Origin of the sequence: Streptomyces sp. Je 1-4 4N24 (assembly GCF_026239515.1) — a bacterium.
GTDB classification, from domain to species: Bacteria; Actinomycetota; Actinomycetes; order Streptomycetales; family Streptomycetaceae; genus Streptomyces; species Streptomyces nigrescens.
This window is the reverse complement of the sequence record NZ_CP110836.1, coordinates 6,620,760-6,678,430: the sequence shown is the minus strand read 5'-3', so window position 1 is coordinate 6,678,430 and position 57,671 is coordinate 6,620,760. Positions and strand designations below refer to the sequence as shown.

49 protein-coding genes and 1 riboswitch (1 of these 50 only partly in view) are annotated in these 57,671 nt (G+C 71.0%); of the genes, 21 read left to right on the top strand and 28 right to left on the bottom strand.

The window, feature by feature from the left end:
* Positions 1–37: 37 nt before the first annotated feature.
* Entirely contained in the window at positions 38–853 is an 816-nt protein-coding gene (locus SLV14N_RS29115; RefSeq protein WP_208684915.1) for a metallophosphoesterase, read from the bottom strand.
* A gap of 276 nt (positions 854–1,129) precedes the next feature.
* On the opposite strand from SLV14N_RS29115, the gene SLV14N_RS29110 reads away from it, so the two are divergent.
* Positions 1,130–2,926, top strand: coding sequence for a long-chain fatty acid--CoA ligase (locus SLV14N_RS29110; protein ID WP_208684913.1), 1,797 nt, complete (start codon positions 1,130–1,132; stop codon positions 2,924–2,926).
* A gap of 105 nt (positions 2,927–3,031) precedes the next feature.
* Here SLV14N_RS29110 and SLV14N_RS29105 read toward each other — a convergent pair whose 3' ends face one another.
* Positions 3,032–4,174, bottom strand: a complete 1,143-nt coding sequence (locus SLV14N_RS29105; RefSeq protein ID WP_208684911.1) for a glycosyltransferase family 4 protein — start codon at positions 4,172–4,174, stop codon at positions 3,032–3,034.
* A gap of 234 nt (positions 4,175–4,408) precedes the next feature.
* Between SLV14N_RS29105 and SLV14N_RS29100 the strand changes: the two genes are divergently transcribed.
* Positions 4,409–5,728 carry a glycosyltransferase 87 family protein gene (locus SLV14N_RS29100; protein ID WP_263271721.1) on the top strand — a complete coding sequence of 440 codons (1,320 nt, stop codon included), beginning with the start codon at positions 4,409–4,411 and terminating at the stop codon, positions 5,726–5,728.
* Between the two features lie 15 nt (positions 5,729–5,743).
* Here SLV14N_RS29100 and SLV14N_RS29095 read toward each other — a convergent pair whose 3' ends face one another.
* From SLV14N_RS29095 to SLV14N_RS29075, 5 genes are all read right to left on the bottom strand, one after another.
* Entirely contained in the window at positions 5,744–7,135 is a 1,392-nt protein-coding gene (locus SLV14N_RS29095) for a hypothetical protein (RefSeq protein ID WP_263271719.1), read from the bottom strand.
* 51 nt (positions 7,136–7,186) lie between these two features.
* On the bottom strand, positions 7,187–8,233 hold the full coding sequence (locus SLV14N_RS29090) for an NlpC/P60 family protein (protein WP_263271717.1): 1,047 nt from the start codon (positions 8,231–8,233) through the stop codon (positions 7,187–7,189).
* Positions 8,234–8,502: 269 nt separating this feature from the next.
* Entirely contained in the window at positions 8,503–9,528 is a 1,026-nt protein-coding gene (locus tag SLV14N_RS29085; RefSeq protein WP_208684903.1) for a C40 family peptidase, read from the bottom strand.
* A gap of 302 nt (positions 9,529–9,830) precedes the next feature.
* The gene (locus tag SLV14N_RS29080) at positions 9,831–11,204 is read right to left on the bottom strand and encodes an NYN domain-containing protein (RefSeq protein ID WP_018093494.1); all 1,374 of its coding nucleotides are present in this window, start codon (positions 11,202–11,204) and stop codon (positions 9,831–9,833) included.
* 18 nt (positions 11,205–11,222) lie between these two features.
* Positions 11,223–11,462: a hypothetical protein gene (locus tag SLV14N_RS29075; protein ID WP_208688153.1), complete on the bottom strand. Its 240-nt coding sequence runs from the start codon at positions 11,460–11,462 to the stop codon at positions 11,223–11,225.
* Positions 11,463–11,755: 293 nt separating this feature from the next.
* On the opposite strand from SLV14N_RS29075, the gene SLV14N_RS29070 reads away from it, so the two are divergent.
* Both SLV14N_RS29070 and SLV14N_RS29065 read left to right on the top strand, forming a co-directional pair.
* Positions 11,756–12,436, top strand: a complete 681-nt coding sequence (locus tag SLV14N_RS29070; RefSeq protein ID WP_263273310.1) for a rhomboid family intramembrane serine protease — start codon at positions 11,756–11,758, stop codon at positions 12,434–12,436.
* Complete coding sequence (locus SLV14N_RS29065) at positions 12,433–12,714, top strand: Lrp/AsnC family transcriptional regulator (protein ID WP_018093491.1); 282 nt, start codon at positions 12,433–12,435, stop codon at positions 12,712–12,714. The genes SLV14N_RS29070 and SLV14N_RS29065 overlap by 4 nt, the downstream gene beginning before the upstream one ends.
* A 540-nt stretch (positions 12,715–13,254) precedes the next feature.
* Here the strand turns inward: SLV14N_RS29065 and SLV14N_RS29060 are convergent.
* The 6 genes from SLV14N_RS29060 to SLV14N_RS29035 form a co-directional block, all read right to left on the bottom strand.
* A complete protein-coding gene (locus SLV14N_RS29060; RefSeq protein WP_263271713.1) occupies positions 13,255–14,622 on the bottom strand; it encodes an aminotransferase class V-fold PLP-dependent enzyme in 1,368 nt (455 codons plus the stop codon).
* A 170-nt stretch (positions 14,623–14,792) separates the two neighbouring features.
* Positions 14,793–14,910: riboswitch (SAM riboswitch) on the bottom strand.
* A 91-nt stretch (positions 14,911–15,001) separates the two neighbouring features.
* Positions 15,002–16,066, bottom strand: coding sequence for an anthranilate phosphoribosyltransferase (gene trpD, locus SLV14N_RS29055; RefSeq protein ID WP_263271711.1), 1,065 nt, complete (start codon positions 16,064–16,066; stop codon positions 15,002–15,004).
* A gap of 140 nt (positions 16,067–16,206) precedes the next feature.
* Positions 16,207–17,844: a cytochrome bc complex cytochrome b subunit gene (locus SLV14N_RS29050; RefSeq protein ID WP_208684899.1), complete on the bottom strand. Its 1,638-nt coding sequence runs from the start codon at positions 17,842–17,844 to the stop codon at positions 16,207–16,209.
* Positions 17,841–18,905, bottom strand: coding sequence for a ubiquinol-cytochrome c reductase iron-sulfur subunit (locus tag SLV14N_RS29045; RefSeq protein ID WP_263271710.1), 1,065 nt, complete (start codon positions 18,903–18,905; stop codon positions 17,841–17,843). The genes SLV14N_RS29050 and SLV14N_RS29045 overlap by 4 nt, the downstream gene beginning before the upstream one ends.
* Positions 18,902–19,711: a c-type cytochrome gene (locus SLV14N_RS29040; protein WP_208684898.1), complete on the bottom strand. Its 810-nt coding sequence runs from the start codon at positions 19,709–19,711 to the stop codon at positions 18,902–18,904. The genes SLV14N_RS29045 and SLV14N_RS29040 overlap by 4 nt, the downstream gene beginning before the upstream one ends.
* 77 nt (positions 19,712–19,788) lie before the next feature.
* Positions 19,789–20,409, bottom strand: coding sequence for a heme-copper oxidase subunit III (locus SLV14N_RS29035; RefSeq protein ID WP_208684897.1), 621 nt, complete (start codon positions 20,407–20,409; stop codon positions 19,789–19,791).
* A gap of 263 nt (positions 20,410–20,672) precedes the next feature.
* On the opposite strand from SLV14N_RS29035, the gene SLV14N_RS29030 reads away from it, so the two are divergent.
* A complete protein-coding gene (locus tag SLV14N_RS29030; protein WP_018093710.1) occupies positions 20,673–21,074 on the top strand; it encodes a hypothetical protein in 402 nt (133 codons plus the stop codon).
* A 19-nt stretch (positions 21,075–21,093) separates the two neighbouring features.
* Here SLV14N_RS29030 and SLV14N_RS29025 read toward each other — a convergent pair whose 3' ends face one another.
* The 4 genes from SLV14N_RS29025 to coxB all read right to left on the bottom strand — a co-directional run bounded on the left by SLV14N_RS29025 (position 21,094) and on the right by coxB (position 25,591).
* Positions 21,094–22,365 (bottom strand): Ig-like domain-containing protein, encoded by a 1,272-nt coding sequence (locus SLV14N_RS29025; RefSeq protein WP_208684896.1) that lies wholly within the window; start codon positions 22,363–22,365, stop codon positions 21,094–21,096.
* A gap of 135 nt (positions 22,366–22,500) precedes the next feature.
* Entirely contained in the window at positions 22,501–22,899 is a 399-nt protein-coding gene (locus SLV14N_RS29020) for a cytochrome c oxidase subunit 4 (protein WP_018093712.1), read from the bottom strand.
* Entirely contained in the window at positions 22,896–24,632 is a 1,737-nt protein-coding gene (gene ctaD / locus SLV14N_RS29015; protein ID WP_127150458.1) for a cytochrome c oxidase subunit I, read from the bottom strand. The genes SLV14N_RS29020 and ctaD overlap by 4 nt, the downstream gene beginning before the upstream one ends.
* Positions 24,629–25,591 carry a cytochrome c oxidase subunit II gene (gene coxB / locus SLV14N_RS29010; protein WP_208684894.1) on the bottom strand — a complete coding sequence of 321 codons (963 nt, stop codon included), beginning with the start codon at positions 25,589–25,591 and terminating at the stop codon, positions 24,629–24,631. Before coxB ends, ctaD begins: the two co-directional genes overlap by 4 nt.
* Before the next feature lie 377 nt (positions 25,592–25,968).
* Between coxB and SLV14N_RS29005 the strand changes: the two genes are divergently transcribed.
* Entirely contained in the window at positions 25,969–27,417 is a 1,449-nt protein-coding gene (locus tag SLV14N_RS29005) for a cysteine desulfurase/sulfurtransferase TusA family protein (RefSeq protein WP_263271707.1), read from the top strand.
* Positions 27,418–27,426: 9 nt separating this feature from the next.
* On the opposite strand, the gene SLV14N_RS29000 is transcribed toward SLV14N_RS29005, so the two are convergent.
* Positions 27,427–28,401, bottom strand: a complete 975-nt coding sequence (locus SLV14N_RS29000) for a carbohydrate kinase family protein (protein WP_263271706.1) — start codon at positions 28,399–28,401, stop codon at positions 27,427–27,429.
* A gap of 158 nt (positions 28,402–28,559) precedes the next feature.
* Between SLV14N_RS29000 and SLV14N_RS28995 the strand changes: the two genes are divergently transcribed.
* Both SLV14N_RS28995 and SLV14N_RS28990 read left to right on the top strand, forming a co-directional pair.
* Positions 28,560–28,787, top strand: coding sequence for a hypothetical protein (locus SLV14N_RS28995; RefSeq protein ID WP_208684887.1), 228 nt, complete (start codon positions 28,560–28,562; stop codon positions 28,785–28,787).
* Positions 28,788–28,910: 123 nt separating this feature from the next.
* Positions 28,911–30,455 (top strand): hypothetical protein, encoded by a 1,545-nt coding sequence (locus tag SLV14N_RS28990; RefSeq protein WP_263271703.1) that lies wholly within the window; start codon positions 28,911–28,913, stop codon positions 30,453–30,455.
* Positions 30,456–30,562: 107 nt separating this feature from the next.
* On the opposite strand, the gene erpA is transcribed toward SLV14N_RS28990, so the two are convergent.
* Positions 30,563–30,916, bottom strand: coding sequence for an iron-sulfur cluster insertion protein ErpA (gene erpA, locus SLV14N_RS28985; protein ID WP_006606077.1), 354 nt, complete (start codon positions 30,914–30,916; stop codon positions 30,563–30,565).
* A 302-nt stretch (positions 30,917–31,218) separates the two neighbouring features.
* On the opposite strand from erpA, the gene nadA reads away from it, so the two are divergent.
* Complete coding sequence (gene nadA, locus SLV14N_RS28980) at positions 31,219–32,406, top strand: quinolinate synthase NadA (protein ID WP_208684883.1); 1,188 nt, start codon at positions 31,219–31,221, stop codon at positions 32,404–32,406.
* A gap of 341 nt (positions 32,407–32,747) precedes the next feature.
* Here nadA and SLV14N_RS28975 read toward each other — a convergent pair whose 3' ends face one another.
* The 7 genes from SLV14N_RS28975 to SLV14N_RS28945 form a co-directional block, all read right to left on the bottom strand.
* Positions 32,748–33,197, bottom strand: a complete 450-nt coding sequence (locus SLV14N_RS28975; RefSeq protein ID WP_127150464.1) for a DUF4430 domain-containing protein — start codon at positions 33,195–33,197, stop codon at positions 32,748–32,750.
* A gap of 154 nt (positions 33,198–33,351) precedes the next feature.
* Positions 33,352–34,437: a methyltransferase domain-containing protein gene (locus tag SLV14N_RS28970; RefSeq protein WP_208684880.1), complete on the bottom strand. Its 1,086-nt coding sequence runs from the start codon at positions 34,435–34,437 to the stop codon at positions 33,352–33,354.
* A gap of 272 nt (positions 34,438–34,709) precedes the next feature.
* The gene (locus tag SLV14N_RS28965) at positions 34,710–37,949 is read right to left on the bottom strand and encodes an efflux RND transporter permease subunit (RefSeq protein WP_263271697.1); all 3,240 of its coding nucleotides are present in this window, start codon (positions 37,947–37,949) and stop codon (positions 34,710–34,712) included.
* A 150-nt stretch (positions 37,950–38,099) separates the two neighbouring features.
* Complete coding sequence (locus SLV14N_RS28960; protein ID WP_208684876.1) at positions 38,100–38,786, bottom strand: response regulator transcription factor; 687 nt, start codon at positions 38,784–38,786, stop codon at positions 38,100–38,102.
* Positions 38,783–40,084, bottom strand: coding sequence for a sensor histidine kinase (locus SLV14N_RS28955; RefSeq protein ID WP_208684874.1), 1,302 nt, complete (start codon positions 40,082–40,084; stop codon positions 38,783–38,785). Before SLV14N_RS28955 ends, SLV14N_RS28960 begins: the two co-directional genes overlap by 4 nt.
* 86 nt (positions 40,085–40,170) lie before the next feature.
* Positions 40,171–40,449, bottom strand: a complete 279-nt coding sequence (locus SLV14N_RS28950) for a hypothetical protein (protein WP_208684872.1) — start codon at positions 40,447–40,449, stop codon at positions 40,171–40,173.
* Positions 40,450–40,506: 57 nt separating this feature from the next.
* The gene (locus SLV14N_RS28945) at positions 40,507–41,292 is read right to left on the bottom strand and encodes a PspA/IM30 family protein (protein ID WP_272578551.1); all 786 of its coding nucleotides are present in this window, start codon (positions 41,290–41,292) and stop codon (positions 40,507–40,509) included.
* A gap of 331 nt (positions 41,293–41,623) precedes the next feature.
* On the opposite strand from SLV14N_RS28945, the gene SLV14N_RS28940 reads away from it, so the two are divergent.
* The gene (locus SLV14N_RS28940; protein WP_208684868.1) at positions 41,624–42,220 is read left to right on the top strand and encodes a DUF3043 domain-containing protein; all 597 of its coding nucleotides are present in this window, start codon (positions 41,624–41,626) and stop codon (positions 42,218–42,220) included.
* Between the two features lie 167 nt (positions 42,221–42,387).
* Here SLV14N_RS28940 and SLV14N_RS28935 read toward each other — a convergent pair whose 3' ends face one another.
* Complete coding sequence (locus SLV14N_RS28935) at positions 42,388–42,603, bottom strand: hypothetical protein (RefSeq protein ID WP_208684866.1); 216 nt, start codon at positions 42,601–42,603, stop codon at positions 42,388–42,390.
* A gap of 159 nt (positions 42,604–42,762) precedes the next feature.
* On the opposite strand from SLV14N_RS28935, the gene SLV14N_RS28930 reads away from it, so the two are divergent.
* The 5 genes from SLV14N_RS28930 (at position 42,763) to SLV14N_RS28910 (ending at position 48,554) form a co-directional block, all read left to right on the top strand.
* The gene (locus tag SLV14N_RS28930; RefSeq protein WP_208684864.1) at positions 42,763–44,043 is read left to right on the top strand and encodes a bifunctional adenosylcobinamide kinase/adenosylcobinamide-phosphate guanylyltransferase; all 1,281 of its coding nucleotides are present in this window, start codon (positions 42,763–42,765) and stop codon (positions 44,041–44,043) included.
* Positions 44,044–44,105: 62 nt separating this feature from the next.
* Positions 44,106–44,837, top strand: coding sequence for a class I SAM-dependent methyltransferase (locus tag SLV14N_RS28925; protein WP_263271695.1), 732 nt, complete (start codon positions 44,106–44,108; stop codon positions 44,835–44,837).
* Positions 44,838–44,853: 16 nt separating this feature from the next.
* Positions 44,854–45,900: a nicotinate-nucleotide--dimethylbenzimidazole phosphoribosyltransferase gene (gene cobT, locus SLV14N_RS28920; RefSeq protein ID WP_208684860.1), complete on the top strand. Its 1,047-nt coding sequence runs from the start codon at positions 44,854–44,856 to the stop codon at positions 45,898–45,900.
* Positions 45,901–46,041: 141 nt separating this feature from the next.
* Entirely contained in the window at positions 46,042–47,805 is a 1,764-nt protein-coding gene (locus SLV14N_RS28915) for a phosphatidylglycerol lysyltransferase domain-containing protein (RefSeq protein ID WP_208684858.1), read from the top strand.
* Positions 47,802–48,554 (top strand): hypothetical protein, encoded by a 753-nt coding sequence (locus SLV14N_RS28910; RefSeq protein ID WP_263271693.1) that lies wholly within the window; start codon positions 47,802–47,804, stop codon positions 48,552–48,554. The genes SLV14N_RS28915 and SLV14N_RS28910 overlap by 4 nt, the downstream gene beginning before the upstream one ends.
* Here SLV14N_RS28910 and SLV14N_RS28905 read toward each other — a convergent pair.
* Entirely contained in the window at positions 48,529–49,266 is a 738-nt protein-coding gene (locus SLV14N_RS28905) for a hypothetical protein (protein ID WP_263271691.1), read from the bottom strand. The two genes, SLV14N_RS28910 and SLV14N_RS28905, sit on opposite strands and share 26 nt — an antisense overlap.
* A gap of 108 nt (positions 49,267–49,374) precedes the next feature.
* Between SLV14N_RS28905 and SLV14N_RS28900 the strand changes: the two genes are divergently transcribed.
* From SLV14N_RS28900 to aceE, 6 genes are all read left to right on the top strand, one after another.
* Positions 49,375–50,169 carry an adenosylcobinamide-GDP ribazoletransferase gene (locus SLV14N_RS28900; RefSeq protein WP_263271690.1) on the top strand — a complete coding sequence of 265 codons (795 nt, stop codon included), beginning with the start codon at positions 49,375–49,377 and terminating at the stop codon, positions 50,167–50,169.
* 197 nt (positions 50,170–50,366) lie between these two features.
* Entirely contained in the window at positions 50,367–51,914 is a 1,548-nt protein-coding gene (locus SLV14N_RS28895; RefSeq protein WP_208684852.1) for a leucyl aminopeptidase, read from the top strand.
* Positions 51,915–52,239: 325 nt separating this feature from the next.
* Positions 52,240–53,628 (top strand): dihydrolipoyl dehydrogenase, encoded by a 1,389-nt coding sequence (gene lpdA, locus SLV14N_RS28890; protein ID WP_208684850.1) that lies wholly within the window; start codon positions 52,240–52,242, stop codon positions 53,626–53,628.
* 56 nt (positions 53,629–53,684) lie between these two features.
* Positions 53,685–55,430, top strand: coding sequence for a 2-oxoglutarate dehydrogenase, E2 component, dihydrolipoamide succinyltransferase (sucB, locus tag SLV14N_RS28885; RefSeq protein ID WP_263271689.1), 1,746 nt, complete (start codon positions 53,685–53,687; stop codon positions 55,428–55,430).
* 193 nt (positions 55,431–55,623) lie between these two features.
* Positions 55,624–56,247, top strand: coding sequence for a GntR family transcriptional regulator (locus tag SLV14N_RS28880; RefSeq protein WP_208684846.1), 624 nt, complete (start codon positions 55,624–55,626; stop codon positions 56,245–56,247).
* Between the two features lie 263 nt (positions 56,248–56,510).
* Positions 56,511–57,671, top strand: the start of a protein-coding gene (gene aceE, locus SLV14N_RS28875; RefSeq protein WP_263271688.1) for a pyruvate dehydrogenase (acetyl-transferring), homodimeric type. The gene runs 1,512 nt beyond the window's last position; only the first 1,161 of its 2,673 coding nucleotides appear in the window; it begins with the start codon at positions 56,511–56,513; the stop codon falls past the right edge of the window.

Here is a 57,671-nt window from a genome sequence, read left to right as displayed (position 1 = left end):
CACCCTTCGCCGGGCTCATGACCAGAGGTATCGGGGCTCACCACTCCAGGACATAGGGCGTCCCGGTCGCATTGAAGTGGCCGACATTGACGCATTCCGTACCGTCGATCCGGATCCGGCGGGCGAGCGGCTGGTGCACATGGCCGAAGAGGGAGTAACGCGGCCGGGTGGTGCGGATGGCGTGCAGCAGGGCCGCGCTGCCGCGCTCGAAGCGGCGGGCGACGGTGTCGTAGCAGAGCTCAGGGACGTCGGGCGGGATATGGGTGCACAGCACGTCCACCTCGCCGAGCGCCTCGATCTTGGCGGCGTACTCCTCGTCGCTGATCACGTAGGGGATTGGGGTCTCCCCTGCTCGAACGGAGTGGAGAGCTTGGGGAAGCATGGGGGTGGTCAGACCGCCGCCGACGAACCCGAAGACCCGGCCGCCGATCTCCACCCGCTGGCCGTCCAGGACGGTGGTGCCGGGTCCGGCGTACTCGGGCCACAGGCGCGGCATGTCGACGTTGCCGTAGGTGGCGTACGTGGGAGTCGGGAAGGCCGCGAAGAGTTCGGCGTACTGCCGGCGGACCGCGCCTTCGATGACCGACTCCCGGTTCACGCCGGTACGGTCCAGTTCGCCCCACAGTTGGCGGCCCAGCGCGCGGGCCTCCTCGAAGCGGCGGGCGGTGCGCAGTTCGACCAGTGCGTCGGCGTTCGCGACGCCGAAGAGGTCGGGGAAGATGCCGCGCGAGTGGTCGGCATAGTCAAGGAAGAGGACCAGGTCACCGAGGCAGACCAGGGCATCGGCGCCGGCTCCGGCCGCCGCGAGGTCCCGGCTGTTGCCGTGTACGTCACTGACCACATGCACACGCATGGCGTCACCCTAGATCGCTCGCGCGGGCGCCGGGAGAGGGGCCCCGGAAGCCGGCGTTACTTTCGGGTCACCTACCCATTGGTCTAGTCTGCGCGGGTCAGTCCCCATGGCGTGTCCCGCAGCGTGTGACGCATCGAACATCTGGCCGTTCCCCCCTATCCCAACAGCGATACCGATGGGTAACGTCCGGGCAGTCCAATCCCCCCTGCATGATCGTGGACCGCCGCCGGTGTACACACAGCGTCGTGGCGCCGGCGCTTTTGAGGAGCAGCAGTCTTGCGCGAGTTCAGCCTTCCGGCCCTGTACGAGGTCCCCGCGGACGGCAATCTGACGGATCTCATCCGCCGAAATGCCGCGCAGCACCCGGATGTTGCCGTCATGGGACGCAAGGTGAACGGAGAGTGGCAGGACGTCACCGCCGCCACCTTCCTCGCCGAGGTCCGCGCCGCCGCCAAAGGTCTGATCGCCTCCGGGGTCCGGCCCGGCGACCGGGTCGGTCTGATGTCGCGCACCCGCTACGAGTGGACACTGCTGGACTTCGCCATCTGGAGCGCCGGCGCGATCACCGTCCCGGTGTACGAGACCAGTTCCGCCGAGCAGATCCAGTGGATCCTCGGCGACTCCGGCGCGGTGGCCTGCCTGGTGGAGTCCCCCACCCACGAGGCGACCGTCGAGTCGGTCCGCGACCGGCTGCCGGAGCTGGCGAACATCTGGCAGATCGAACGGGACGCCCTCGCCCGGCTGCAGGCCGCGGGCGACGGGATCTCCGACGACGAGGTGGAGGCGCGCAGCGCGCTCGCCGACGCGGACTCGCCGGCCACCATCGTCTACACCTCCGGCACCACCGGCCGTCCCAAGGGCTGTGTGCTCAGCCACCGCAGCTTCTTCGCCGAGTGCGGCAACATCGTCGAGCGGCTGCGGCCGCTGTTCCGCACCGGCGAGTCCTCGGTGCTCCTCTTCCTCCCCATCGCGCATGTCTTCGGCCGGCTGGTGCAGATCGCCGCGGTGATGGCGCCCATCAAGCTGGGCCACGCCCCGGACATCAAGAACCTCACCGACGACCTCGCCTCCTTCCGGCCGAAGCTGGTCCTGGGTGTGCCCCGGGTCTTCGAGAAGGTCTACAACTCGGCGCGGGCCAAGGCGCAGGCCGACGGCCGGGGCAAGATCTTCGACAAGGCGGCGGACGTCGCGATCGCCTACAGCCGCGCGCTGGACACCTCCGAAGGCCCGTCGCTCGGCCTGAAGCTGAAGTACAAGGTCTTCGACCGGCTCGTGTACGGCAGGCTGCGCGCCGTCCTCGGCGGCCGCGCCACCCACGCCATCTCCGGCGGCGCCCCGCTCGGTGAACGCCTGGGCCATTTCTACCGCGGTATCGGCTTCACCGTGCTGGAGGGCTACGGCCTGACGGAGTCCTGTGCGGCCACCGCCTTCAACCCCTGGGACCGGCAGAAGATCGGCAGCGTGGGCCAGCCGCTGCCCGGCTCGGTCGTCCGGATCGCCGACGACGGCGAGGTGCTGCTGCACGGCGAGCACCTGTTCACCGAGTACTGGAACAACCCGTCGGCCACCAAGGAGGCGCTGTCCGACGGCTGGTTCCACACCGGCGACCTCGGCACCCTCGACGAGGACGGCTACCTCGCCATCACCGGCCGCAAGAAGGAGATCCTCGTCACCGCGGGCGGCAAGAACGTCGCCCCGGCCGTGATCGAGGACCGTATCCGGTCGCACGCCCTGATCGCCGAGTGCATGGTCGTCGGCGACGGCCGGCCGTTCATCGGCGCGCTGATCACCCTCGACGAGGAGTTCCTGCCCCGCTGGGCCCAGGAGCACGGGCACCCGGCCGGGGTGACACCGGCTCAGCTCGCCGAGGACCCGCAGCTGCTGGCCGCCGTACAGCGCGCGGTCGACGACGGCAACGCGGCGGTCTCCAAGGCCGAGTCGGTACGCAAGTTCCGCATCCTGCCGACCCAGTTCACCGAGGAGTCGGGCCATGTCACGCCGTCGCTGAAGCTCAAGCGGAACGTGGTGGCGAAGGACTTCGCGGAGGACATCGAGGCGCTCTACCGCGCGTAGGAGCGGCCGGCCCCCGGCGGGCCGGGGCCGCACCCAAGGAAAATCCGCCGTCGTGGCTGTGTGCCGCGGCGGCGGATTTTCCTTGGGTGACCGTGGGCGGTCCGCCTACAGCAGTTCCTTCAGCCGTTCCGCCAGCAGGTCCCAGCGCCACTTCTCCTCCACCCAGGCGCGGCCGCGTTCGCCCATCGAGCGGCGCAGCGCGGGGTCCCGCAGCAGGGCGATGATGCGGTCGGCCGTGGGGGCCGGGGACCCGCCGGGGACGACCCAGCCCGTCTCGCCCTCCAGGACGGCGTCGGGGGCGCCGCCCGAGTCGCCCGCCACCACGGGCAGGCCGGTGGCGGAGGCCTCCAGGTAGACGATGCCGAGGCCCTCGACGTCGAGCCCGCCGCGGCGGGTGCGGCACGGCATCGCGAAGACATCGCCGGCGCCGTAGTGGGCCGGCAGTTCCTCCCACGGGACCGCGCCGGTGAAGCGCACCGCATCCGCGACGCCCTTCTCCCGGGCCAGTGCGTGCAGGTCCTGCTCGTACGGGCCGCCGCCGACGATCAGCAGCACGGCCTCGGGCACCGCGGACAGGATGGCCGGCATCGCCTCGATGAGGGTGTCCTGGCCCTTGCGCGGCACCAGCCGCGAGACACACACCACCACCGGCCGCCCGGCGAGCCCGAGCCGCTCCCGTACGGCGTCGCCGCCCGAACCGGGATGGAAGGTCTTCTCGTCGACGCCGGGCGGGAGTTGGACCATCCGCGCGGCGGCCTGTGGGGTGAGCACACCGGCGATCCGCGAGCGGGTGTACTCGCCGAGGTAGGTGAGGATGTCCGTCCCCGTACCGATCCGGCGCAGCAGTTGGCGGGCGGCCGGCAGCTGCGCCCAGCCCGCCTCGTGGCCGTGCGTGGTCGCCACGATGCGGCGCGCGCCGGCCGCACGGAGCGCGGGCGCCATCAGCCCGAGCGGCGCCGCCGCCCCGAACCATACGGAGGAGCAGCCGTGTTCGCGCAGGAGGCCGGTGGCCCGCCGGGTCACCCTCGGGGTGGGCAGCAGCATCGTCGTACGGTCCCGGATCACCGGGAAGGGCTGCTCCGCGTCGAAGGCGGCGGTGGCCGCGCGCCCCTCCTCGCCGCGCTTCCAGGTCGAGGCGTAGACGACGACCTGGGTGGGGTCCAGGCGCAGCGCCATGCTGTGCAGGAAGGCCTGGATCCCGCCCGGCCGGGGCGGGAAGTCGTTCGTGACGATCAAGGTCTTGTGCACGATGGTCTCTCGACGGTCGGACTCGGCGGTTGTGGCCCGACAGTACCGGTCGGTGCCCGGTGGGCGACCGCCCGCCCCGCCACGCCCCTGCCTGCTCTACGGTCGTGACAGCCACTACCGGCATCATGCAGGCAGCACGAGCGGGCGGCAGCGGCAGGTACGGGGAGCAGGGCGCCGGGTCGAGGGCCGCGAGCGGCGGCCGGCACGCAGCGGCCGAGTAGCGATGAGGTGACGATGACCAGCATCAGCAGAGCGCGCGGGGTGTGGCTCCCGGTCGCGGCCTGGGCCCTGACCCGGGCCGTGGTCCTGCTGTGTGTCCTGAGAGTGCTGGTGCTGCCGGGGCCGGATGTCACCACCGATGTCTCGGTGATCTACCAGGGCTGGTTCGAGGTCCTGAAGACCGGCACCTTCCCGCTGAACGATGTGACCTGGCAGTACCCGCCGGCCGCCGCGCTCGCCATCCTCTCCCCCGGCCTGCTGCCGTTCCTGGGCTACGCCCCGGCGTTCTACACCCTGGTCCTGATCGCGGACGCGGCGACGCTGGCGCTCCTGCTGCGGGCCGGCCGGCGCGCCGACCACCGGCCGGCCGGCGCCTGGGTGTGGATCGCGGGGGTGGCGCTGCTGGGCCCGACGGCCTACGCCCGCTACGACCTGATGGTCACCGCCGTCGCCGTCGCCGCGCTGTTCGCGGCCGTCCGGCGGCCACGGGTGGCGGGCGCGCTGATCGCCTTCGGGGCGCTGCTGAAGGTCTGGCCCGCTCTGCTGCTGACCGGGGCTGCGCTGCGGGGCCGCCGGGCCCGCGCCCTGTGGTGGAGCGCGGCCGGCACCGCGGCCGCGCTGACACTGCTGTTCGTGACCGCCGCACCGGGCGCGCTGGCCTTCCTCACCTTCCAGCGCGACCGCGGTACGGAGGTCGAGTCGCTCGGGGCGCTGGTCTTCCATGTCGCCCGCCACTACGGGTGGGACGGCCAGGTGCTGCTGAACTACGGCTCGCTGGAGTTCCTCGGTCCGGGTGTCCCGTTCGTCAGCACCGTGGCGCTCACCCTGAGCCTGGCCGCCGTGGGCTGGCTGTTCCTGTGGCGGGTGCGGGTCGGGGAGCTGCGCCCCGCGACGCTGTGCGAGGCCGCCTTCACCGCCACGCTGCTGTTCACGACCACGAGCCGGGTGATCAGCCCCCAGTACATGCTCTGGCTGGTGGGGCTGGGCGCGGTGTGTGTGACCGTACGCGCTGGCCGGCAGACGCTGCCGGTGGTGCTGGTGCTGCTCGCCACCGGGGTCACGCTGCTGGAGTTCCCCGTCGGTTTCGCGGAGGTCGTGGCGAGCGAGCCGTGGGGGGTCACCCTGCTGATCGTGCGCAACGGGCTGCTGGTCGCCGCGTCGCTGATCGCCTGCCGCCGCCTGTGGGCCTCGACGCGCGGCGGCGGGCAGGAGCGGACCGGGACGGCCGGCGTGGTGCGCGCGCGCCGTGCGGACGACGCTGCCGCCACCGCTCTCCCGGAGCTCACCGGCGCCGCCCCGCGGCCACGGACGGACGGGGCAACGCCGGCGCCGTGAGCCCCTCCCCCGCCCTCACCGCGCCAGCTGTTTGCGTACATAGGCCCGCCACTGCCGGGTGAACTCCGCCATCCCGACGCCCAGTTGGGTGCGCAGGGCGCGGTCCGTCCGGTCGGCGCGGGCCTTCGGCCGGTGTCCGGTGCGGGCGGCCGGGGTGGTCGGCCGGGGGCCGGCGGAGCCCGCCGTGGCCGCCTCCATCGGCGCCCCCGCACCCCTCGCCGCGACCGGTACCGCGCTCCTGCCCGCCGCCCGGTAGAAGGCGATCAGCTTGGCCTCGCCCCACTTCCCGGCGATCATCCGGCAGGCCAGCCAGCTGCCCTCGTACGCCTTCGCCAGCCGGTCGGCGCCCGCCTTGAAGCCGAAGTCCTCGTCGGTCGGCAGGCGGGCGGGGAGCTTGCCGGTGGCGGCCGCGCGGGTGAGTTCGGGGGCGGTGAGGGCGGCCTTGCGGCGGATGCCGCGGTAGGCGGCCCAGTCGGCGAATCCCTCGGAGAGCCACAGCGGGGTGGCCGCCGTGGTGGCCATGCGGGTGGCGACATGGGCGGTCTCGTGGGTGAGGACCACCCTGCGGCCCAGGTCGTTGAGCTCCTCGTACGCGTCCGGGTTGATGATCACGCGGTCCGCGGGCGCGGTCGTCGAGACCCCCGCCTCCCCGGTGGTGACCGCCGCGATCCCCGCGTAAACCGACGGATCGTCGCTGCCCATCAGCTGCGCCATCCGCTCGACCGAGTCCGGCGCCTCCACCACGACCTTCTGCGACCACTTGCCCTTCCAGGCCGAGGAGACCGCGGGCACCGCCTGGTCCACCCGGTGCGCCAGATCCTTCAGCCGCGCCCGCTGTGCGGTGCCGCCGAGCACCAGGCTGTGTTTGCCGCGGACCAGCTGTACCGGCCCCTGGTCCCACAGCTGGCGGGTGCCGCTCCGGCCGGCCGCCGTGCCATCGGTGTCGGAGGAGATCAGCCAGCGGCCGTCGCGCTCGGTCAGGGTGAGGTACTGGACGGCATGGACCGGCGCGGAGTCGAAGCCCTTGAGGCGGTAGCGCAGCCGCACCTTCGCGGCCAGCCGCGCCCGGTCCCCGTCGGCCGGGAGCGGGAAGGCGTCGGTGGAGTCGAGGTCGTAGTGCCAGTCCGTCAGCGGCACGCCCTTGAGATGGCCGAACATCGCGCGCTGACGGTCACGGTAGCCGGTGGCCCGCGGGTCGACGGAAGCCAGGAAGCCCGCCGCGTCCCGCCGCTCGACGGCCCGTGCGCGGGTGTCGAGCATCCGCTGGACGTCGGGGAAGCGCGCCGTGGCCGGCGGGGGCCCCGCGGGCCCGCAGCCGGCCAGCGGGGCGAGCAGCGCGAGGAGCAGGGCGCAGCAGCCCGCCGCCGCGGCCCGCGACGGCCGCCGTCTCGCCCACCGGTGTGACATGCGGACGATCGTAGATCCGGCCCGGGCGGGGCAAAAACGCGGAGATCCGCCTCAGGGCCTGGTGACGGACGAGATCGGCATCATCCCCACGGGGTCGTAGCGGACCCGTGCGCCGGGGTAGGGCGCGTGGACCACCTGGCCGTTGCCGACGTACATCCCGACGTGGCTGGCGTCCGAACGGTAGATGACCAGGTCACCGGGTTGTGCCTGGCCGAGCGGCACCTGCCGTCCGGCGCCCCGCTGGGCCTGCGAGGTACGCGGGAGGGAGACTCCGGCCCGGCCGTAGGCCCATTGGGTGAGTCCGGAGCAGTCGAAGGACGAGGGGCCGCTGCTCCCCCAGGCGTACGGGCGGCCCACCGCGGCACGCACCGCGGCGACGGCGGCGGCGGCCCGCCCGGAGGCCGGTACGGCGCCGCCCAGGTCCGGGACCGCCTCACGGTGCCCGTCGCTGCGGGAGGCCCGGTCGTAGGCCGCCCTGTCGCCCTTGGGGAGCGCGTTCAGCAGCCGTCGCGCGGTGGCCAGCCGGCGCTGGAGGTCCTTCTTGTGGCGGGCGACGGCCTTGCGGCTGGTCTCCAGCTCCGTGAGCTTCTGGGCGGTCTCCCTGCGCTGCTGCTCCAGGGAGCGCGTGGCCGCCCGGAGGCCGCGCAGCTCATCGGCCTGCCGACTGCCGAGCCGGTCGAGCGCGGAGGCCTTCTCCAGGTAGGTGTCGGGCCGTTCGGAGAGCATCAGCCGCACCGTGGGGTCCACCCCGCCCGAGCGGTACTGGGCGGCGGCCAGCGCACCCAGCCGGCCGCGCATCCGGTTGACCCGCTCCTGGGCGCGGGCGGTGCGTTCCTGGAGGGCTGCCACCTCGTGGCGCAGCTCCTTGGTCCGGGCCTGTGCGCCGTTGTACTTCTCGGTGGCCCGCTCCGCCTGCGCGTAGAGGCTGTCGACCCGTGCGGCCGCCGCCTCACGGGCGGTGGACGGCCGGCCCGCGGGGTCGGCGGAGGCCGGTGGAGCCGACAGCGCGGCGGCCGCGGTCGCCAGGGCGGCCGACACAACGGTGACCCCGGCGAGGGTGGTCTGGCCGTGCTGCGAGGTACGGCGGTGGGACACCACGAGAGCCGCACTCCTTCCATGGGGTCCCCCCTGCTCGAGCGCAGCCGAGAGCTCGGGGAAAGCCCCTGCCGCCCCGGGAGGGCGGTCGGTGAACCGGATGCTGCGCGGGCAGAGAGTACGGCGCCGGTGCACACCCGCCCAAAACCCTCATTCGTCCGCAAAAAGCCGCCCCGTCGGTGACTGTGCAGGTCACCGGCGGGGCGGCAGGTCAGCGGCCGGGGCCGCAATTCGCCCGTTCGGGCGGCAGGTTGAGGCGGTTGTGAGGCTTTTCAGACCCGCACGCCATACATGAAGGGCATGTTGTTGATCGACTCGTAGCGCACGTTGGCGCCCGGCTTCGGTGCGTGCAGGACCTGGCCGTTGCCCGCGTAGAGGCCGATGTGGTGCAGATCGCTGTAGAAGAGCACCAGATCGCCGGGCTTGAGGGCGCTCTGCGAGCTGATCTGAGTACCGGCGCTGGCCTGTGCCTGCGAGGTGCGCGGCAGCGACTGGCCGGCCTGCTGGTACGCCCAGGAGGTCAGACCCGAGCAGTCGAAGGACGACGGGCCGGTGGCGCCCCAGACGTACGGCGAACCTATCTTGGACTGAGCGGCGGACAGGGCGGCCGCACCGCGCTGCGAAGCCGGCACGTCATCGCCGAGGTTGACCCGCTCGTTGCTGCGGTTGGCGCGGTTCTCCTCGGCCTGCATGGCCGCCCGCTCCTTGGCGGTCATCTTGTTGAGCAGCTCCTGCGCCTTGCCGAGCTTGCCCTTGATCTCGTCCTTCTTGTCACCGAGCGCCTTACGGGTCTCGGAGAGGTCCTCGATCTTGCTCGCGGCCTCCGCGCGCTCCTGGGCGAGCCGGCGCTGCTTGTCCGCGATGGTCTTCAGCTGGTCGGCCTGCTTGCCGCTCAACTGGTCGAGCGTGGCGGCCTTTTCGAGGTAGGAGTCCGGGTCGCCGGAGAGGAACAGCTGGACCGAGGGGTCGATGCTGCCGCTGCGGTACTGGCCGGAGGCGACCGCACCGAGGCCCTTGCGAAGCTGGTTGAGCTCACCCTGACCACGGGCAACCTTGTCCTGGAGGTCGTCGACCTCCTTCTGGAGCTTCTCCTGCTGCTCCTTGACGCCGTTGTACTTCTCGGTGGCCTGCTCGGCCTCCCCGTAGAGCTTGTCGACCTCGGACTTGACGTCCTTCTTCGACTGCTGGGGGTCGGCCTGGGCGGCCTGGGACGAGAGGGCCACGGCCGCCGCGGCGGTGGCGGTCAGCACGGTCACGCGGGTACGGCTCGGCTGCTTGGGTCGACGGTGGGACGCCACGGGGGCGAGCTCCTTCTTCCTCCAGCCGCCTACCGGGAAGTGGGGGGGTGAGACCCCGGCTCCGCGTGAACGCCGCGGACTCGGCGGTTCCTTCACGGTTCATCCCGGTTGGATGATCAGATTCATGAAGGTTCGGGCCTGACCTTAGTAACCGAGCTGTGATCGCTTCAAATCCTCAGGGAAAAATTCTGCGCCACAAGCCCCATCCTTTACCAACATCACACAGGTAGTAAGCGCCACTTGACGCTCAGATACGGATCGCCGGCGGATTTCCGCATCGGGCGCCTCCGGCAGGGGGATTTTCAGGTCCTGGCAAGTCGCTTGAGAAGCAGGGCCGATGCGACCGGGCGCGCCCCGGCCTTCGCCACCCCGTCGGCCACTTCCCGGTCCGTGGAGACCACGACGACCGGACGGCCGGGCGGTTCGGCCCTTACGAGCTGACGAATCAACTCATCGGCCGTTACGCCCGGTTTACTGAACAGGACCCGGACCCCGCGCGGCGGCGCGAGCAGCACCGGCGCCGCCAGCTCCGCCCCGTCGAAGACACAGGTCATCTCGGCGCCGGTCTGCGCCGCCAGCACCGCGAGACCACCCAGCAGCCGCAGCCGCTGCTTTTCGAGCGGCATGGTCGGATAGCCGGTTTTGGTGACGTTGTAGCCGTCCACCACCAAATGCGCCTGCGGCAGGGCGAGAAGCTGGTCGAGCAGCGCCGGGTCCATCTCCGACAGCGCCCGGGTCGCGATGTCCTTGGGCGTCATCCGCCCCGGCGCGACCGCCTCGACGGTGTCCGCAGGGTGGACGTTCGCGGGCGGCAGGGCCAGTTCGCGGCGCAGCCCCTGCGCCGCGTCCAGGACCGTGTCCAGCAGCAGGCGCAGCCGCATGTCCTCGACGCTGCGGCCCTCACGGGCGGCCCGCCGACTGGTCTCCAGCGCCGTCTCGGCCTCGGCGATCCGGCCCTTGAGCCGGCGCACTTCGCTGTCCGCGGTGGTCTTCTCCGTGGCCGCCCGGTCCCGCGCCTCCGTCAGCGCTGCCTCGGCCTTGCGGACCGCGGCCTCACCGCGCTTGACGTCGCTGAGCGCACTGCGCAGCTTGCGCCGCAGCGACTCGTTCTCCTTGCGGACGGCGTCCAGGTCCACCCGGATCCGGTCGGCCTCCGTACGGGCCTCGCCGCGCGCCTGCGCCAGCTCCTCGCGCAGGCGGGCCAGCTCCTGTTCGGCCTCCTCGCCGGCCCGCTCGGCGCGCGCCCGCTGGGCCTCCTCACCGGCCGCCGCAACGAGCTTGACCCAGCCCTCGGGCCGCAGCACATAGGCCGCCGCCGCGACATCGAGCGGATCGGCGGCCGCGGGCGGGGTGCCGTGCTCCAGCGCCGCGGTGAGTTCCGGCTGCGCCTCACGCAGCTTGCCCGCGATCCGCTGCCGGAAGACCGCGTCGCTCTCCAGCGCCGCGGCCATCGCGTTTCCGGCGAATTTGGCCCGACGAGTCGGGGTGAACCGGGCGTACTGCCGCAGCGGGGGCGGGAGTTCGGCGACCGTCAGCGCGCCGAACGACTCCGCGGTGAGCGCCACGACGCGGCGCCGTACGCCCTCGGGCAGCGGTCGGTCGAGCACCTCGTCCGCCGCACCCTCAGGTGCGTCGTCACGCTGGGCCCCCGGCTCCCCTTCTGGACGGTCCACCACGGCTGCATCGCTCCGATCTCAGGCGTTCGCGCCCGGACGGTCCACCAGCTCGATCTGGTCGACCGCGTTGCACCAGCGGCAGCGCACGGACTCGATGCTCTCACTGAGGACCTCGCGCTCCTCCACCTTCGGGTCCCCGGCCAGGTCCAGGTGGACGTACTCCACCACCTTCGACTGGCGGGTCACGTCGAAACGCGTGAGGTTGCCGCACAGTGTGCAGCGCCACCGGGTTCCGGCCGTCGGCAGGGGAACAGCCATCGTGTCGTCCTCTTTCGTGCTCATCGTCATGTGCTGCTGCGCGGTTCACGCGGTGCGCCGTCGGACTGCGGAAGTACGCAAAGTACTGCCTGTAACCCTACGGCCTGACGGGGGGCCGGTGCGGGCCCCGCCCAGGTGACGGGACACGGCGAGGCACTCTGTCCCCATTGCCCGCATTGAGTCATGATCACTTCATGACGGCGCCGGCCCCCTCACCCCGTTCTCCCCGCTCGTCCGGTCTCCTCCCCCGCCGTCCGCACCCCACCCGGTCCTTGACCGCGGTGTTCTCGCGGATGACGAATGTGCTGATCGGCCTGTGCTGTGCGGTCTTCGTGCTCGGCCCCGCCTCCGGCCTGAACCGGATATACGGCACCGGCGATGCCCTGCTGAAGGCCCAGACCGCCTATTACGAGCGGTGGGGCGTGATCCCGCTGGATCTGTGGAGCGGCTCGGTACGGGCGCTGATCACCCCGCTCACCGCACTGTTCGTGCACGGCAGCTGGCTGCACCTGCTCGGCAACATGCTGTTCCTGTACGTCTTCGGCGCGATGGCCGAGGCACGCATGGGCCGGCTGCCGTTCACCGCCTTTTACCTCATCATCGGCTACCTGGCGCTGCTCGGCTACGCGGCCGCACACGCCGGCTCGGGCCAGACGCTGGTGGGTGCCTCCGGCTCCATCTCCGGCGTACTGGGCGCCTTCCTCTACCTGTTCCCCACGGCCCGGGTCACCAGCCTCTTCCCGTTCCTCTTCTTCCTGCCGCTGCGCTTTCCCGCCTGGATCGTGCTGCTCTTCTGGTTCGCCCTGCAGTGGCAGGCCGCGCAGGACGACCCCCGCGGTCCGGGCGTCGCCTACCTCGCCCATGTCATCGGCTTCGCGCTCGGCTTCCTCTACGCATGGGCCCGCTACGGGAGGGATAGTGTGGGAGCCACCAGGGCGAACGACCGGGCGACCGAGGAAGAGAGCCAGCCGTGATCACGTCGATCGTGCTCATCAAGACCAGCGTGGACCAGATCCCGGAGATCGCCGAGAAGATCGCCGCACTGGACGGGGTCAGCGAGGTCTACTCGGTCACCGGGGCCCACGACCTGATCGCCATGGTGCGGGTCGCCGCCCACGACGACCTCGCGGACGTCATCCCCGGCCGCATCAGCAAGATCCCCGGCGTCGCCGCCACGGAAACGCATATTGCGTTCCGCACGTATAGCCAGCATGACCTTGAGGCCGCCTTTGCGATTGGGCTGGAGGCCTAGCCCGTTCGCTGCGCTTTGCCTTCGGGCCCACGTTTTCGGCTGTCCCGCCGTGAGGGTTGCTCGCCGTTTGTTGCCCGCTGCGCGGTGCCCTGCGCTGCGCTTTGCCTTGGGCCCACGCTTTTGGCTGTCCCACCGTTGCGCCTGGCGGCGGGCGGGTCCGCTGCGCGGGGCTGTCGGGGTGCGGTGACGGACCTCCGCGGGTGGGTGTCCGGACTGCTTCGCTTTACGTCCGGACACCCACCCGCTCCGGCCCGTCCCCTCCCGTGAGGGGGATGAATAAACCTCGGTGGGAGTGCACGCCGGTGGTCCGCTGCTCCTCGCGAAGCAGGAGTGATTCGTCCTACGGACGCCCGCCCCCACCCACCGCCACTACTCCCCCAACGGGAGGGGACGGGCCGGAGGGGCCGGTGTGTGGGACGTAAAGCGAAGCAGTCCCACACACCGGCCCCGGAGGCCCGTCACCGCACCCGACAACCACCCAGCCCGCCGCAGGCGCAACGGCGAACAACCCCCACGGCGGAACAGCCAACAACGTGGGAATTATGCGGGCACACAACGCCCGCTTTCCGTGCGGTAGTTCCAGCGGGCGCCATGCGTCACCAGTTCCCTGACCGCTCGCACGAAGCGGTCAACGTGCTCATCCGGCGTGCCAACGCCCAGGCTGACGCGGATGGCGTTGAGGGACTTTTCGCCGGGGGCCGCGTCGGGGGCGCCGCACTCGCCGGGGTCCTGGGGCTCGCTGCCGAGGAGGGTGCGGACGAGGGGGTGGGCGCAGAAGAGGCCGTCGCGGACGCCGATGCCGTACTCGGCCGACAGCGCGGCCGCGAAGTGGGAGCTGTTCCAGCCCTCGACGACGAAGGAGAGGACGCCCACCCGTGCGGCGTCCTCGCCGAAGAGGGAGAGCACGGTGACCTCGGGTACGTCGGCCAGGCCGGCGCGGAGGCGGGCGATCAGCTCCTGTTCGCGGGCGACCAGGCCGTCGAAGCCGGCCTCGGTCAGGGCCTGGCAGGCCGAGGCAATCGCGTAGGCGCCGATGACGTTGGGCGAACCGGCCTCGTGCCGGGCCGCGGTGGTGTGCCACTCGACGTCCACCCCGCCGTCCGTGCGCCGGGAGACCTTGCGGCTGGCGCCGCCGCCCGCCAGGTACGGGTCGGCGTCCCGCAGCCAGTCCGCGCGGCCGGCCAGCACCCCGGCGCCGAACGGCGCGTACAGCTTGTGGCCGGAGAAGGCGACCCAGTCCACGTCCAGTTCCCCGAGGTCCACCGGGTGGTGCGGGACGAGCTGCGCCGCGTCCAGCACGATCCGGGCGCCGTGCGCATGCGCGGCGGCCGCCAGCTCCTGCACCGGCCACAGCTCGCCGGTCACATTCGACGCACCGGTCACACAGACCAGCGCCGGGCCGTACGGCTCGCGTGTGGCCAGCGCCTTCTCCAGGGTGTCCACCGCCTGCTGCGGGGTGCGCGGGGCGTTGAGGTAGGTCACCTCGACATCGGGGCGCTGCTCCCACGGCAGCAGCGAGGCGTGGTGCTCGGTCTCGAAGACGAACACCCGGGTGCCCTGCGGGAGTACGGCGGCGAGCAGGTTCAGCGAGTCGGTGGTGGAGCGGGTGAAGACGACCTGGTCCTCGGCCCGGCAGCCGAGGAACTCCGCAATGGTGCGGCGGCTGTTCTCGAAGAGGTCGGTGGACAGCTGCGAGAGGTAGCCGGCGCCGCGGTGCACGCTGCCGTAGTACGGGGCGTAGGCCGCCACGTCGTCCCAGACCCGCTGGAGCGCGGGGGCGCTGGCGGCGTAGTCCAGCGCGGCGTAGTCGACCTCGCCGCCGGTCACGAGCGGGACGAGGACATCCCGGCCCAGGACCGGCAGCGGGGCACAGACGGAACGGTCGGCGGCAACGGCGGAAACAGACATGGCGAACTCCCGTGAGAGGTAAGCGAATTCGCTGCGGGCGGGGGCGCGGAAGGGCGCGCCGGGGCACCGCGGCGGGAAAGGAAAAGGGATGCGGAAAAGGGGCCGTCGGGCCCTAGCGCATTCGCTGAATCACGGAGGTTCTCCCTCGGGGACCAGGATCCCTGGCGAGGGATCCGCGCTTGCCGCAGACCTCGCTGCCTACGGCCTGGTCATCACCCGGGGCACCCCGCCACGGAAGGAGGGTTGCCGGACAGCGGGCCGGGGCCTGCATCGCTGTCACTCGTGACCTGGGCAGAATCATGCCACACGGGCAAAGAGGCGCAAGGCCCGGTCCGTATGACGGACTGAGCCTTGCGTCACACCCTGCGTCACCGCGCGCTCATGTGTTGCTGGCGGCCACCCAGCGCTCCAGCGCCCGCTTGGCCGCCCCGGAGTCGATGGAGGCGGCGGCCCGCTCGATCCCGGCCCGGATCTGCTCGGCCAGCGGAGCGTCGGCCGGCTCCAGTGCGACCAGCGCCGCAGCGGAGTTCAGCAGCACCGCGTCGCGCACCGGGCCGGTCTCGCCGTCCAGCAGCCGGCGGGCCACATCCGCGTTGTACGAGGCGTCCGCCCCACGCAGCGCTTCCACCGGCACCAGGGGGATCCCCACGTCCCGGGGGTCGAAGGGCTCCTCGCACACCGTGCCGTCCCGGACGATCCACACCCGGGAGGTCGCGGTCGTGGTCAGCTCGTCCAGGCCGTCGTCGCCGCGGAAGACCAGCGCCGACGAGCCGCGCTCGGCGAGCACCCCGGCCAGGATCGGCGCCATCCGGGCGTCCGCGACACCGGTCGCCTGGGCGCGGACCTTCGCGGGGTTGGTCAGCGGGCCCAGCACATTGAAGGTCGTACGGATACCGAGCTGGGCACGGGCGTTGGCGACATGCCGCAGCGAGGGGTGGAACTTCACCGCGAAGCAGAAGGTGATGCCCGCTTCCTGGGCGACCTCGGTGACCCGCTGCGGGGTGAGGTCGAGATTGACCCCGAGCTTCTCCAGGACGTCGGAGGCACCGCTGGCCGAGGAGGCGGCGCGGTTGCCGTGCTTGACGACCTTGGCGCCGGTGCCGGCGACCACGATCGAGGACATCGTGGAGATGTTGACGGTCTTGGCGCCGTCGCCGCCGGTGCCGACGATGTCCACGCTGGGGCCCGGCACCTCGATCAGCCGGGCGTGCGCGTACATGGTGCGCACCAGGCCGGAGATCTCGGCGACGGTCTCGCCCTTGGCGCGCAGCGCGACCGCGAACCCGGCGATCTGGGCGTCGCTGGCCTCGCCCCGCATGATCTTGTCCATCGCCCAGGCCGTGTCGTCCGCGCTGAGGTCACGGCCGGCGAGCAGGGCGTTGAGGAGGTCCGGCCAGGTGTGGGCCGCCACGCTGTCGCCGCCAACCGGGGTCACAACGTTCATGGTCCACACTCCTGGATTGTCTCCTGCTTATGCCGTCACCCTATCGAGCCGCCGGGCACGCCGGAGGGCCCCGTCCGATCATCGGACGGGGCCCTCTGGGTGGCGTACTCCCTACGGTGCGCTAGGAAGCGCTGCGGTGATCAGTGGTGGCCGTGGCCGCTGCTGATCTCCTTGTACTCCTCGGCCGTGGCCTTCGGGATGACGTTGTCCTCGCCGTAGTAGGCCTTCGAGAGCTTGGCGCGCAGCTTCTGCGAGCGCGACAGCTTGCGCTCCACACCGTTCTCGTCGACCTCCGGGCCCAGCTCGAGCGGCGCGGGCTGCTCGTGCTGCGTGAGCACGTGCAGCTGCTCCTGGTCGAGCGGCTCGTGGACCTCGATGAACTCACCGTGCGGCAGGCGCTTGATGATGCCGGACTCGCGGCCGTGCAGCACCTTGTCCCTGTCGCGCCGCTGCAGACCCATGCAGATCCGCTTGGTGGCGATGAAGGCCAGCACCGGAAGGACGAAGAATCCGATCCGGACGAACCACGTGAGCGAGTTGAGCGACAGGTGGAAGTGCGTCGCCCACAGGTCGTTACCGCCGCCGATCAGCATCACGAAGTACGCGACGAGCCAGGCGACACCGAAGCCGGTACGGGTCGGGACGTTGCGCGGGCGGTCCAGGATGTGGTGCTCGCGCTTGTCGCCCTTGACCCAGGACTCGATGAACGGGTAGACCGCGATCGCGACCAGGACCAGCGGGAAGATCAGGATCGGGATCAGCACACCGAAGTTGAGGGTGTGGCCCCAGAAGTTCCACTCCCAGCCCGGCATGACACGCACCAGACCCTCGGCGAAGCCCATGTACCAGTCGGGCTGGGCGCCGGTGGACACCTGGTCCGGCCGGTAGGGGCCGATCGCCCACACCGGGTTGATGCTGGCGATCGCGGAGATCACCGCGATCACACCGAAGACCAGGAAGAAGAAGCCTCCGGCCTTGGCCATGTAGACCGGCAGCAGCGGCATGCCCACGACGTTGTTGTTGGTCTTGCCGGCACCCGGGAACTGGGTGTGCTTGTGGTAGAAGACCAGGATCAGGTGCGCCACCAGCAGGCCGAGCATGATGCCCGGCAGCAGCAGGACGTGCACCGTGAAGAACCGCGGGATGATGTCGTGCCCCGGGAACTCCCCGCCGAAGATGAAGAACTGCAGGTACGAACCGACCAGCGGCATCGCCAGGATGACGCCCTCGATGAACCGCACACCGGTGCCGGAGAGCAGGTCGTCGGGGAGCGAGTAGCCGGTGAAGCCGGTGAACATGCCCAGCACCAGCAGCAGGAAGCCGAACAGCCAGTTGACCTCGCGCGGCTTGCGGAAGGCGCCGGTGAAGAACACCCGCATCATGTGGACCATCATCGCGGCCAGGAAGACCAGCGCGGCCCAGTGGTGGATCTGCCTTATAAGCAGCCCGCCCCGCACGTCGAAGCTGATCTCCAGCGTCGACTCGAAGGCCTGCGTCATCCGGATCCCCTGCATGGGCACGTAGGAACCGTGATAGGTCACCTCGGCCATGCTCGGGTGGAAGAACAGCGTCAGATAGACACCGGTCAGGATGATGATGATGAAGCTGTAAAGCGCGACCTCACCCAGCATGAAGGACCAGTGGTCCGGGAAGATCTTGCGCATGTTGGACTTGGCCAGGCTGTAGATGCCCAGCCGGCCGTCCGCCCAGTCGGCGATCCGCTCGCCCCGTGGCGCCTGGCCACGGCGCGTGGTGGTCGCGCTCGTCTCGTTACTCATCCGCGCTCCCAGAAGCTCGGGCCGACGGGCTCCTCGAAGCCGCTTGCGGCCTCCAGGAAGCCGTCCTTCTCCGTGATGTGCAGCTGCGGCAGGGCGTGTCCGGCCGGACCGAAGATCACCCGACCGCCGTCAGAGAGGTCGAACGTCGACTGGTGGCAGGGGCAGAGCACGTGGTGCGTCTGCTGCTCGTACAGGCTGATCGGGCAACCCACGTGGGTGCAGATCTTCGAGTACGCCACGATGCCCTCGTGCGACCAGGAGAGTTCGTGCTTGTCCTTGATGTTCTGCGGCTGGATCCGCACGAGCATCAGGGCGTCCTTGGCGATCTGGACGTTGAAGTCGTGATCGTCTTCCTCCAGGCCCTCGGGCTTGGCGAAGGTGAGGGAGCCGACCGCGATGTCCTCGGGACGCAGCGGGAGGTTGGTGGACTGGTTGACCAGGCGGACGCCCTTCTTCCAGCCCGTGGTGCGCAGCTTGTTCCCGGGCAGCGGCCCGAGGTCACGCAGCAGCACGACGCCGGAGAGCGGCACCAGGGCCATCGCACCGAACATCGTGTTGCGGATCAGCTTGCGGCGGCCGACCTGCGACTCCTTCGCACCCTGTGCGAAGTCCGCCATCACCTTGGCCCTGACCTCCGGCGGCGCCTCGATCGGGTGGCGCTCGTCGGCGACCTCCTCGTCCGACATCAGCGTGCGGGCCCAGTGGACCGCGCCGGCGCCGATGCAGAAGAGCGCCGCGCCGAGCGTCAGACCGAGCGCGAAGTTCAGCGCGCTGATGTTGCCGATCGGCCAGATGTAGACGTTCTTGTCGATCGGGATCGCCACGTACGAGGCGATGAAGGCGACCGTGGCGAACATCGACACGATGAAGAGGAGGGCCACGGTGCGCTCGGAGCGCTGGGCAGCCCGCTCGTCGATGTCCTGGGCGCGGTGCTCGTGGGGCGGCAGCCCCGGGTCGGCGAACGGGTTCTCCGCCGTGGCCACCGCACCTTCGTGAGCCGTCTCCCGCTCACCGGGAAGGGTTTCTTCTGGCACGTCTTCGTGTCGTCCAGTCTCGCTCATGACTTCTTGGCCTTCGTAGTCCGGGCTGCGACCCAGATGGCGACCGCGACCAGCGAGCCCAGGCCGAAGATGTAGCCGAAGAGACCCTCACTGACCGGACCGAGACCGCCGAGGTCGAGGCCGCCCTGGCTCTCGGATTCATCGCCGTTGACGGCGTCGAGGTACGCGATGATGTCCTTCTTGTTCTGCTGCGACAGCGAGCCGTCACCGAAGGAGGGCATGTTCTGCGGGCCGGTCTCCATGGCCTCGTAGATGTGCTTCGGGTCCACGCCCTCAAGCGTCGGTGCGTACTTGCCGTCGGTCAGGGCGCCGCCCTTACCGGTGAAGTTGTGGCACTGCGCGCAGTTGGTGCGGAACAGCTCGCCGCCCTTGCCGATGTCAGCACCGTCCGGGCTGTACTGCGCCTTCTCCGGCACGGTCGGGCCGGCGCCCAGCGAGGCGACGTAGGCCGCGAGCTGGTCGATCTGGGCGTTGGTGTAGATGTTCTTCTTCCGCGGCACCTGGGCGCCGGGCTGCTGGGCCGGCATCCGGCCGGTGCCCACCTGGAAGTCCACGGCTGCGGCGCCGACGCCGACCAGGCTGGGGCCGTCGGAGGTGCCCTGACCGCCGGTGCCGTGGCAGCTGGCGCAGCCCACGGCGAAGAGCTTCTTGCCCTCCTTGATGGCAAGAGACTGGGCGGTGTCATCGGCCTGAGCCTTGTCCGCCGGCGCGAACGCGGCGTACAGCCCCCCAGTGACCGCCAGCGCGAAGAGTAGGACGACGAGCGCCGCCAGCGGATGGCGCCGTCGTGCGGAGAGCTTTTTCACGGATTACCCCGGTGTCAGGATCTTCTGCGTCGATGCTTTGGATATGTCTGTCTGATACGAGCCGGTACGGGCCCGGACTACTTGATCAGGTAGATCGTGGCGAAGAGGCCGATCCAGACGACATCGACGAAGTGCCAGTAGTAGGACACGACGATGGCCGCGGTGGCCTGCGTGTGGGTGAACCTCTTGGCCGCGTACGTCCTGCCCAGGACCAGCAGGAAGGCGATCAGACCGCCCGTCACATGCAGTCCGTGGAAGCCGGTGGTCAGGTAGAACACCGAGCCGTACGGGCCGGACGAGAGCGACAGGCCCTCGTGCTTGACCAGCTCCGTGTACTCGAAGACCTGACCGCCGATGAAGATCGCACCCATGACAAAGGTGACCACGAACCAGGACCGGAGCTTCTTGACATCGCCGCGCTCGGCCGCAAAAACGCCGAGCTGGCAGGTCAGAGAGCTGAGCACCAGGATCGTGGTGTTGGTCGCGGAGAACGGAAGATTCAGCGCATCGGCGGATTCCTTCCAATACTCGGATCCGGTCACCGATCGAAGGGTGAAGTACATCGCGAAGAGGGCCGCGAAGAACATCAGCTCGGAACTCAGCCAGATGATGGTTCCGACGCTGGTGAGGTTCGGCCGATTGACCGACGGGTGCGCGTGCCCGGTTTCTACTGTCGTTGCTGTCGCCACGACCGACATTATGTCGGTCGCTTATCCCGCCCTCACTCCGGGGGGTGCCGTTCGGTGTGTCAAGGGCGTATGCCCTGCTCGTACGGCCCCTTTCCGCGGTCGCTCGAAGGAGGGACGCACCCGGCCGGCCACGGAACCCCGGCCCCGCCGGCACCGGTCCTGACGGGCCGTCGGGCAGATCTTGGATCCGGTCAACCCCTCCTGCGGGCGCCCCCTGCGGGAGTAGCATCCGCCCCACCCAATGCTGTGCCGCTACGAAGCGTGGAGGAACGATGCAGGCGACTGCCACGGTGCTGGTCTACAGCGACAACGCCAACACCCGCGAGCAGGTCCGGCTGGCGGCCGGACGGCGCCCCGCCGCCGATGCCCCGCAGATCGAGATCCTGGAGTGCGCCACCGCGCCGGCCGTCCTGACGGCCCTGGAGCAGGGCGGTATCGACGTCTGTGTGCTGGACGGCGAGACCGCTCCCGCGGGCGGCATGGGCGTCTGCCGGCAGATCAAGGACGAGATCTACCGGTGCCCGCCGGTGCTGCTGCTGATCGGCCGCCCCCAGGACGCCTGGCTGGCCACCTGGAGCCGGGCGGACGCCGCGGTGACCCATCCGCTGGACCCGGTGGCCTTCGCCGACGCCCTGGCCGGGCTGCTGCGCCGCAGGAACCTCGTACAGGCCTGAGCGGCCTGCTGGGCGGCGCTCAGATCCTCGGGCGCAACCGGGCGTCGCCGACCGGGTTCTGCGCTCGCTCGGCCGCTCCTGTGGTGCTGGAGGCCTTGCTCTTCAGTGCGCTGCCGTCCCGCCATTCCTTCCAGGGCATGTTCCAGTCACCGAAGCCGTTGTCGAACGGCGTCATGGTGTCGCCGCCGCTGTTGACGACCTTGACGACGTCGCCGACCCGCACGGTGTTGAAGAACCACTGGGCGTTGCCCGTGGACATGCCCGTACAGCCGTGGCTGACGTTCGCCGCGCCCTGTGATCCGACGGACCAGGGTGCGGCGTGGACGTACTCCCCGCTCCAGGTCACCCGGGTGGCCCAGTAGACCGGCAGATCGTAGGACTCCGAGCCGGCGGCGATGCCGACGGTCGAGCTGCGCATCCGTACGAAGCTCTCCTTGGCGAGGACGACCTTGACGCCGTTGCGGGTGGAGAAGCCGGGCTTGCCGGTGGTCACGGGGACGGTCTTGATCGACTCACCGTTGCGCCACACCGTCATCTGGTGCGTGCCCGCGTCGGTGACGGCCTCCACGCGGTCGCCGGTGGTGAGCTTCACGGGCTTGGACGGGCCTCCGTAGAGCCCCTTGGCGATCTTCAGGCCCGCCAGGTTGCTGTGCACCGAGATCGTGGCGTGGGCGGGCCAGTACTCCTTCGGGCGGAAGTGCAGTTTCTTGTTGTCCACCCAGTGCCAGGCGCCCTCGACCCGCGGCATGGAGTCGACCTTCAGGGCGCTCTCCACGATGGCGCGGGCCTTCGGATCCTTGATGGGCTGGCTCAGCTCCGCGGTGACCGGCTGGCCGACACCGTACTCGCCGGCCTCCGGCCCGAAGGCGGCGGTCAACTGGCCGTCCGCGTCCTTGGTGTTGACCACGAGCGTCTTGCGGCCGGGCGAACCGTCCTCCTCCTCGGTGCTCACCCGCACCGTGTAGCGGGTGCCGGCGGCCAGGGGCACGGTGGTACGCCAGTGCCTGCCGTCGGCGCTCAGCTCGCCGTGGACGAAGCGGCCGGTGGAATCGGTGGCCGTCACGTCGGTGATGCGCGCGTCGTCCCCCTTGACGGACACCTCCAGCGGCTTGTCGGGGTCCGCCTTCTTCTTGCCGTCGGGGGTGTTGGCCGAGATCTGGTCGGCCGCGTCGTAGGGATTGGCGGAGAGCGCATCCGAATCCGAGCCCCCGCACGCGGTGGCGCTCACCGCAAGGGGCACGAGCAGGAGGCCGCAGCTCAGCACCGTCCGGGTTCGAGGTCTGTGACTCATGCCCCAAAAATATGAAGAATCACCTGTCCCAGCGCGCTGGAGGACTGCAAACGGGTCTGCCCCCGGCACCCAAAAGCGGCGGGCCCGGACACCTGTTGAGTGTCCGGGCCCGCCGTACGGCAGCAGTGCGGCCGTTTACTGCGTGCGGTTCTCGCCGTGGTAGTACTCGAAGACCCAGCCGAAGAGACCCACGAGGATCACCGGCAGGGAGAAGTACAGCAGCCACCAGCCGAAGACGACGCCCATGAAGGCGAGCGCGCCACCGACGGCCAGGGACAGCGGCTGCCAGCTGTGCGGGCTGAAGAAGCCCAGCTCACCGGCGTCGTCCGAGACCTCGGCGTTCTCGTTGTCCTGCGCACCCGCGTCGACCCGCCGGGCCGTGAAGGCCAGGTAGTAGCCGACCATGATGCACAGGCCGAAGGCGAGGAACAGTGCGGTGGTACCCGCGGGCTCCTTCGACCAGACGCCATAGACGATCGCCATGGCGAGGACGAAGACGGAGAGCCAGATGAACATCTTGCCCTGGATCTTCACTTGCCCGCCTCCTTGCCGCCGGCGAGGGACTTGTCGTCCTCGGTGGCGCGGCCGTTGTGCAGCGCGTCGAGAGCTGCGATCTCCGGGTGGTGCAGATCGAACGCCGGGGATTCGGAGCGAATACGCGGCAGCGTGAGGAAGTTGTGCCGCGGGGGCGGGCAGGACGTCGCCCACTCGAGCGAGCGGCCGTAGCCCCAGGGGTCGTCGACCTCGATCTTCTCGCCGTACTTCGCCGTCTTCCAGACGTTGTACATGAACGGCAGGATCGACAGGCCCAGCAGGAACGAGCTGATCGTCGAGACGGTGTTCAGCGCCGTGAAGCCGTCGGCCGCGAGGTAGTCCGCGTAACGCCGCGGCATGCCCTCGGCACCCAGCCAGTGCTGGACGAGGAAGGTGCCGTGGAAGCCCACGAACAGCGTCCAGAAGGTGATCTTGCCGAGCCGCTCGTCCAGCATCTTGCCGGTGAACTTCGGCCACCAGAAGTGGAAGCCGGCGAACATCGCGAAGACGACCGTACCGAACACCACGTAGTGGAAGTGCGCCACGACGAAGTACGAGTCGGAGACGTGGAAGTCCATCGGCGGCGAGGCCAGGATGACACCGGTCAGACCACCGAACGTGAAGGTGATCAGGAAGCCGATCGTCCACAGCATCGGCGTCTCGAAGGACAGTGAGCCCTTCCACATCGTGCCGATCCAGTTGAAGAACTTCACACCGGTCGGCACCGCGATCAGGAACGTCATGAACGAGAAGAACGGCAACAGCACGCCGCCCGTCACATACATGTGGTGCGCCCAGACCGTGACCGAAAGACCGGCGATGGAAATCGTCGCCGCGATCAGACCGATGTAACCGAACATCGGCTTCCGGGAGAACACCGGAATGACCTCGGAAATGATGCCGAAGAACGGCAGGGCGATGATGTACACCTCGGGGTGGCCGAAGAACCAGAAGAGGTGCTGCCAGAGCAGTGCGCCACCATTGGCCGCGTCGAAGACATGCGCACCGAATTTACGGTCCGCCTCCAGCGCGAACAGCGCCGCCGCCAGCACCGGGAAGGCCAGCAGGACCAGCACACCGGTCAGCAGCACGTTCCAGGTGAAGATCGGCATCCGGAACATCGTCATGCCAGGCGCCCGCATGCAGATGATCGTCGTGATGAAGTTGACCGAACCGAGGATCGTGCCGAAGCCGGAGAAGGCCAGACCCATGATCCACATATCGGCACCGACGCCCGGCGAACGCACCGCGTCCGAGAGCGGCGAGTACGCGAACCAGCCGAAGTCGGCCGCACCCTGCGGGGTGAGGAAGCCTGCCACCGCGATCAGCGAGCCGAAGAGGTAGAGCCAGTAGGCGAACATGTTCAGCCGCGGGAACGCCACGTCGGGCGCGCCGATCTGCAGCGGCATGATCCAGTTCGCGAATCCGGCGAACAGCGGCGTCGCGAACATCAGCAGCATGACCGTGCCGTGCATCGTGAACGCCTGGTTGAACTGCTCGTTCGACATGAGCTGCGTGCCGGGACGGGCCAGCTCGGCGCGCATGAGCAGCGCCATCAGGCCGCCGACGCAGAAGAACGCGAACGACGTGACCAGGTACATCGTGCCGATGGTCTTGTGGTCAGTGGTCGTCAGCCACTTCACGACAGCGATGCCGGGTTGCTTCTTGCGTACGGGCGGTGCTGCCGGAGCCGTATCGGCGGCGGCACCCTGAGGTTCGTTGAGGATGCTCACTGGTTCTTGGTCTCCGCATTCCTGGCGTGATCCGTCTGCTCGATGCCCGACGGCAGGTATCCGGTCTGGCCCTTCTTCGCCAGGTCCTTCAGATGCTCCCGGTACCGCTCAGGGGAGACGACCTTGACGTTGAAGAGCATCCGGGAGTGGTCGACACCGCAGAGCTCGGCGCACTTGCCCATGAAGGTGCCCTCCTTGTTGGGAGTCACCTCGAAGACATTGGTGTGGCCCGGGATGACGTCCTGCTTCATCAGGAACGGCACCACCCAGAAGGAGTGGATGACGTCGCGAGAGGTCAGCACGAACTGAACCGTCTCGCCCTTCGGCAGCCACAGGGTCGGACCGGGGTTGCCGGTCTGCGGGTTCCGCGTGCCCGGGGTGCCCGTGTCGTAGACACCGTCGGCACCGGCCGGCGCGGTCTTCTTCCACTTGTCCGGGATCGCGTCGAGCGCGCTGGAGTTGATGGCCGACGTCGACTTGTCGCCGTCCACGTTCTCCAGATAGTTGAACGCCCAGCTCCACTGGAAGCCGACCACGTTCACGACGTGGTCCGGCTTCTTCGAAGTCTTGAGGAGTGCGCTCTCATCACGCGCGGTGAAGTAGAAAAGCACCGCAATGATGATGAACGGCACAATCGTGTACAACGCCTCGATCGGCATGTTGTACCGGGTCTGCGCGGGGACCTCCACCTTGGTCCTGCTGCGGCGGTGGAAGATCACGCTCCAGATGATCAGGCCCCACACCAGCACGCCCGTTGCGAGGGCGGCGGCCCAGGAGCCCTGCCAAAGAGAGAGGATCCGCGGCGCCTCGTCGGTGACGGGCGTTGGCATGCCGAGGCGGGGGAAGTCCTTATATGTGCAACCAGTCGCGGTCGCCAGGACCAGGCCCGCAGCAAGCACCTGCGGCAGCTTCCGCCGCATCGGGCGCCGCGACGAGCGGTCGGAGCCGTTGGGACTCACGTAGCGCCTTCCCGAGAGTCTCGCCCGCGAGACCGGCTGCGGCCGTCTCGCTGGTCGGTCGCCGGCCCTGGCGCGGGCAGGGGTTTGGATGTTTATGCGGACCAAACCCTACTGGACGCTATTTGGGGTCGCGCGGGGAGGGTGCCCAACGCGCCGCGTCGCACCCCTAAGGGGTGGCCAGGGCCTCTCGGAGACGCCCTCCGGAGTCCCGATTACCCGCTTTCACCAGGCATCTGACGCCGCGCCCGGCCCCGGGCCGCACCGCTGTCCCGGCGCGCGCCGAGCCACCCCGCCCGCCGCGGGACCGGGGCCCTGCGCCCCCGCCCGGCCGGGTGCGGACACCTCCCCCCGGGAACGGGGCGACTAACGTCTCGTATGTGCCCTACTTCGACGCGGCGTCCGCCGCCCCGCTGCATCCCGTCGCTCGTGAGGCCCTGCTCGCCTCGCTGGACGAAGGCTGGGCCGACCCGGCCCGCCTCTACCGGGAGGGGCGGCGCGGCCGGCTGCTGCTGGACGCGGCGCGGGAGGCCGCGGCCGAGGCCGTGGGCTGCCGCCCGGACGAGTTGGTTTTCACCCCTTCGGGGACGCAGGCCGTCCATTCCGGAGTCTCCGGTGCGCTGGCGGCCCGTCGGCGTGTCGGTCGCCGGCTGCTGCACTCCGCCGTCGAGCACTCCTCCGTCCTGCATGCCGCCGAGGTGCATGAGGCGGCCGGCGGCAGCCGCTCGGAGCTGGCGGTGGACCGTACGGGCCGGGTGGCGGCCGGGGACGTCGCCGCCGCGCTGGACCCGGACACCGCGCTGGTCTGCCTCCAGTCCGCCAACCACGAGGTGGGGACCGAACAACCGGTCGAGGAGGTGGCCGCGCTCTGCCGGGAGGCGGGCGTACCCCTCCTGGTGGACGCCGCGCAGTCACTGCCCTGGGGGCCGGTGCCCGGCGGCTGGTCGCTGCTGACGGCGAGCGCCCACAAGTGGGGCGGTCCGCCCGGTGTGGGGCTGCTCGCGGTCCGCAAGGGGACCCGGTTCGCTGCTCAGGGGCCGCGGGACGAGCGCGAGTCGGGCCGCAGCCCGGGGTTCGAGAACATCCCGGCGGTCGTGGCCGCCGCGGCGTCCCTGCGCGCGCTGCGGGCGGGCCCGGAGACCGCGGACGAAGCGGCGCGGCTGCGGCGGCTGGTGGACCGGATCCGGACCCGGGTGCCGGAGCTGGTGCCGGATGTGGAGGTGGTCGGAGATCCGGTGCACCGCCTCCCCCACCTCGTCACCTTCTCCTGTCTCTATGTCGACGGAGAGGCGCTGCTGCACGAGCTCGACCGGGCGGGGTTCTCGGTGTCGTCCGGGTCGTCCTGCACGTCCAGCACCCTGACGCCGAGCCATGTGCTGCGCGCGATGGGCGTGCTGTCCGAGGGGAATGTCCGGGTCTCGCTGCCGTACGGCACGGACGAGGCGGATGTGGACCGCTTCCTGGAGGTGCTGCCGCAGGTGGTGCGTGCGGTGCGGGAGCGGCTGGGCGTCCCGGCGGCGGGCCGGGAGACGGCGGCGACGACGGCCGGCGGGGCGGCGGAAGCGGCTCCGGCGGGCGAGGAGCCCGGCGAGCCCGCCGAACCGGCCGGTCTCGTCGTCGACTCGCTCGGCAAGCGCTGTCCGCTCCCGGTCATCGAGCTGGCGAAGGCGATCCACGAGGTGCCGGTCGGCGGGACGGTGACGGTGCTCTCCGACGACGAGGCCGCCCGGCAGGACATCCCCGCCTGGTGCACCATGCGCGACCAGGAGTACGTGGGTGAGCGGCCGGCCGAGCGCGGCGCCGCGTATGTCGTGCGGCGCCGCGCCTGACCCGGCGGTTCAGACCAGGTGCTGCTGGACCTCGGCGGCGGCCTCGTGGCCGTAGGCCTTGGTGAAGCGGTCCATGAAGTGGCTGCGGTGCAGCTCGTACTCCTGGGTGCCGACGGTCTCGATGACCAGCGTCGCCAGCATGCAGCCGACCTGGGCGGCGCGCTCCAGGCCGACGCCCCAGGCCAGACCGGACAGGAAGCCGGCGCGGAAGGCGTCGCCGACGCCGGTGGGGTCGGCCTTGGCGTTCTCCTCCGGGACACCGACCTCGATGGCCGGCTCGCCGACCCGCTCGATCCGGACGCCGTTGGAGCCGAGGGTGGTGACGCGGGTGCCGACCTTGGCGAGGATCTCCTCGTCGGTCCAGCCGGTCTTGGACTCGATCAGGCCCTTCTCGTACTCGTTGGAGAAGAGGTAGGCCGCGTCCTCCAGGAGGGTGCGGATGGCGTCGCCGTCCATCCGGGCGATCTGCTGGGAGAAGTCGGCGGCGAACGGGATGGAGCGGCTGCGGCACTCCTCGGTGTGCCGGATCATCGCCTCGGGGTCGTCCGCACCGATCAGGACGAGGTCGAGGCCGCCGACCCGCTCGGCCACATGCTGCAGCTCGATCAGCCGGGCCTCGCTCATCGCGCCGGTGTAGAACGAGCCGATCTGGTTGTGGTCGGCGTCGGTGGTGCACACGAAACGGGCGGTGTGCAGGACCTCGGAGATGCGGACGGAGCGGGTGTCGACGCCATGGCGGTCGAGCCAGGCGCGGTACTCCTCGAAGTCGTTGCCGGCGGCACCGACCAGGATCGGCTCGGTGCCGAGCTGGCCCATACCGAAGCAGATGTTGGCGGCGACGCCGCCGCGGCGGACGTCGAGCTGGTCGACCAGGAACGAGAGGGAGACCGTATGCAGCTGGTCGGCGACCAGCTGATCGGCGAAGCGGCCGGGGAAGGTCATCAGGTGGTCGGTGGCGATGGAGCCGGTGACTGCGATACGCACGACGGGTCTGCTCCTGCGGAAGGCGGAGGGACGGGCGGACGTAGAGCAACGCTACCCCGCGAGGTCGCGCGCCACTCGGTCATCCCGGACACTTGAACCACCGAAACTACCTGATAGTAGCCCTTTCTCCTCGATACTCGGCTGCGTACGGTGCCCCTATGACCAAGCCTGTGAAAGCCGTCACACCACATCACGGCGCCTCCCCCGTCCGCCAGGACCCGGAATCGCTCGACGAGCTGCGCGGCGACTGCGCGCGGATGCCGGACCGCTGGAAAGCCGGCCGGGAGTCCGCGCCGGCGCCGGGGCGCGCCGCCGATCTGCACGGGATCAAGGTCCCCTCCTCCTCCGCCGCGCTCGTGGACGGCATGTCCGAATACGGCGACTGAGCCCCGCCCGGCGGCGGCCGCGGCGCGTCCGGGGAACCGTGCACGCCCCCGCTCCGTCCCATCGGCGTCCACCTCATGGAGGATGGCACGTCAGATGTTCAGCGGAGCTGAAGGAGCGATGCGGTGAACACCGAGGACAGCACCGACACCCCGAACCCCAAGGAGCGCAGGCGGCGCACCCGGCTGGTGGTCGCCTCGATGGCTGCCGCGGTGCTGCTGGCCGGGGGCGGCGCGGCGTACTGGGCCTCGTCCGCGTCCAGCGGTGAGGGCTCCGGAGCGGGCTCCGCGGGCGACCCGCCGCCGCTCGCGCTCGACGGCTACACCGGCGGCGGCTCGATCGCGGCCGGTGAGCCCAATCCGCAGGGTTCGAAGTACCGCGCGGTGAAGAAGCTGCCCGGCGGTCCGGCGTCCGCGCCGGTGTACCGCCCCAAGGGCGAGATCAGCCGCCAGTCGGTGGAACGGCTGACCAAGGCGCTGGATGTGTCCGGAAAGGTCCGCTCGGAGGGCACCAGCTGGAAGGTCGGCGGGACGCAGGACGCCCGTGGCCCCGTGCTGCAGGTGAGCAAGACCGGCTCGGGCGCGTGGACGTACTCGCCGTACGGCACCCCGGGCGGCACGAACTGTGCGCTGCCCGCCTCCCCCAAGGGCGAGAAGGGCCAGGACGGGCCCGGCGGCGGTACGCCGTCGAACCGGCCCGGCTGTCCGTCGTACCGCGGCGGCGGGGACGTCACGACCGAGGACGACAGCAGCGGCAAGGGCGCGGTGTCGCCGGAGAAGGCCAAGCAGGCGGTGCAGCCGGTGCTGACGGCGCTCGGCCAGAAGAACGCCCGGCTCGACGCGGGCGGGCTGTCCGGCGCGGTCCGGATCGTCACCGCGAATCCGGTGCTCGGCGGGCTGCCGACGTACGGCTGGCAGAGCGATCTGCAGGTCGGCTCGGACGGTCAGGTGGTCGGCGGCAGCGGCCAGTTGGCGAACCCGGTCAAGGGCGCGGAGTATCCGGTGCTGAGCGCCGACAAGACGCTGGACCGGCTGAATTCGGGCGAGGGCCGCAAACCGGCCGGCTGCCCCTCGACGCCCGGCGGGAAGAGCGACGAGAACGGCAAGGGCGGTAAGGACGGCGGGATCGCGCCGTGCGAGCCGGACCCGACGAAGGGGCAGAAGCCGGCCGAGGTGACCGGCGCGGTCTTCGGGCTCTCCGTGCAGTACGTGGACGGCGGGCAGGCGCTGGTGCCGTCGTGGCTGTACACGGTGCGCCAGCCGGGCGCCGGCAGCGGGGGCCCGGACGCCACCTCGACGGTGGCGCACCCGGCGGTGAACCCGAAGTACCTGGCCCACAAGGACGGCGACGACGCGTCGCAGCGCCCGGGGCAGTCGCCCCACAAGCCGTCCGGGAAGCCCGGGGCGATGGCTCTGGAGTCGTACGACGTGGGCGACGGCGGCAGGAAGCTGACCGTGCACTTCTGGGGCGGCGTGTGCAGCACCTACTCCGTGAGTGCGGAGGAGTCGGCCACGACGGTGAAGACGAAGGTCGTCGGCAAGGACAAGAACCCCGGCCAGGTCTGCGTGAAGATCGCCAAGGAGTTCACCAAGACCGTGACGCTGGAGAAGCCGCTGGACGGCCGGAAGGTGGTCGATGTGTCGACCGGTAAGTCCGTGCCGAAGCAGTAACGGGCCCGCGGAAGCCGCCGGGCCGGGCCCGGCGGCGGAGACGGAGACAGCGAAAGCGGCGCTCCCCACTCGGGGGGCGCCGCTTTCGTGCGTACTGCCCGTGACCCTTAGCTGAAGGAGTCGCCGCAGGCGCAGGAGCCGGTGGCGTTCGGGTTGTCGATCGTGAAGCCCTGCTTCTCGATGGTGTCGACGAAGTCGATGGAGGCACCGCCCAGGTAGGGGGCGCTCATCCGGTCGGTGACGACCTTGACGCCGTCGAAGTCCTTGACGACATCGCCGTCGAGCGAGCGCTCGTCGAAGAAGAGCTGGTAGCGCAGTCCGGAGCAGCCGCCGGGCTGAACGGCCACCCGCAGCGCGAGGTCGTCCCGGCCTTCCTGCTCCAGAAGGCTCTTGACCTTCGACGCGGCCGCGTCGGACAGGATGATGCCGTCGCTGACGGTGGTCTCGTCCTGAACGCTCATCTAGATCTCTCCCGGGTTGTACGGACCGCTTGTCATCGGTTGCAACCAGCTGCAACCGGGGACGTCCCGGATAAATTCCGGCTGGGCGCAATTCGTCGAGAAGCCTTCCGGACACCGCCGGGGGCAGCCTCTCCTGTCGTTCTCTCCTCATGCTCGCACACCGGCCGCCGGGAACAGGTGGCCGACCGCACACGGCGGGGTGCTGATGCGTCACATCGACACTATGGCCATCGTCAAAGTGACGTGAAGCAGCTATGATAGATAGCGTCAAGTAGACGAGAAGGCCCTGCAGAGAAGAGAGGGTGCGTGTTGTGACCACCGCCCAGCCCCTGGATGTCCAGCCGACCCCGCTGGCCCTGCTCCTCCTCGGCCGCGAGGCCGACCCGAAGAGCGAGCGCGGTGTGGAGTGCCCCGGTGATCTGCCGGCCCCGTCGGACCCCGACCTCGTCGAGCGCGCCCGCGCGGCCAAGGCGAAGCTCGGGGACAAGGTCTTCGTCCTCGGGCACCACTACCAGCGCGACGAGGTCATCGAGTTCGCCGATGTGACCGGCGACTCCTTCAAGCTCGCGCGGGACGCCGCCGCCCGGCCGGACGCCGAGTACATCGTCTTCTGCGGTGTCCACTTCATGGCGGAGTCCGCCGACATCCTCACCGGCAACGACCAGCAGGTCATCCTCCCCGACCTGGCCGCCGGCTGCTCGATGGCCGACATGGCCACCGCCGAGCAGGTCGCCGAGTGCTGGGACGTGCTCACCGAGGCCGGCATCGCCGCACAGGTCGTGCCGGTCTCGTACATGAACTCCTCGGCCGACATCAAGGCCTTCACGGGCAAGCACGGCGGCACGATCTGTACGTCCTCCAACGCCAAGCGCGCGCTGGACTGGGCCTTCGAGCAGGGTGAGAAGGTCCTGTTCCTGCCCGACCAGCACCTGGGCCGCAACACCGCCGTCCGCGACATGGGCATGTCCCTGGACGACTGCGTGGTCTACAACCCGCACAAGCCGAACGGCGGGCTGACCGCCGAGGAGCTGCGGGCCGCCAAGATGATCCTGTGGCGCGGCCACTGCTCGGTGCACGGCCGCTTCTCGCTGGACTCGGTGAACGACGTGCGGGCGCGCATCCCCGACGTCAACGTCCTCGTCCACCCCGAGTGCAAGAACGAGGTCGTGGCGGCGGCGGACTACGTCGGCTCGACGGAGTACATCATCAAGGCCCTGGAGGCCGCCCCGCGCGGCTCGAAGTGGGCCATCGGCACCGAGCTGAACCTGGTCCGGCGGCTGGCGAACCGTTTCGCCGCGGAGGACAAGGAGATCGTCTTCCTCGACAAGACGGTCTGCTTCTGCTCGACGATGAACCGGATCGACCTCCCCCACCTGGTGTGGGCGCTGGAGTCGCTGGCCGCCGGCAAGGTCGTCAACCGCATCGAGGTCGACAAGGAGACGGAGAGCTTCGCGAAGCTGGCGCTCGAGCGGATGCTGGCGTTGCCGTAGCCCACGATTTCGGCTTTCCCGCCGTAGTGGCCTCTCGCCGTTGCGGCTCCGCTGCGCGGGGCATGGGCTCGGGTGATGCTTGCAAGTTCCCCGCCGTTGCCGCTCCGCTGCGCGGGGCATGGGCTCGGGTGATGCTTGCAAGTTCCCCGCCGTTGCGCCTGCGGCGGGCGGGTGGGTGTCGGGTGCGGTGACGGGCCGGAGGGGCCTGGTGTGTGGACTGCTTCGCTTTACGTCCACACACCAGGCCCCTCCGGCCCGTCACCTCCCGTGGGAGGAGTCAGTGACGGTGAGTGGGGGCTTGCGCCGGACCGGCTGCGGTGCGCCTGCCCGTCCGTTTCTGGTCAGGCCTCCAGGGTCCAGCGGACCTTGTCGCCGCCCTTGATCGCGGTGTGGCAGGGACCGGCCGTGATCTTCTTCTCGTTCACGTACGCGTTCCACTTTTTCTTGTCGTCCGCGGCATCGCCATGGATCGAAGTGACGACGAAGTCCTGTTTCGCGGCATCCCAGCGCGCCTGCACTCCGCCGAGTCCGTATTGCTCATCGGCGTCTACCAGGGCGGTGAGCGGTGTGGCGGAGAGGCCGTCGGCGGCGCAGTAGAAGCCGCCGAAGACGGTGCGCGGGCCCGTGATGACGAGTCCCACGCTGGCGGTGTAGGGGCCGCCGGTGACGCCGACGCGGACCCGGACGTCGCCTGCGGACGCGGTGGCGGGCGGCGCGGCCGCGAGGGCGAGGGCCAGGGCGAGCCCGGCAGCGGTTACGGGGGCGGCCCCGCGGGCCAGGACGGACGGCACGCTCGCTCACCTTTCGTCGGTTCGGCAGCACACGCCACGAAACCAGTACTCCTGGTGATCGGCGAGAGGTGCACCGCCGAATGCGTACGCCGCGCCGCCCGGAGGTGCCCAAGGCTGGGCGCGCAGTTCGGCCGTCCCGGTGCGCACGGGGCGGTCACAGGGACACGGTCTGCCCGGCTTCGGTGACCGTGATGCGGTAGCGGTCCCGTGGGGGGCTGCCCTCGGCGGTCCAGGTGCGGTAGGCGGTTTCCACCTCGTCCCACAGGCGGCGGGGGCCGTGCTGTTCGGTCTCGTAGGTGTGGTGGCCGGGGACGTATTCGACGGTGGCCCAGGAGGTGCGGGCGTCGTCGAAGAGCCAGTACGTGGCTTCGTCGCTGCCGTCGTCGGCGGGGCACAGCAGCGGCCAGGCGTCGCGTAGCCGGAGGCCGACGGCGAAGCGGGCGTCCGGGTTCTCGTCCAGTACGCGGGGGTCGAGGGTGGTCGTCGCGCGGTCGCCCTCCTCGCCGTGGTACCAGTCGCGGATGCGGCCGTAGGAGCGGCGCTGCTGGCGGGCCCACATGAAGGCGGGGCGGCCGGAGAAGCGGCCGGTGGCCCGTCCGTCGCGGACGGTCAGGGTGGCGAAAGAGTAGGAGTGGAACGAGGAGCCCCATGGGGCGAGGATCGTGCCGCCCGGGGCGGTCTGTGCCACCCAGGCGTACGGGATGTCGCGGACCGTGCAGGTGGCGATGGTCCGGTCGTAGGGCGCTCGCTCGGGTACCCCGGCCAGGCCGTCGCCGCACACCAGATGCGGGTGCAGACCGGCTCGTGCCAGATTGCCCCGGGCGATGTCGTGGAGGGCCTTGTCGGTCTCGATGGTGGTCGTACGGTCCTCGCCGAGCCGGTGGGCCAGCCAGGCGGCGTGATAGCCGGTGCCGGTGCCGATCTCCAATACGGCGTCGCCGTCCCGGACGATCGCGGCCATGGCCAGCATGAGGGAGGGCATGGACGTCGAGCACGTGGGAAAGGCGACCTGGCCCTCCTCGGCCCGGCCGTCGTTGTGCTGGGTGATCAGCGGGAGGTCGGCATAGACCATCCGCCGCCACTCCGCCTCGTCCGCGGAGCGGGAGACGGTGCGCTCGCCCACCTCGAAGGTGTCCGGCACGAAATGCGCGCGGTCGACCGCGGCGACGGTCGGCGCCCATTCCGGCGTCAACGCGCCCTTGTTGCGGAGGATTTCCACCAGCCGGCCCGGCGAGGACATGACGCTCCCCCTACTTCTTCGGCGGGTCGGTCACCGGCTTGGTCCACTGGCCGTCGGATTCCTTCGGGCTCTGCTGCCGGTCACCCTCCTCGCCGCCCTTGCCGTCACCGTGCTTTCCCATTGCGGTCCCCCTTCGTCGGTGATGTGAGTGGAATGGGGCGGCGGGCCGCCCCGTTTCGGGATGCCCGGCACGATGCCCCCGCAAGCACATGCTTGCGGGGGCATCGTTTCTTCATGGGGAGATCTCCGGGGTCCCGCCGGTCGGGCCGGGGTCAGACGCCAGCCGGCTCCGGTGTGGGGTCGGTCTCCTTGGCCTGCGGGCCGGTCGGGCCGGACCGCTTCGCGGCCTTCTTCTTCGCCCGGCGCTCCTTGCGGAGCTCGATCATCGCGTAGAGCGTCGGGACGAGGAGGAGGGTGAGGAGGGTGGAGGTGATCAGACCGCCGATCACGACCACGGCGAGCGGCTGGGAGATGAAGCCGCCGTCGCCGGTGATGGACAGGGCCATCGGCAGCAGCGCCATGATCGTGGCCAGCGCCGTCATGAGGATCGGGCGGAGGCGGTGGCGGCCGCCCTCGATGACCGCCTCCACGACACCGTAACCCTGCGCGCGGTACTGGTTGATCAGGTCGATCAGCACGATGGCGTTGGTGACCACGATGCCGATCAGCATCAGCATGCCGATCATCGCCGGGACGCCCAGCGGGGTGCCGGTGGCGACCAGCAGGCCGATCGCGCCGGTTGCCGCGAAGGGGATCGAGACGAGCAGGATCAGCGGCTGGATCAGGGACCGGAAGGTGCCCACCAGCAGCATGAAGACGATGGCGATGGCCGCCAGCATCGCCAGGCCGAGCGAGGAGAACGCGTCGGTCTGGTCCTGGGAGACGCCGCCGATCTCCGCGGTGGCGCCGTCCGGCAGCTTCAGATCGTTGATCTTGCTCTGCAGGGCGGTGCTGACCTCGCCGGTGTTGTCGCCGGTCGGCTTGGCGGTGATGGTCGCCGAGCGGGCGCCGTCGATCCGGGTCATCTGGACCGGGCCGGGGACGGTCCGCACGGTGGCGAGGGTGCCGAGCTTGACCGGGCCCGCCGGGGTCGGGAGGGCGAGGTTCTTCAACTCGGCCTCGGTGGTGGCCGGATGGGCCGACTTGATCACGATGTCGCGCTCGGTGTCGTCCAGGACGGCGGTACCGCTGGTGGTGCCGCGGACCGCCTGGGCGACCGCGCCGCCGAGGGTGGTCTGGTTGAAACCGGCCGCGGCCGCCTTGGCGTTGGGCTTCACGGAGATCCGCGGCACGCTCTGCGAGAGGTCGCTCTGGACGTCGGTGACGTCGTCGAGCCCGGCGACGGTCTTGCGGACCTGCTCGCCGGCCTTCTTCAGCACCTCACCGTCGGCGGCCTTGACGACCACGCTCAGGTCCTGGTTGCCGAAGCCGCCGCCGCCCGCGGTCACGGTGGTCTCGCCGATGGACGTGCCGAGATTGTCGAGGCCGTCCCTCAGGTCGGAGGTGACCTTGTCGGAGTCCGCGGCGTCGGTCAGCTTGAGCTGGTAAGAGGCCTGGTTGGCGCCGGTGCCGCCGCCGAAGGCCGCCATGAAGCCGGAGGAGCCGACGGTGACCTGGTAGTCGGCGATGTCGTCGTTGGCGGCGAGCAGCTTCTCGACCTTCTTGGCCTGCTTTTCGGCCGCGCCCAGGCTGGTGCCCGGCTTGAGCTCCTGCTTGACGGTGAGGGTGCCCTGGTCGCCCTGGTCGAGGAAGTTGGTCTTCAGGAGCGGACCCATGCCGAAGGTGCCGAGGAGGATGACGACGGCGATGACCACGCTGGTGACCCGGCGGCGGGTCGCAAAGCGCAGGACCGGGACGTAGAGGCGCTGCAGCGGGCTGCGGGCCTCCTTCTCCTCGGCCTTGCGGCGGAGTTCCTCGGGGTCGCTGCCCTCGGGGATCTCGGGGGCGCGCAGGAACCAGAAGGAGAGCACCGGCACGACCGTCAGGGAGACGATCAGGGAGGCGAGCAGGGCGACGGTGACCGTCAGCGAGAAGGAGCCGAAGAGGGCGCCGACCATGCCGCCGACGACACCGATCGGGAGGAAGACCGCGACCGTGGTGAGGGTGGAGGAGGTGATCGCTCCGGAGACCTCACGGACGGCGGAGAGGATGGCCTCGCGGCGCTCCTCGCCGTAGCCGAGATGCCGCTTGATGTTCTCCAGGACGACGATGGAGTCGTCGACGACGCGGCCGATCGCGATGGTCAGCGCGCCGAGGGTGAGCATGTTGAGGGAGAGGTCCCCGGTCCACAGCACGATCAGGGTGATGACGACCGAGAGCGGGATGGAGACCGCGGTGACGAGGGTCGAGCGGAGGCTGAGCAGGAAGACCAGGATGACGATGACGGCCATGGCCAGGCCCAACAGGCCCTCGGTGGTCAGCGATTCGATCGACTTGGAGACCGCCGGGCCCTGGTCGGAGACGACCGTGACACCGGTGCCCTTGCCCAGGTCCTGACGGATCTCGGGGAGCTGGTCCTTGACCGCGTCGGATATCTCGACCGCGCTGCCGTCCTGGTCCATCGTCACCATGACGGCGAGGCTGGGCTTGCCGTTGGTGCGGGTGAGGGAGGTCGGGGTGGCCGACTCCTCCTTGACGGTGGCGACATCGCCGAGCCGGACCGGTTCGGCCGCCTGACCGGCGCCCGCACCCGGGCCGGCGCCCGCACCCGGGCCGGCGCCCGCACCCGGGCCGGCGCCCGTACCGGCACTCTCGCCTCCGCCTGCCGCGGACGGCGCGATCCGCAGGTCCTTGATCTGCCGTACGGAGGTGAAGCCCGCGCCGACCTGGACGGTCTTGCTCTGCCCGCCCTCGGCGAACGAACCGGCGGGCACCGAGGTGCCGCCGGCCTCCAGCGCCTGGCCGAGCGACTGGGAGTTCAGTCCGGCGGCGGCGAGCTTCTTGTCGTCGGGGGTGACCGCGACGATCCGGTCCTGGACGCCGTCCACCGTGACCTGGCTGACGCCGTCGATGTTCTTCAGGTCCGGTACGACGCTGCGGTCGAGCTGGTCGGCGAGCGTCTGCTGGTCCTTGCCCGGGGAGGAGACGGCGAGGACGACGGTGGGGATGTCGTCCGTCGAACCGTTCACCACCTGTGGGTCGACGTCCTTGGGCAGCTTCGCGCGGGCGCGGTTCACGGCCTGCTGGACATCGGCGACCAGACGCTTGGAGTCATTGCCGTAGTCGAACTGCGCCATGATGACGCCCGAGCCCTCGCTGGACGTCGAGGTGACGGTCTTGACGCCGTCGACCGCCTGGATGCCGTCCTCGAGCGGCTCGATCACCTGCTTCTCGACGACCTCGGGCGAGGCGCCCTGATACGGCGCCAGAACGGACACCATCGGGAGCTCGATGGACGGCAGGAGCTGCTGCTTCAACTGGGGGATCGCGATGGCGCCGAAGGCGATCGCCACGATCGACATCAGCGCTATCAGGCCCCGTTGTACGAGGCTGAGTCGGGACAGCCAGGACATGGGTGGGGTCTCTCTTCTGTTCTACAAGGCCGGCGGGACCGTTCTCGGGCCCACCTACACCTTCGGCCATGCCCTGGCCGGATTTCCTCGCTCGCAAGTCGGTTTCCGGTCGGAAGCCGTACCGCGTTCGGAGTAGAGGCCGCCCCACCCTCACTGCACCCGTGGGCGTACGAGTCCCGACTCGTACGCGATGACCACCAGCTGGGACCGGTCGCGGGCGCGCAGTTTGGCCATCGCGCGGTTGACATGTGTCTTGACGGTGAGCGGGCTGACCGCGAGCTGCTCGGCGATCTCGTCGTTGGACAGGCCGCCGGCCACCAGGGTCAGCACCTCACGCTCCCGGCCGGTCAGCGTCGCCAGCCGCTCGGCGCCCCGGCCGCCGGGACCGCCGTCGGCCGCACTGCCGCCCTGCGCGAGGAACTTGGCGATCAGCCCCTTGGTGGCGACGGGCGAGAGCAGCGCCTCACCGGCCGCCGCGATCCGGATCGCGTTCAGCATCTCGTCCGGCTCGGCCCCCTTGCCGAGGAAGCCGCTGGCGCCGTTCCGCAGCGACTGCACCACATAGTCGTCGACCTCGAAGGTCGTCAGGATGACCACCCGGACGTCGGTGAGCTCCGGGTCCTCGCTGATCAGACGGGTGCCCGCCAGACCGTCCACACCGGGCATCCGGATGTCCATCAGCACGACATCGGGCCGCTCCGCCCGGGTCAGCTCGTACGCCTGGGCCCCGTCGGAGGCCTCCCCCACCACCCGCATGTCCGGTTCGGAGTCGACGAGTACCCGGAAGGCACTGCGCAGCAGCGCCTGGTCGTCGACGAGCAGCACCTTGATCGTCACAATGTCTCCCCCGTACGGACGGTCTGCAGTGGAAGGGTCACCCGCACCTGGAAGCCGCCGGCCGCGCGCGGGCCGGTCACGACCGTGCCGCGCAGCGCGAAGACCCGCTCCCGCATCCCGATCAGGCCGTGGCCGCCGCCGCTGTCCTCCGGCCCGCCGGGCGCGCCCGGCTCCACGGGCGCCCGGTCGCCGCCCTTCTGCCGCGGGACGCCGGCCCGGCCCGCGCCGTCGTCCAGGACGGTCACGGTCAGCGTGGTGTCGGAGTGGCCGATCCGTACCGTGGCCCGGGCCCCCTCGCCGGCGTGCTTGTGGACGTTGGTCAGCGCTTCCTGGACCACACGGTAGGCGGTGAGGTCGACGGAGGCGGGCAGCGGCCGGGGCGCCTGCGGGAGCTCCAGATCGACCGGGATGCCGGCCCGGACGAACCCGTCGACGAGCTGGTCGAGCACGCCGAGGCCCGGTGCGGGCTCGGTCGGCGCCTTGGGGTCGTCGGACTGCCGCAACAGGCCGACGGTGGCGCGGAGTTCCTCCAGCGCCGAGCGGGAGGCCTCCCGGACGTGTGCCAGCGCCTGCTTGGCCTGGTCGGGACGGTTGTCCATGACGTGCGAGGCGACCCCGGCCTGGACGTTGACCAGCGCGATGTGGTGGGCGACGACATCGTGCAGCTCACGGGCGATCCGCATCCGCTCCTCGGCGACCCGGCGCCGGGCCTCCTCCTCGCGGGTGCGCTCGGCCCGTTCGGCGCGCTCCCGGATGGCGGCCACAAAGGCACGGCGGCTGCGGACCGCGTCACCGGCCGCGGCGGCCATGCCCGTCCAGGCGAAGATGCCGAGGTTCTCCTGCGCGTACCAGGGGCGGGGCCCGTAGAGCATCGCGGCGGCGGTCAGGGCGACGACCGTCAGCGCGCCGACCCGCCAGGTGGTGGGCCGGTCGGTGCGCGAGGCCAGGCTGTAGAGGGCGATCACGGCGGAGGCGGCCACCGGGGCGCGCGGGTCGCTGGAGCGGGCGAGCAGCTCGACGATGGTGAGCGCGCCGGTGACCGCGAGGACCGTACGGGGCAGCCGGCGGCGCAGGATCAAGGCGGCACAGGCCAGCGCGGCCAGCACCACGGTCGTCGCGGACGGCTCGTGCCCGACGAACCGCGGGCCGTGCGGACCGTGCGGACCGACCACCGCGCCGAGCAGGACGCATGCGAAGACGGCCCCGGCCAGGACGGCGTCGAAGGCGAGCGGATGCGTCCGGTGCCACTGGAAGCGGCCGGCGCGGGGCGCGTCCGGGCGGGGGTCGAGGAGGCTCACAAGAGCAAACGGTAGCGCCCCGGTCCCTCACGGGGCCGGGGCGCTGTGCGCTGGAGTGGAGTGTCCGGGCCGGGAACGGCCGGGGTTCAGCCCGGGATGAGGCCGTCGTCGCTGAGCATCTCCCGGACCTCACCAAGGGTCGCTTCCGGGGACGGCAGGATGAGTTCGGACGGTTCCAGAGCGTCGTCGGGAAGCGGCGTGCCCATACGGCGCACCGCGTCCAGCAGGGCACCGAGAGTCCGCCGGAAGCCTTCCACGTCGCCGCTCTCCATCTCTTCGAGCAGCTCATCGTCCAGCTTGTTGAGCTCGGTGAAGTGGGCGTCATCCAGCTTCACCTGGCCCTCCCCCATGATCCGTACGATCACGACGGTCTCCCTTGGTCCGGTCCCGACGATCTCTGCGAGGCTAACCGCCGCCGACCGTCACTGCTTGTCGAAACGCGGCGGGTCCTGCTGCGGCGAGGACTGCGCCGCACCGTTCTGACCGCTCTCGATGGCCTGCTGGCCGGCCGCCGAGCCGCCCGAGAGCTCGGCCTTCATCCGCTGCAGCTCCAGCTCGACGTCGCTGCCGCCGGAGAGCCGGTCCAGCTCGGCGGTGATGTCGTCCTTCGCCATACCGGACGGGTCGTCCAGCGCACCGGAGGCCATCAGCTCATCGATGGCACCGGCGCGGGCCTGCAGCTGCGCGGTCTTGTCCTCCGCGCGCTGGATGGCCATGCCGACATCGCCCATCTCCTCGGAGATGCCGGAGAACGCCTCGCCGATCCGGGTCTGCGCCTGGGCAGCCGTGTAGGTGGCCTTGATCGTCTCCTTCTTCGTACGGAAGGCGTCGACCTTGGCCTGCAGCCGCTGCGACGCGAGCGTGAGCTTCTCCTCCTCACCCTGCAGCGTCTGGTGCTGCGCCTCCAGGTCCGTGACCTGCTGCTGCAGCGCGCTGCGCCGGGTCAGCGCCTCACGGGCCAGGTCCTCGCGGCCGAGCGCCAGCGCCTTGCGGCCCTGGTCCTCCAGCTTGGCGGACTGGCCCTGGAGCTGGTTGAGCTGCAGCTCCAGGCGCTTGCGGGAGGTCGCCACGTCGGCAACGCCGCGGCGTACCTTCTGAAGCAGCTCCAGCTGCTTCTGGTACGAGTAGTCGAGGGTTTCGCGCGGGTCTTCGGCCCGGTCCAGGGCCTTGTTGGCCTTCGCGCGGAAGATCATCCCCATCCGCTTCATGACACCATCGCTCATGGGCCTCGCGCGCCCCCTTCTGGCCGAGTCACCTCGGGCTTAGGCTCCAGCACATCTACAGACCCCACAGTACGGGCCCTGGTTCCATTACCGCACTGTTCGCGCCCGGATGCGCTCCTCCTCCAGGACGATCGCGGGGCGTATCTTCTCCCGCGCAAGGAGTAGGGAGAGTCCGGACAATCGGCACGATGTCCGCTCTGTCCCGGTCGGAAAGGGCTTCTGTCCTGATAAGGCACCGGTACGAAGGCGCGCCGTTGCCGGATCGTGCCCCGTCGGAACGTGGCTCACCCGCGGCGAGCACGTACCCTTGGGTGTTGTGTTCCGAAGCCGTTCGAAGGATGAGCAGGCCGCGACCGCCAAGGTGACCGCGGACCAGCCCCAGCAGCCCCGCGATCCGCAGGCCCCCAAGGGCCGCCCTACGCCCAAGCGCAGCGATGCCCAGTCGCAGCGCCGCTCCCGTGCGCATACGCCCACCAACCGCAAGGACGCGGCGAAGGCCCAGCGTGAGGCGCGCCGCGCCGACATGGCCCGCCAGCGCGAGGCGATGGCCAGCGGCGACGAGCGGTATCTGCCGGCGCGTGACAAGGGACCGGTGCGCCGGTTCGCGCGCGACTACGTCGACTCCCGCTGGGCCGTCGCCGAGTTCTTCCTGCCGATGGCCGTGGTGATCCTGGTGCTCACCATGATCCGGGTGCCGTCGATCCAGAGCATCGCGCTGCTGCTGTGGCTCGTGATCATTGTGCTGATCGTGCTCGACTCAGTCCTGATCTGGTTCCGGCTGGGCAAGCTGCTCCAGGAGCGCTTCCCGAACGAGAACCTCAAGGGCGTGAAGGCGTACGCGGTGATGCGGACGCTGCAGATGCGGCGGCTGCGGCTGCCGAAGCCGCAGGTGAAGCGGGGCGAGAAGCCGTAGGCGTAGGTGGTCGTGCGTGGGGGTGCGGCGGCCGTTCATTCCTCCCCCAGCTAACGCTGGGAGGTGCCCCCAGACCCTCACCGTCGTGGTTGCGCGCCGTTGCGGCGGGATTGATTTTTTGACGCCGGGCCGGACCCCTGAAGGGTCCGGCCCGGCGTCGTCGGCTCTCAGGCCTCCGCGTCCGCGTGCAGGCTCATGGGACCCGCGTAGATTTCGGTGCCGTCCTCGAAGAGCCTGACCTGGTCGACGCCGCCGTCGAGGAGGGCCTTCCACTCCTCGCCGATCCAGGACTCCGCGTCGCCCTGGGTGGTGAACTCCTCCGGTTGCACAGCCGGCGCCGTCTCCGAACCGTCGGCCTTCTCGAACCGCCACACCCACGCCATCTGCGCCTCCTGGATCCCACCGGGTACGAATCTGTGCCACCGCGGAGCGCTTCGGAAGCCCTCCGCCGTGCCGTGCTTCCGTGCTGATCGGCAGCCTAACGGCCGTGTCGAGCCCGCCCCCGCCGCGCCCGCCGCAGCGGGACGCGAGAAACTCGCGGTGTGGATGTGACTCTCCTCGGCACCGGGGCCCCGCAGGGGCTGCCGCGGCCCGGCTGCCCGTGTGCCGCCTGTGCGACCGCCGTCGGCGACGAGGCGCGGGCGGCCACCGCGCTGCTCGTCGACGGTGCGCTGCTGATCGATCTGACCCCGGGCCCGGCCTTCGCGGCCGCCCGCGCCGGGCAGTCACTGGCGGGCGTGCGGCAGGTGCTGCTCTCGCATCCGCACGACGGTCCGGTGCTGGAGGTGCCGGCCGGGCTGCCGCAGCCGGGCCGGGTCGCGGACGGGCGGGAGCTGGCGCTGCTCGACGGGCACCGGGTGCGGGCCATCGCGGTGGACATCCCGGGAACGGGCTACGAGATCTCCGGCGCCGAGGGCGAGCGGCTGCTGTATCTGCCGCCGGGCGCGGCGCCGTCCGGGCTGGGCGAGGGGAACGGCCGGGCGGGGGGCGGCGGTTACGAGGGCATGGGCGGCACCGGCCCGTACGACCTGGTGCTGCTCGATGTGCTGGGGCGGCCCGAGGCGCTGGCCAGGCTGCGGGCGAGCGGGGCGGTCGACGCGGCGACGGATGTGCTCGCGGTGCACCTCGACCACGAGGTGCCGCCGGGGCCCGAGCTGCATCGCCGGCTCGCGGCGGTGGGGGCCCGCGCGGTGCCCGACGGCAGCACGCTGGTGGTCGGCGAGTTCCACGCGGTGCCTGATCTGCCGCGGCGCACGCTGGTGCTGGGCGGGGCGCGCAGCGGGAAGTCGGTGGAGGCGGAGCGGCGGCTCGCGGCCTTCCCTGACGTGGTGTACGTGGCCACCGGGGGCACCCGGGACGGCGACGAGGACTGGGCGCAGCGGGTCTCGCTGCACCGCGAGCGGCGGCCCAGCGGCTGGCGCACCGTCGAGACCTGCGATCTGGTGCCGCTGCTGGCCGCGGCGGGGCCCGGCGCTGACCCCGGCACCGGCCGGCCGGCCGAGGCCTCACCGCTGCTCATCGACTGTCTGGCGCTGTGGCTGACGCATGCCATGGACGAGGTCGGGGCCTGGGATGACGCCACCTGGGAGGCCGGCGGCCGGCGGGCGCTGCAGGAGCGGACCGATGCGCTGGTGGCGGCGGTGCGCGCGACGCACCGGCGGGTGGTGGCGGTCAGCAACGAGGTCGGCTCCGGCGTCGTCCCGGCGACCCCGGCGGGCCGGCGGTTCCGGGACGAACTGGGGCGGCTGAACGCGGCGTTCGGTGCGGAGTGCGAGCAGGTGCTGCTGGTCGTCGCGGGCCAGGCGCTTGCGCTGCGTGGATGACGGAAGCCCGGTGGGCCCCGTGTCCGCTTGCCCGGGGGCGCGGCGCCGGGTGCTCTAGGACCGTGACCGATTCCGAGCGGACCGAGAGCGAAGCGCCGGGCGGATGGGGAGCGGGGCCCCTCCGGGAGCCGGGGGCGCGCGGGCGGCGTTTCGACGCGGCCGTACGCGACTACCTGGCGCGGTACCCCGAGGCGACGGTGGTCGCGCTCGGGGAGGGGCTCGGTACCGGTTTCTGGCGGCTGGACAACGGGCTGCTGAACTGGCTGACGGTGGTGTCGCCGGAGACCGCCGCGGTGCGCCGGATGCTGCTGCCGGACGGTCCCCGGCGGCGTACGGTCGCCCGCGCGCTGACCGATCACCGCTGGCTGGACGCGGTGCGGGAGCCGCAGCGCGGGGTCGTGGTCACCGCGCCGGGGGTGCTGATGCGGCTGCCGCCGCCCGCGGTGCGCGCGCTGCTGGCGGTGTGTGCGGAGCGGTTTCCCGGTGGTGCGCTGGTCTTTGACGTGCTGCCACGGCCGGCCATGGCGCTGGCCCGGCGGGCCGCCGGACCGGGCGGCGGCCGGTGGCCGGGTCCGGTGCGCTGGGGGCTGAACCGTGCCGAGCTGCCGCGGGTGGCCGGTGCGCACCCGGGCATCGTCGCGGTGCGCGAGGTCGGCCCGGTGCGAGAGCTGTACGGCCCGGCGGAGTGGCTGCGGCGCCGGATGCCGGTGCTGGGCGCGCTGACGCCCCTGGTGTGCGAGGTACGGTTCGCGGCGGCCGGTTCCCCCCGGCGGGCCTCGTCAGCGGTGTGTTGACGGTAATCTGCGCCCAATGAGCGCCCTGAACCTCGATGACTTCGCCCATCTGATCGAGCGCCCCGATGGCGGTGTGCGCCGTGACGCCGAGGAGCGGCGGGCGCGGCTGGCCGTGCCGCCGGGTGCCCTCGGCCGCCTCGACGAGCTGGGCGAGTGGCTGGCCGCAGCACAGCAGCAGGTGCCGGTGCGGCCGGTCGAGCGGCCGCGGGTGCTGCTGTTCGCGGGCGATCACGGAGTGGCGGAGCTGGGGGTGTCGGCCCGGCCGGCCGGCAGCACCGGGGACCTCGTACGGGCCGTGCTGGACGGGGCGAGCCCGGCCGCGGTGCTGGCCCGCAACACCGGGGTGCAGCTGCGCGTGGTGGACCTGGCGGTGGACTGCGACCCGGAGGAGCTGCCCGAGGAGGTCACCCGGCACCGGGTGCGGCGGGGTTCGGGGCGGATCGATACCGAGGACGCGCTGACGGCCGAGGAGGCCGAGGCGGCGTTCCGGGCGGGGATGGCCGTCGCGGACGAGGAGGCGGACGCCGGCACCGACCTGGTGGTGCTGGGCGATCTGAGCGTCGGCGGGACGACCGCCGCGAGCACCCTGATCGCCGCGCTGTGCGGGACGGACGCCTCGGTGGTCACCGGGCGGGGCGGGGCCGGGATCGACGATCTGGCGTGGATGCGCAAGTGCGCGGCGATCCGCGACGCGCTGCGGCGGGCCCGTCCGGTGCTCGGCGATCAGCTGGAGCTGCTGGCCACGGTCGGCGGCGCGGATCTGACCGCGATCACCGGTTTCCTTCTGCAGAGCGCGGTGCGCCGGACGCCGGTGATCCTCGACGGGGTGGTCTCGGCGGCCTGTGCGCTGGTGGCGCAGCGGGTGGCGTTCCGGGCGCCGGACTGGTGGCTGGCCGGGCAGGCGAGCGGCGAACCGGCGCAGGCCAAGGCCCTGGACCGGATCGCACTCAACCCTCTGCTCGACCACGGCGTCACTGCGGGTGAGGGGACGGGGGCGCTGCTGGCCCTGCCATTGGTGCAGGCGGCCGCGGCCCTGGCGGCAGAACTGCCCGTACGCGACTGACCCGGAGCCGGCCCACCGCGGCCGACTCCGCAGGAAGCGCTCGGACGAGCGCCCGGACCAGGGCGCTCACTTCACGCCCGTACCGGACCACCGGCGGCGCCCCATAAGATCACGCTTTACACGTTTTATGGGAGACATCGCTTGAGTCCGGACGAAGGCCGCCCGCGCGGCTCATGGTCACAGCGTGGTGCCGCGTTCGGCATCTGGTATCTGCGCACGGTCACCTTCCTCAATTTCCTGAGTGCGGTGTGGGTGTCGTTCGGCAATGACATCCGCCGGCACAACAGCGCGGAATTCTTCACTCCGTATCTGCTGACGGCCGGCTTCGCGTCCGCCGCCTTCTCGCTGTTCCTGTCGGTCACCCTGCGGCGGCGGAAGCGGGCGGCGTGGATTTTGAATCTGGTGCTGTCCGGACTGCTGGCGCTGCTGTTCGGATTCGGAATGGTGGTGGCCCCGGAGTTCCGCGGACATGTGCAGAACTGGGTGTCGCTGGGATTGACCGTGCTGTTCGCCGCCGCATTGGTGGCCGGGCGCCGGGAGTTCTCCGCGAAGGGCGACCGTACGAACCCGAAACTGGCGGCGGCGGTCGCGGCCGGCGGTCTGCTGGTGGCCTCGCTGCTCGCGGTGCTGCTGGTGACCGTCACCAACACCGCGGCGGGTTCCTCAACCCTTGCGCAGCGCTGGCGCTACGGCCTGATGCGGCTGGTGTCGCTGGCCGCCGACGACCGTGCGTTCCCGGAGATCGCCACCCCGAACTGGGTCAATGTCGCGATCAATGTGCTGAGCACGCTGCTGCTGGTCGCGGTCCTGTGGGCGGCGTTCCGGTCCGTACGGAGCACCGAGGCGATCACCGCGGACGACGAGGAGCGGCTGCGGGCCCTCCTGGCGCGGCACGGCGACCGCGACTCGCTGGGCTACTTCGCGCTGCGCCGCGACAAGAGCGTGGTGTTCTCCCCCAGCGGCAAGGCCGCGGTCACCTACCGCGTGGTGGGCGGGGTGTCGCTGGCCTCCGGCGATCCGCTGGGCGATCCCGAGGCCTGGCCGGGGGCGATCGAGGGGTGGCTGGCCGAGGCGCGGGAGCACGGCTGGGCGCCCGCGGTGATGGGGGCGGGCGAGGAGGGCGGCACGATCTACGCCCGGCACGGTCTGGACGCGCTGGAGCTGGGCGACGAAGCGATCGTGGACACCGCGGAGTTCACCCTCGGCGGCCGCGCGATGCGCACCGTACGGCAGGCCTACCACCGCATCGAGCGGGCCGGTTACACCGTCCGTATCCGGCGCCACGAGGACATCCCGGGGCCGGAGATGGACCGGCTGCTGCGACTGGCCGACGACTGGCGCGACGGGGAGACCGAGCGCGGCTTCTCGATGGCGCTGGGCCGGCTCGGCGACCCGGGGGACGGGCGCTGCGTGATGCTCGAATGCAGGGGTGGCGGCGCTGGGGAGGAAGACGGTGAGCTGCGGGCGCTGCTCAGCTTTGTGCCGTGGGGTGAGAAGGGCCTTTCGCTGGATCTGATGCGGCGGGACCGGAACTCCGAGAACGGGCTGATGGAGTTCATGGTGCTGGAGTTGATCCAGCGGGCGAAAGAGGTGGAGATCACGCAGCTCTCGCTCAACTTCGCGATGTTCCGTTCCGTCTTCGAACGTGGATCGCGACTCGGCGCGGGCCCGGTGCTGCGCCTGTGGCGCTCGCTGCTCAGCTTCTTCTCCAGGTGGTGGCAGATCGAATCGCTGTATCGCGCCAATGCGAAATACCGGCCGATCTGGGAGCCGCGCTACATGCTTTTCGAAAAGAGCACCGATTTGCTGCGGATCGGGATCGCCGCCGGCCGCGCGGAAGGCTTTCTGGAAGCACCCGGGCTGCCCAAGTGGCTGAACCGCACGCACCTGGAGAAGGAGAGATGAGCGCGGCTGGGGCGGGGCGGCGGGAAGGGCCCGTGCCGGCCCGGGGAGAGGTGCCCCTCCTGCGTCGCGCGGCGCGCGCCGAATGGGGCCCGCTCCTGCGGACGGTACGGGCCGCACTGGCCGCCTCGCGGCTGCGGGCGATCCCGGTGACGCTCACCGCGGTGGGTCTGACGCTGGTCTTCCAGTTCGTGCAGAACCAGGCCTGGGGCTACCGGGCCGTCCAGAACATCGGCTCCGTACAGGCCGACGAGCATCTGTGGCTGGCGCTGCTGCGCACCCCGCTGTCGCTGTTCGTGCCCGCGCTGGACCTGCCGGTGTGGGGTGCCCTGGCGCAGATCCTGGTGGTCTTCGGGATCGCCGAGATCTGTGTGGGCCGGCGGCAGATGCTGGCCGTCGCGTACCTCGCCACGCTCGCCGGGACGATGTACGCCCGGATCGGCATCTGGATCGGCCCGGTGAGCCCGATCGGGCTGCCCGACTCGGACAAGTACGTCACCGACACCGGGCCGTCGGCGGCCGTGGTGGGGCTGGCGGTGTTCGTGTGCTGGCGCTACCGCGCCTGGTTCACCTGTGCCGCGGTGGCGGTGGCGATGGTCGTCGAGGTGGTGTCGATCAAGAACAACCTCGCGGGCAAGGAGCATGTCGCGGCGGTGCTGGCGGTGCTGGTGCTGTGCGGACTGTGCGAGCTGTGGCGGCGGCACCGGCCGGGCGACGCCGGGGGCGTCAGCGGCTCGGCGCGCCCCCGATGAAGTCTTCGACCTTGCGGCGCAGCGCCGACCAGCGGCGGTCATGGCGGTAGGCGCGGACCCGGGCGCGGGCCCGCAGCTTCGGGCGGGTGCGATAGAAGCGCCTGGCCCAGGGCGAGTTGGGCCGCGCCAGCCGGACCGCGCCGAAGAGCGCGACGAACGGCACGAACACCCCGATGACCGCGATCCGGCCCTTGCCCTTGGTGAGGGCGATGACCGCGAAGAGGAAGTTGACGGCCACGGTCCGCACGACCGTGAAGCGGTCGGTCTCCTCGTCCGGACTGAGCTCATTGACGCCGAACGGCAGGAAGCCGCCGAGGATCAGGGCGGCCAGGGCGACCGTGAGGATGACGATCTCAACGCTCTTGGTCCCCTCCTCGGTCCAGTACACGTCGTCCAGGTGCAGGATGAGCGCGAACTCGTCCAGGACGAGGCCCACCCCCATCCCGAAGAGCACCGCCGCGGCCCCGGTGCCGAAGCCGCGCCGGCCGCCGGCCAGCGCGATGAAGCCGCCGAGGACCATCAGCACCACACCGGGGACGACATGGTGGATGTGGACCCCGCCCGGGGTGAGGTTGCGGAACGGGCCCCTGCCCGCGCGGATGAGGCGGGTGACGGCCCGGGTCACGAGGAAGGTCAGCACGAACGAGGCGAGGGCGAGCAGCAGCGGCAGCTTCCCCGGCTCGACGATATTGCGGTACCACCAGTGGCCCATCCCACACGCTCCCCTTTGTCGCGTAAGGACACATAGCCACCATTAGGCCCTGTCCGGACGGCCGGAACCGGCAGTCAAACGCGGTGGACGCCCGGATAGCCTGCCGCGATGACCGAGAGCCCCACTCCCCCGGCCCCGTCCGACGCCCTGCGCTTCGTGTTCGGCACGCTGACCGTGCTGCCGGTCCGCGTCACCCGCTGGGACCGGGCGGCGGCGCGCGGCGGGATGCTCTGCGCACCGCTGGCCGGGCTGGTCGTCGGGCTGGGCGCGGCCGCGGTCGGCGGGGCGCTGCTGGTGCTCGGCGGCGGGCCGCTGCTCGCCGCGGTCGGCAGCGCCGCGGTGCCCGCCGTACTCACCCGCGGACTGCATCTGGACGGACTCGCCGACACCGCCGACGGGCTGGGCAGCGGCAGGCCCGCCGAGGACGCGCTGCGCATCATGAAGCAGTCCGACATCGGCCCGTTCGGGGTGATCACGCTGCTGTTCACCCTGCTGGCCCAGGTGGCCGCGCTGTACGAGCTGTACGCGGACGGCTGGGCGCACGGCGCCGTCGCGGCGGCCGTCGCGGCGGTCACCGCCCGCTGTGCGCTGACCCTCGCCTCCCGCGCGGGGGTGCCGGCCGCCCGCCCTGAGGGACTCGGCGCGGCGGTCGCGGGCACCGTCCCGGTGCGGGCGGCGCTGCTGTGCGCGGCGCTGGTGGCCGCCGGGTGCGCGGCCGCCGGGGCCGGTTCCGGGCCGTACGGCGCGCTGCACACCGGGCTCGCGGCGCTGTGCGGCCTCGGGGTGGGCGAACTGGTGCTGCGGCACTGCCGGCGGCGGTTCGGCGGGGTGACCGGCGATGTGTTCGGGGCGCTCGCGGAGAGCGCGGGACTGGCGGCACTGGTCGCGCTGACGCTCGGTTAGCGCCGGCGGGCCCCTTCCCCACACCCAACTGAAGTGACCGGAAGGGCAGTTCACCGGGTATACGGGCAACTGCCGGGGCACCGTTATGTGGCGGTGTGGTATCGGACGGGCCTTGTGGCGCCGCCGAGCGTAGGCTCAGCCGCAGCAGCGCGCTGCGCGCAGACGGATTCCCCGGACGGAACAGGACCCTCATCACCGTGACTGCACTGACCCTCAGTACTTCTTCCGCCGCGACGCTGCGTGCGGATGCCGTCGTCGTCGGCGTGGCCAAGGGCGCCAAGGGCATCGTTGTCGCCCCCGGCGCGGAAGCCGTGGACAAGGCCTTCGGCGGCAAGCTCGCCGCCGTGCTGGAGACCCTCGGCGCGAGTGGTGCCGAGGGCGAGGTGACCAAGCTGCCCGCCGCGGACGGCCTCAAGGCGCCGGTCGTGCTGGCGGTCGGCCTGGGCGAGGCGCCGGGCAAGGACGACGGCTATGGCCACGAGGCGCTGCGGCGCGCCGCGGGCAGCGCCGCCCGTGCGCTGGCCGGCAGCAAGAAGGCCGGTTTCGCACTGCCCGTCGAGGACGCCGAGGCGGCCGCCGCGGTGAGCGAGGGCGCCCTGCTCGGCGCGTACTCCTACGCCGCCTCCCGCAGCAACGCCAACAGCGCGCAGAACGGCAAGGGCGCCAAGAAGAACGACGCCAAGTCGGCGCCGCTCGGGGAGGTCGCACTCCTCGGCGGCAAGCCGCGCGACAAGGAGTTCAAGGCCGCCGCCGCGCGCTCCCAGGCGCTGGCCGAGGAGATCAACCGCGCCCGCGACCTGATCAACCTGCCCCCCAACGACCTCGACCCGAAGTCCTTCGCGGCCGAGGCGCAGGCAGCGGCCAAGGAGTTCGGCCTCAAGGTCGAGGTGCTCGACGAGAAGGCACTCAAGAAGGGCGGCTACGGCGGTCTGCTGGGCGTCGGCCAGGGCTCGCAGGCCCCGCCGCGGCTGGTGCGGATCGCCTACACCCACTCCAAGGCAGCCAAGACCCTGGCGCTGGTCGGCAAGGGCATCACCTACGACTCGGGCGGCATCTCGCTCAAGCCGGCCGGCCACAACGAGACCATGAAGTGCGACATGAGCGGCGCGGCCGCCGTGTTCTCCGCGGTCGTGGCCGCCGCCCGGCTCGGCCTGGAGGTGAATGTCACCGGCTGGCTGGCGCTCGCCGAGAACATGCCGTCCGGCTCCGCCACCCGTCCCGGTGATGTGCTGAGGATGTACAGCGGCAAGACCGTCGAGGTGCTCAACACCGACGCCGAGGGCCGTCTGGTGCTGGCCGACGCGCTGACCCGCGCCTCGGAGGAGTCACCGGACGCGATCGTGGACGTCGCCACCCTGACCGGTGCGATGGTGCTGGCGCTGGGCCACCGCACCTTCGGGATCATGGCCAACGACGACGCTTTCCGTACCTCGGTGCACGAGATCGCCGAGGAGGTCGGCGAGCAGTCCTGGCCGATGCCGATGCCGTCCGAGCTGCGCAAGGGCATGGACTCCCCGGTCGCGGACCTCGCCAACATGGGCGAGCGGATGGGCGGCGGCCTGGTCGCCGGGCTCTTCCTCAAGGAGTTCATCGGCGAGGGCATCCCCTGGGCGCACCTGGACATCGCGGGCCCGGCCTTCCACGAGGGCGCGCCCTGGGGCTACACCCCCAAGGGCGGCACGGGATCCGCGGTGCGCACCCTGGTCCGGCTCGCGGAGCGCACCGCCGCGGGCGACCTGGGCTGACGGCCGGGGTACCGGCTTCCTCCCCTTCGCCCGTGATATCCGCCACGGCCCCAGGCAGACCGCCCGGGGCCGTTGGTGCGCGTGCGCCCGGCGTTCGCCCACAACGAAATCAGTACATCTGTACGCGCCAGTAACCCGTACGGGGCGACTGATCACCGTCTCAGTGCCCGGCCCGCCGTCCCGGCTTCGTGGAACAAGTGCGAAGATGGGTTCTCGGCAGGACAGGGCCCCCCTTACCCAGGGCCGAAGTAAAAGCGGCCGAACCACAGCCGCCGTCCGGTCATTGGAGACCGGCTCCGGCGTACCCATGCATGGAGGACGTGACGTGGCGAACGACGCCAGCACCGTTTTCGACCTAGTGATCCTCGGAGGCGGTAGCGGTGGTTACGCCGCTGCCCTGCGCGGGGCGCAGCTGGGCCTGGACGTCGCCCTGATCGAGAAGAACAAGCTCGGCGGCACCTGCCTGCACAACGGCTGCATCCCCACCAAGGCGCTGCTGCACGCCGGTGAGATCGCCGACCAGGCTCGTGAAGCCGACCAGTTCGGCGTCAAGGCCACCTTCGAGGGCATCGACATCGCGGCCGTCCACAAGTACAAGGACGACGTGATCTCCGGCCTGTACAAGGGCCTCCAGGGCCTGGTCGCCTCCCGCAAGGTGACGTACATCGAGGGCGAGGGCCGGCTGTCCTCCCCGACCTCCGTCGATGTGAACGGCCAGCGTGTCCAGGGCCGCCACGTCCTGCTGGCGACCGGCTCCGTGCCGAAGTCGCTGCCGGGCCTGGAGATCGACGGCAACCGCATCATCTCCTCGGACCACGCGCTCACGCTGGACCGCGTGCCGAAGTCCGCGATCGTGCTGGGCGGCGGCGTCATCGGCGTCGAGTTCGCCTCCGCGTGGAAGTCCTTCGGCACCGACGTGACCGTCATCGAGGGCCTCAAGCACCTCGTCCCGGTCGAGGACGAGAACAGCTCCAAGCTGCTGGAGCGGGCCTTCCGCAAGCGTGGCATCAAGTTCAACCTCGGCACCTTCTTCGACAAGGCCGAGTACACCGCCGACGGCGTGCAGGTCACCCTCGCCGACGGCAAGACCTTCGAGGCCGAGGTGCTGCTGGTCGCGATCGGCCGCGGGCCGGTCTCGGCGGGCCTGGGCTACGAGGAGCAGGGCGTCGCGATGGACCGCGGCTATGTCCTGGTCGACGAGTACATGCAGACCAACGTGCCGACCATCTCGGCCGTCGGTGACCTCGTTCCCACCCTCCAGCTCGCGCACGTCGGCTTCGCCGAGGGCATGCTGGTGGCGGAGCGGCTGGCCGGTCAGAAGACCGTGCCGATCGACTACGACGGCGTGCCGCGCGTGACGTACTGCCACCCCGAGGTCGCTTCGGTGGGTATCACCGAGGCCAAGGCCAAGGAGCTGTACGGCGCCGACAAGGTCGTCGCTCTCAAGTACAACCTCGCGGGCAACGGCAAGAGCAAGATCCTCAAGACCACGGGCGAGATCAAGCTCGTCCAGGTCAAGGACGGTGCCGTGGTCGGCGTCCACATGGTCGGTGACCGTATGGGCGAGCAGGTCGGTGAGGCCCAGCTGGTCTACAACTGGGAGGCCCTGCCGGCCGAGGTTGCGCAGCTCGTGCACGCGCACCCGACGCAGAACGAGGCTCTCGGCGAGGCCCACCTGGCCCTGGCCGGCAAGCCTCTCCACTCCCACGACTGACCCCAGTCCCGGGCGCGACCACATCCGCACCACACTTGTAAGGAGCAACTGAAACCATGGCGGTTTCCGTAACCCTGCCGGCGCTCGGCGAGAGCGTCACCGAGGGCACCGTCACTCGCTGGCTCAAGGCCGAGGGTGAGCGCGTCGAGGCCGACGAGCCGCTGCTCGAGGTGTCGACCGACAAGGTCGACACCGAGATCCCGGCCCCGGCCGCCGGCGTCCTGACCGCCATCAAGGTGGCCGAGGACGAGACCGTGGAGGTCGGCGCCGAGCTGGCCGTCATCGATGACGGCACCGGTGCGCCGGCTGCCGCTCCGACGCCCGCCGCTGCCGAGGCGCCCGCCGCCGAGGCCCAGCCCGAGCCCGAGCCCGCCCCGGCCCCCGCGGCCGAGGCCCCCGCCCCCGCCGCTGCCCCCGCGGGCGGCGCCGAGGGCACGGACGTCGTCCTCCCCGCGCTCGGCGAGAGCGTCACCGAGGGCACCGTCACCCGCTGGCTGAAGGAGGTCGGCGAGGAGGTCCAGGCCGACGAGCCGCTGCTGGAGGTCTCCACCGACAAGGTCGACACCGAGATCCCGGCGCCGGCCTCCGGCACCCTGCTGGAGATCGTCGTCGGCGAGGACGAGACCGCCGAGGTCGGCGCCAAGCTCGCCGTCATCGGTGCCGCCGGTGCCGCCCCGTCCGCCGCTCCGGCTCCGGCCGCCCCGGCCGCCGCCCCGGCCCCGGCCGCCGCTCCGGCCCCGGAGCCCACCCCGGCTCCGGCTCCGGCTGCTGCCGCCCCGGCGCCCGCCGCCCCGGCCGCTCCGGCCCCGGCCCCCGCGCCGGCTCCGGCCGCCCCGGCCCCGGCTGCCGCCCCCGCCGCCCCGGCTCCGGCCGCCGGTGAGGGCGCGTACGTCACCCCGCTGGTGCGCAAGCTCGCCGCGGAGAGCGGTGTCGACCTCGCCACGGTCAAGGGCACCGGCGTCGGTGGCCGTATCCGCAAGCAGGACGTCATCGCCGCCGCCGAGGCCGCCAAGGCTGCCGCGCCGGCCGCCGCCGCTGCCCCCGCCGCGTCGAAGGCTCCGGCCATCGAGGCGTCGCCGCTGCGCGGTCAGACCGTCAAGATGCCGCGGATGCGCAAGGTCATCGGCGACAACATGATGAAGGCCCTGCACAGCCAGGCGCAGCTGACCTCCGTGGTCGAGGTGGACATCACCAAGATCATGCGGATGCGCAACCAGGCCAAGGACGCGTTCGCGCAGCGTGAGGGCGTCAAGCTCTCCCCGATGCCGTTCTTCGTCAAGGCCGCGGTCCAGGCGCTGAAGGCCCACCCGGTCATCAACGCCCGGATCAACGAGGACGAGGGCACCATCTCCTACTTCGACACCGAGAACGTCGGTATCGCGGTGGACGCGGAGAAGGGCCTGATGACCCCGGTCATCAAGGACGCCGGTGACCTCAACATCGCCGGTATCGCCCGCAAGACGGCGGACCTGGCGGGCAAGGTCCGCGCGAACAAGATCACGCCGGACGAGCTGTCCGGTGCGACCTTCACCATCAGCAACACCGGTTCGCGCGGCGCCCTGTTCGACACCGTCATCGTGCCCCCGAACCAGGTCGGCATCCTGGGCATCGGTGCCACCGTCAAGCGCCCGGTGGTCATCAACCACCCGGACCTCGGCGAGACCATCGCGGTGCGCGACATGACCTACCTCGCGCTCTCCTACGACCACCGTCTGGTGGACGGCGCCGACGCCGCCCGCTACCTGACCACGGTCAAGCAGATCCTGGAGGCCGCCGAGTTCGAGACCGAGATCGGTCTCTGAGTCCCGGCAGTCACGCGACAGGCGTGTCCTGAGGGTCGGCCCCGGTTCGTACGAGCCGGGGCCGGCCCTTTTGCTTCCCCGGCCCGCGACGGCCCGGGGTCCGCGCCCGGCCCCGCCGCGCCTCCCGGACCGACCCCCTCGCGCCTCCCGGATAATGGCCCTCCTGCCACCGCCCGCTCTGAAGGAGCACCTCATGACCCCGCCCGTCGTCCATTCGCTGCGCGAGCAGATCCGCGAGCACATCCTCGAGGGGATCGTCAGCGGCCGCTGGCAGCCGGGCGAGCGGATCGTGGAGCGGCGGATCGCGGTGGAGCTGGAGGTCAGCCAGACGCCCGTACGGGAGGCGCTGCGCGAGCTGGAGTCGCTGCAGCTGATCGAGTCGGCGCCGAACAAGGGCGTACGGGTACGGAACCTGACCGCCGACGACCTCAAGGAGAGCTACCCGGTGCGGGCCGGGCTGGAGCAGGTGGCCGCCGAGCTGGCGGCGGGGCGGCTGGCCGAGGACACCGTGGCGCTGGAGCGCGAGGTGGCGGCGCTGCACGAGGCGGATCTGGCCGGTGACGGGGAGGCCCAGGTGCGGCACACGGTGGCCTTCCACCGGGAGATCGTGCGGGCGGCCGGGAACGCCGTGCTGCTGCACACCTGGGAGTCGCTGGGCATCGAGGTCTGGACGACGCTGTCGATCCGCTGGTTCAGCCCGGAGCCGCGCTCGCACGCCCAGGACCACCAGGAGATCGTGGACGCGTTCCGGCGGCGCGATCCGAAGATCGGCGCCCTGCTCAAGTCGCATGTGCTGAGCTGCGCGCCCCGGGTCTGAGGCGGGTCCGGGAGGGGCCGGCAGACCCTCTGCAGGACTGGCACGCGGTGCCCGAAAGTGCGGCACCCCGTGCCGACCTGCGGTTTTTCCTTCATTGAGCGTTGATCGATCATCGATCAGAGGCGTATCGTCCTCCCTCGGGGCGCGACAACCCTGCCTGCCGAACTCGTAGGGGGTGTCGTCAAGGCCGCCGTCCACCCTGAGGACGCGGCCCGATCACGACGGCACCCCCGAGCTACCTCCCGTCCGGAAAGGGGCCACCCATGCCCGATCCCGTGCGCCTGCCGTACAGCCAGCTCGACCAGCTCCCGGACCGCGACCCCGAGGAGACGACCGAGTGGCGCGAGTCGCTCGACGCCGTCACCAAGGCGGCGGGCCCGCATCGCGCCGCGTACCTGATGCGCCGTGCCCTTGAGCACACCGCGCGCACCGAGGGCACCGCCCTGCCGTCCCTCCTGGAGACGGACTACGTCAACACCATCCCGACCTCCGCCGAGCCCGACTTCCCGGGCGACGAGGCGATGGAGGCCAGGATCACCGCCTGGAACCGCTGGAACGCCGCCGCGATGGTCACCCGCGGCTCCGCGCTGGGCCTCGGCGGCCACATCGCCACCTTCGCCTCCGCCGCCTGGCTCTACGAGACCGGCTTCCAGCACTTCTTCCGCGGCAAGGAAGGCGACGGCAGCGGCGACCAGCTCTACATCCAGGGCCACGCCTCCCCCGGCGTCTACGCCCGCGCCTTCCTCGAAGGCCGCCTCACCGAGGACCACCTCGACCGCTTCCGCCAGGAGACCGGCGGTGAGGGCCTGCCCTCCTACCCGCACCCGCGGCGGCTGCCCTGGCTGTGGGAGTTCCCCACCGTCTCCATGGGCCTCGGCCCGCTCTCCGCGATCTACCAGGCGCGCTTCAACCGCTATCTGGAGCACCGCGGCATCAAGGACACCGCCAACTCCCACGTCTGGGCCTTCCTGGGCGACGGCGAGATGGACGAGCCCGAGTCGACCGCCGCCCTGGCGCTGGCCGGCCGTGAGGGCCTGGACAACCTGACCTTCGTCATCAACTGCAACCTGCAGCGCCTCGACGGTCCCGTCCGCCCCAACTTCAAGATCGTGCAGGAGCTGGAGGCCCAGTTCCGCGCGGCCGGCTGGAACGTCGTCAAGTCGCTGTGGGGCCAGGCCTGGGACGAGGTCTTCGCGCTCGACACCGACGGCGCCCTGATCCGTCGCCTCGGCGAGACCCCCGACGCGCAGTTCCAGACCTACGCCACCCGCGACGCCGCCTACCTGCGCGAACACTTCTTCGGCGCCAACGAGTCCCTGAAGGCCCTCGCCGACCGGCTGACCGACGCCAAGCTGCTGGAGCTGTTCCAGACCTCCCGCGCCGGCCACGAGCCGCGCAAGGTGTACGCCGCCTACAAGGCCGCC

Bases quoted from the DNA above. Each gene is read 5' to 3' on its own strand.
- SLV14N_RS29115 (WP_208684915.1), bottom strand. From the start codon at position 853: ATGCGTGTGCATGTGGTCAGTGACGTACACGGCAACAGCCGGGACCTC.
- SLV14N_RS29100 (WP_263271721.1), top strand. From the start codon at position 4,409: ATGACCAGCATCAGCAGAGCGCGCGGGGTGTGGCTCCCGGTCGCGGCC.
- SLV14N_RS29095 (WP_263271719.1), bottom strand. From the start codon at position 7,135: ATGTCACACCGGTGGGCGAGACGGCGGCCGTCGCGGGCCGCGGCGGCG.
- SLV14N_RS29075 (WP_208688153.1), bottom strand. From the start codon at position 11,462: ATGGCTGTTCCCCTGCCGACGGCCGGAACCCGGTGGCGCTGCACACTG.
- SLV14N_RS29070 (WP_263273310.1), top strand. From the start codon at position 11,756: ATGACGAATGTGCTGATCGGCCTGTGCTGTGCGGTCTTCGTGCTCGGC.
- SLV14N_RS29060 (WP_263271713.1), bottom strand. From the start codon at position 14,622: ATGTCTGTTTCCGCCGTTGCCGCCGACCGTTCCGTCTGTGCCCCGCTG.
- trpD (WP_263271711.1), bottom strand. From the start codon at position 16,066: ATGAACGTTGTGACCCCGGTTGGCGGCGACAGCGTGGCGGCCCACACC.
- SLV14N_RS29050 (WP_208684899.1), bottom strand. From the start codon at position 17,844: ATGAGTAACGAGACGAGCGCGACCACCACGCGCCGTGGCCAGGCGCCA.
- SLV14N_RS29045 (WP_263271710.1), bottom strand. From the start codon at position 18,905: ATGAGCGAGACTGGACGACACGAAGACGTGCCAGAAGAAACCCTTCCC.
- SLV14N_RS29035 (WP_208684897.1), bottom strand. From the start codon at position 20,409: ATGTCGGTCGTGGCGACAGCAACGACAGTAGAAACCGGGCACGCGCAC.
- SLV14N_RS29030 (WP_018093710.1), top strand. From the start codon at position 20,673: ATGCAGGCGACTGCCACGGTGCTGGTCTACAGCGACAACGCCAACACC.
- SLV14N_RS29025 (WP_208684896.1), bottom strand. From the start codon at position 22,365: ATGAGTCACAGACCTCGAACCCGGACGGTGCTGAGCTGCGGCCTCCTG.
- SLV14N_RS28995 (WP_208684887.1), top strand. From the start codon at position 28,560: ATGACCAAGCCTGTGAAAGCCGTCACACCACATCACGGCGCCTCCCCC.
- erpA (WP_006606077.1), bottom strand. From the start codon at position 30,916: ATGAGCGTTCAGGACGAGACCACCGTCAGCGACGGCATCATCCTGTCC.
- SLV14N_RS28970 (WP_208684880.1), bottom strand. From the start codon at position 34,437: ATGTCCTCGCCGGGCCGGCTGGTGGAAATCCTCCGCAACAAGGGCGCG.
- SLV14N_RS28965 (WP_263271697.1), bottom strand. From the start codon at position 37,949: ATGTCCTGGCTGTCCCGACTCAGCCTCGTACAACGGGGCCTGATAGCG.
- SLV14N_RS28945 (WP_272578551.1), bottom strand. From the start codon at position 41,292: ATGAAGCGGATGGGGATGATCTTCCGCGCGAAGGCCAACAAGGCCCTG.
- SLV14N_RS28935 (WP_208684866.1), bottom strand. From the start codon at position 42,603: ATGGCGTGGGTGTGGCGGTTCGAGAAGGCCGACGGTTCGGAGACGGCG.
- cobT (WP_208684860.1), top strand. From the start codon at position 44,854: ATGAGCGCCCTGAACCTCGATGACTTCGCCCATCTGATCGAGCGCCCC.
- SLV14N_RS28910 (WP_263271693.1), top strand. From the start codon at position 47,802: ATGAGCGCGGCTGGGGCGGGGCGGCGGGAAGGGCCCGTGCCGGCCCGG.
- SLV14N_RS28905 (WP_263271691.1), bottom strand. From the start codon at position 49,266: ATGGGCCACTGGTGGTACCGCAATATCGTCGAGCCGGGGAAGCTGCCG.
- SLV14N_RS28900 (WP_263271690.1), top strand. From the start codon at position 49,375: ATGACCGAGAGCCCCACTCCCCCGGCCCCGTCCGACGCCCTGCGCTTC.
- sucB (WP_263271689.1), top strand. From the start codon at position 53,685: ATGGCGGTTTCCGTAACCCTGCCGGCGCTCGGCGAGAGCGTCACCGAG.
- SLV14N_RS28880 (WP_208684846.1), top strand. From the start codon at position 55,624: ATGACCCCGCCCGTCGTCCATTCGCTGCGCGAGCAGATCCGCGAGCAC.